General features: G+C 45.5%; 42 protein-coding genes, 1 tRNA gene, 1 pseudogene and 1 riboswitch (2 of these 45 cut by a window edge). Of the genes and pseudogenes, 20 read left to right on the forward strand and 24 right to left on the reverse strand.

The window, feature by feature from the left end:
• The 3 genes from H1A11_RS18155 to H1A11_RS18165 all read right to left on the reverse strand — a co-directional run.
• Positions 1 to 841: the 5' portion of a DNA polymerase III subunit delta' gene (locus H1A11_RS18155; protein WP_117966333.1), read on the reverse strand. It extends 287 nt beyond the left edge of the window; only the first 841 of its 1,128 coding nucleotides appear in the window; its start codon is at positions 839 to 841; the stop codon falls past the left edge of the window.
• A 65-nt stretch (positions 842 to 906) separates the two neighbouring features.
• Positions 907 to 1,860 carry a methylenetetrahydrofolate reductase [NAD(P)H] gene (gene metF, locus H1A11_RS18160; RefSeq protein WP_117599230.1) on the reverse strand — a complete coding sequence of 318 codons (954 nt, stop codon included), beginning with the start codon at positions 1,858 to 1,860 and terminating at the stop codon, positions 907 to 909.
• Between the two features lie 91 nt (positions 1,861 to 1,951).
• Positions 1,952 to 3,859: a fimbrillin family protein gene (locus H1A11_RS18165; RefSeq protein ID WP_117599231.1), complete on the reverse strand. Its 1,908-nt coding sequence runs from the start codon at positions 3,857 to 3,859 to the stop codon at positions 1,952 to 1,954.
• A 340-nt stretch (positions 3,860 to 4,199) separates the two neighbouring features.
• Here H1A11_RS18165 and metA point away from each other — a divergent pair, with 340 nt between their 5' ends.
• Genes metA through H1A11_RS18180 form a run of 3 tightly spaced genes read left to right on the forward strand, consistent with a single transcriptional unit; the run spans position 4,200 to position 8,112 of the window.
• Complete coding sequence (gene metA / locus H1A11_RS18170; protein WP_117599232.1) at positions 4,200 to 5,117, forward strand: homoserine O-succinyltransferase; 918 nt, start codon at positions 4,200 to 4,202, stop codon at positions 5,115 to 5,117.
• A 32-nt stretch (positions 5,118 to 5,149) separates the two neighbouring features.
• A complete protein-coding gene (locus H1A11_RS18175) occupies positions 5,150 to 7,015 on the forward strand; it encodes a U32 family peptidase (RefSeq protein WP_181757578.1) in 1,866 nt (621 codons plus the stop codon).
• A gap of 41 nt (positions 7,016 to 7,056) precedes the next feature.
• Positions 7,057 to 8,112, forward strand: a complete 1,056-nt coding sequence (locus tag H1A11_RS18180; protein WP_117599234.1) for a hypothetical protein — start codon at positions 7,057 to 7,059, stop codon at positions 8,110 to 8,112.
• Positions 8,113 to 8,117: 5 nt separating this feature from the next.
• Here the strand turns inward: H1A11_RS18180 and H1A11_RS18185 are convergent, their stop codons facing one another.
• The 5 genes from H1A11_RS18185 to radA form a co-directional block, all read right to left on the reverse strand.
• The gene (locus tag H1A11_RS18185; protein ID WP_181757579.1) at positions 8,118 to 10,574 is read right to left on the reverse strand and encodes a TonB-dependent receptor; all 2,457 of its coding nucleotides are present in this window, start codon (positions 10,572 to 10,574) and stop codon (positions 8,118 to 8,120) included.
• Between the two features lie 263 nt (positions 10,575 to 10,837).
• The gene (locus H1A11_RS18190; protein WP_117599236.1) at positions 10,838 to 11,446 is read right to left on the reverse strand and encodes a LuxR C-terminal-related transcriptional regulator; all 609 of its coding nucleotides are present in this window, start codon (positions 11,444 to 11,446) and stop codon (positions 10,838 to 10,840) included.
• Positions 11,447 to 11,534: 88 nt separating this feature from the next.
• Positions 11,535 to 15,527, reverse strand: coding sequence for a hybrid sensor histidine kinase/response regulator transcription factor (locus tag H1A11_RS18195; RefSeq protein WP_117599237.1), 3,993 nt, complete (start codon positions 15,525 to 15,527; stop codon positions 11,535 to 11,537).
• Positions 15,528 to 15,622: 95 nt separating this feature from the next.
• Positions 15,623 to 17,245: an NAD(P)/FAD-dependent oxidoreductase gene (locus H1A11_RS18200; protein WP_174646421.1), complete on the reverse strand. Its 1,623-nt coding sequence runs from the start codon at positions 17,243 to 17,245 to the stop codon at positions 15,623 to 15,625.
• A 5-nt stretch (positions 17,246 to 17,250) separates the two neighbouring features.
• Complete coding sequence (radA, locus tag H1A11_RS18205) at positions 17,251 to 18,618, reverse strand: DNA repair protein RadA (RefSeq protein ID WP_117599239.1); 1,368 nt, start codon at positions 18,616 to 18,618, stop codon at positions 17,251 to 17,253.
• A 120-nt stretch (positions 18,619 to 18,738) separates the two neighbouring features.
• On the opposite strand from radA, the gene H1A11_RS18210 reads away from it, so the two are divergent.
• Entirely contained in the window at positions 18,739 to 19,281 is a 543-nt protein-coding gene (locus tag H1A11_RS18210; protein WP_117599240.1) for a carbonic anhydrase, read from the forward strand.
• 10 nt (positions 19,282 to 19,291) lie between these two features.
• Here H1A11_RS18210 and H1A11_RS18215 read toward each other — a convergent pair whose 3' ends face one another.
• Entirely contained in the window at positions 19,292 to 20,329 is a 1,038-nt protein-coding gene (locus tag H1A11_RS18215; RefSeq protein ID WP_117966348.1) for an asparaginase, read from the reverse strand.
• Positions 20,330 to 20,777: 448 nt separating this feature from the next.
• On the opposite strand from H1A11_RS18215, the gene thrA reads away from it, so the two are divergent.
• Genes thrA through thrC form a run of 3 tightly spaced genes read left to right on the forward strand, consistent with a single transcriptional unit; the run spans position 20,778 to position 25,790 of the window.
• Positions 20,778 to 23,210, forward strand: a complete 2,433-nt coding sequence (gene thrA, locus H1A11_RS18220; RefSeq protein WP_117966350.1) for a bifunctional aspartate kinase/homoserine dehydrogenase I — start codon at positions 20,778 to 20,780, stop codon at positions 23,208 to 23,210.
• A 21-nt stretch (positions 23,211 to 23,231) separates the two neighbouring features.
• Positions 23,232 to 24,482 (forward strand): cofactor-independent phosphoglycerate mutase, encoded by a 1,251-nt coding sequence (locus H1A11_RS18225; protein ID WP_181757580.1) that lies wholly within the window; start codon positions 23,232 to 23,234, stop codon positions 24,480 to 24,482.
• 6 nt (positions 24,483 to 24,488) lie between these two features.
• A complete protein-coding gene (gene thrC, locus H1A11_RS18230) occupies positions 24,489 to 25,790 on the forward strand; it encodes a threonine synthase (RefSeq protein WP_117599244.1) in 1,302 nt (433 codons plus the stop codon).
• A 441-nt stretch (positions 25,791 to 26,231) separates the two neighbouring features.
• Here the strand turns inward: thrC and H1A11_RS18235 are convergent, their stop codons facing one another.
• On the reverse strand, positions 26,232 to 26,555 hold the full coding sequence (locus tag H1A11_RS18235) for a type II toxin-antitoxin system RelE/ParE family toxin (protein WP_117966352.1): 324 nt from the start codon (positions 26,553 to 26,555) through the stop codon (positions 26,232 to 26,234).
• Positions 26,540 to 26,707 (reverse strand): hypothetical protein, encoded by a 168-nt coding sequence (locus H1A11_RS18240; protein ID WP_016274202.1) that lies wholly within the window; start codon positions 26,705 to 26,707, stop codon positions 26,540 to 26,542. Before H1A11_RS18240 ends, H1A11_RS18235 begins: the two co-directional genes overlap by 16 nt.
• Positions 26,708 to 26,777: 70 nt before the next feature.
• Here H1A11_RS18240 and H1A11_RS18245 point away from each other — a divergent pair, with 70 nt between their 5' ends.
• Entirely contained in the window at positions 26,778 to 27,686 is a 909-nt protein-coding gene (locus H1A11_RS18245; protein WP_117966355.1) for a DMT family transporter, read from the forward strand.
• Here H1A11_RS18245 and H1A11_RS18250 read toward each other — a convergent pair.
• Genes H1A11_RS18250 through H1A11_RS18260 form a run of 3 tightly spaced genes read right to left on the reverse strand, consistent with a single transcriptional unit; the run spans position 27,646 to position 31,293 of the window.
• A complete protein-coding gene (locus tag H1A11_RS18250; RefSeq protein WP_181757581.1) occupies positions 27,646 to 28,323 on the reverse strand; it encodes a thiamine diphosphokinase in 678 nt (225 codons plus the stop codon). The two genes, H1A11_RS18245 and H1A11_RS18250, sit on opposite strands and share 41 nt — an antisense overlap.
• Before the next feature lie 7 nt (positions 28,324 to 28,330).
• Positions 28,331 to 28,981: a nicotinamide riboside transporter PnuC gene (pnuC, locus tag H1A11_RS18255; protein ID WP_117599247.1), complete on the reverse strand. Its 651-nt coding sequence runs from the start codon at positions 28,979 to 28,981 to the stop codon at positions 28,331 to 28,333.
• A complete protein-coding gene (locus H1A11_RS18260) occupies positions 28,981 to 31,293 on the reverse strand; it encodes a TonB-dependent receptor (protein WP_117599248.1) in 2,313 nt (770 codons plus the stop codon). The genes pnuC and H1A11_RS18260 overlap by 1 nt, the downstream gene beginning before the upstream one ends.
• Positions 31,294 to 31,326: 33 nt before the next feature.
• A riboswitch (TPP riboswitch) is annotated at positions 31,327 to 31,423 on the reverse strand.
• Between the two features lie 104 nt (positions 31,424 to 31,527).
• Here H1A11_RS18260 and H1A11_RS18265 point away from each other — a divergent pair.
• Entirely contained in the window at positions 31,528 to 32,397 is an 870-nt protein-coding gene (locus tag H1A11_RS18265) for a mechanosensitive ion channel family protein (RefSeq protein WP_034528887.1), read from the forward strand.
• A 127-nt stretch (positions 32,398 to 32,524) separates the two neighbouring features.
• Here the strand turns inward: H1A11_RS18265 and H1A11_RS18270 are convergent, their stop codons facing one another.
• Positions 32,525 to 32,767, reverse strand: coding sequence for a hypothetical protein (locus tag H1A11_RS18270; RefSeq protein ID WP_005828479.1), 243 nt, complete (start codon positions 32,765 to 32,767; stop codon positions 32,525 to 32,527).
• 129 nt (positions 32,768 to 32,896) lie between these two features.
• Between H1A11_RS18270 and H1A11_RS18275 the strand changes: the two genes are divergently transcribed.
• The gene (locus H1A11_RS18275; protein WP_117589786.1) at positions 32,897 to 33,439 is read left to right on the forward strand and encodes a hypothetical protein; all 543 of its coding nucleotides are present in this window, start codon (positions 32,897 to 32,899) and stop codon (positions 33,437 to 33,439) included.
• Between the two features lie 48 nt (positions 33,440 to 33,487).
• Here the strand turns inward: H1A11_RS18275 and H1A11_RS18280 are convergent, their stop codons facing one another.
• On the reverse strand, positions 33,488 to 33,895 hold the full coding sequence (locus H1A11_RS18280) for a pyridoxamine 5'-phosphate oxidase family protein (RefSeq protein ID WP_005835009.1): 408 nt from the start codon (positions 33,893 to 33,895) through the stop codon (positions 33,488 to 33,490).
• Between the two features lie 76 nt (positions 33,896 to 33,971).
• Positions 33,972 to 34,787 carry a helix-turn-helix transcriptional regulator gene (locus H1A11_RS18285; RefSeq protein WP_117681346.1) on the reverse strand — a complete coding sequence of 272 codons (816 nt, stop codon included), beginning with the start codon at positions 34,785 to 34,787 and terminating at the stop codon, positions 33,972 to 33,974.
• A 127-nt stretch (positions 34,788 to 34,914) separates the two neighbouring features.
• Here H1A11_RS18285 and H1A11_RS18290 point away from each other — a divergent pair, with 127 nt between their 5' ends.
• Positions 34,915 to 35,364 carry a hypothetical protein gene (locus tag H1A11_RS18290; RefSeq protein WP_005835014.1) on the forward strand — a complete coding sequence of 150 codons (450 nt, stop codon included), beginning with the start codon at positions 34,915 to 34,917 and terminating at the stop codon, positions 35,362 to 35,364.
• A 234-nt stretch (positions 35,365 to 35,598) separates the two neighbouring features.
• Entirely contained in the window at positions 35,599 to 35,808 is a 210-nt protein-coding gene (locus H1A11_RS18295; RefSeq protein WP_005835016.1) for a winged helix-turn-helix domain-containing protein, read from the forward strand.
• A gap of 705 nt (positions 35,809 to 36,513) precedes the next feature.
• On the opposite strand, the gene H1A11_RS18300 is transcribed toward H1A11_RS18295, so the two are convergent.
• The 3 genes from H1A11_RS18300 to H1A11_RS18310 all read right to left on the reverse strand — a co-directional run bounded on the left by H1A11_RS18300 (position 36,514) and on the right by H1A11_RS18310 (position 38,427).
• A tRNA-Lys gene (locus tag H1A11_RS18300) sits at positions 36,514 to 36,589 on the reverse strand.
• Positions 36,590 to 36,683: 94 nt separating this feature from the next.
• Positions 36,684 to 37,799, reverse strand: coding sequence for an AI-2E family transporter (locus H1A11_RS18305; protein WP_008665790.1), 1,116 nt, complete (start codon positions 37,797 to 37,799; stop codon positions 36,684 to 36,686).
• Positions 37,800 to 37,821: 22 nt separating this feature from the next.
• Entirely contained in the window at positions 37,822 to 38,427 is a 606-nt protein-coding gene (locus H1A11_RS18310; protein WP_005828444.1) for a thymidine kinase, read from the reverse strand.
• A gap of 110 nt (positions 38,428 to 38,537) precedes the next feature.
• Between H1A11_RS18310 and H1A11_RS18315 the strand changes: the two genes are divergently transcribed.
• From H1A11_RS18315 to H1A11_RS18335, 5 genes are all read left to right on the forward strand, one after another.
• The gene (locus tag H1A11_RS18315; RefSeq protein ID WP_117599252.1) at positions 38,538 to 39,122 is read left to right on the forward strand and encodes a hypothetical protein; all 585 of its coding nucleotides are present in this window, start codon (positions 38,538 to 38,540) and stop codon (positions 39,120 to 39,122) included.
• Positions 39,123 to 39,135: 13 nt separating this feature from the next.
• Positions 39,136 to 39,810, forward strand: a complete 675-nt coding sequence (rsmI, locus tag H1A11_RS18320; protein WP_005828441.1) for a 16S rRNA (cytidine(1402)-2'-O)-methyltransferase — start codon at positions 39,136 to 39,138, stop codon at positions 39,808 to 39,810.
• Positions 39,811 to 39,844: 34 nt separating this feature from the next.
• Positions 39,845 to 40,723 carry a hypothetical protein gene (locus H1A11_RS18325; RefSeq protein ID WP_005828438.1) on the forward strand — a complete coding sequence of 293 codons (879 nt, stop codon included), beginning with the start codon at positions 39,845 to 39,847 and terminating at the stop codon, positions 40,721 to 40,723.
• Between the two features lie 87 nt (positions 40,724 to 40,810).
• Positions 40,811 to 41,509, forward strand: coding sequence for a YjjG family noncanonical pyrimidine nucleotidase (locus H1A11_RS18330; RefSeq protein ID WP_008665786.1), 699 nt, complete (start codon positions 40,811 to 40,813; stop codon positions 41,507 to 41,509).
• A gap of 52 nt (positions 41,510 to 41,561) precedes the next feature.
• Positions 41,562 to 42,227 carry a MarC family protein gene (locus H1A11_RS18335; RefSeq protein WP_008665785.1) on the forward strand — a complete coding sequence of 222 codons (666 nt, stop codon included), beginning with the start codon at positions 41,562 to 41,564 and terminating at the stop codon, positions 42,225 to 42,227.
• 59 nt (positions 42,228 to 42,286) lie between these two features.
• On the opposite strand, the gene H1A11_RS18340 is transcribed toward H1A11_RS18335, so the two are convergent.
• Both H1A11_RS18340 and H1A11_RS18345 read right to left on the reverse strand, forming a co-directional pair.
• Positions 42,287 to 43,804 carry a RagB/SusD family nutrient uptake outer membrane protein gene (locus H1A11_RS18340; RefSeq protein ID WP_181757152.1) on the reverse strand — a complete coding sequence of 506 codons (1,518 nt, stop codon included), beginning with the start codon at positions 43,802 to 43,804 and terminating at the stop codon, positions 42,287 to 42,289.
• A 17-nt stretch (positions 43,805 to 43,821) separates the two neighbouring features.
• Positions 43,822 to 46,641 (reverse strand): SusC/RagA family TonB-linked outer membrane protein, encoded by a 2,820-nt coding sequence (locus H1A11_RS18345; protein ID WP_366457213.1) that lies wholly within the window; start codon positions 46,639 to 46,641, stop codon positions 43,822 to 43,824.
• 705 nt (positions 46,642 to 47,346) lie between these two features.
• Between H1A11_RS18345 and H1A11_RS18350 the strand changes: the two genes are divergently transcribed.
• A complete protein-coding gene (locus H1A11_RS18350; protein ID WP_165491379.1) occupies positions 47,347 to 47,508 on the forward strand; it encodes a hypothetical protein in 162 nt (53 codons plus the stop codon).
• 228 nt (positions 47,509 to 47,736) lie between these two features.
• Here the strand turns inward: H1A11_RS18350 and H1A11_RS18355 are convergent, their stop codons facing one another.
• Positions 47,737 to 49,335 (reverse strand): RagB/SusD family nutrient uptake outer membrane protein, encoded by a 1,599-nt coding sequence (locus H1A11_RS18355; RefSeq protein WP_117599254.1) that lies wholly within the window; start codon positions 49,333 to 49,335, stop codon positions 47,737 to 47,739.
• A 20-nt stretch (positions 49,336 to 49,355) separates the two neighbouring features.
• A complete protein-coding gene (locus H1A11_RS18360; RefSeq protein WP_255461487.1) occupies positions 49,356 to 52,514 on the reverse strand; it encodes a TonB-dependent receptor in 3,159 nt (1,052 codons plus the stop codon).
• 452 nt (positions 52,515 to 52,966) lie between these two features.
• On the opposite strand from H1A11_RS18360, the pseudogene H1A11_RS18365 reads away from it, so the two are divergent.
• Positions 52,967 to 54,156: pseudogene (locus H1A11_RS18365) on the forward strand (site-specific integrase).
• Positions 54,157 to 54,990: 834 nt separating this feature from the next.
• Positions 54,991 to 57,671 carry the 5' portion of a SusC/RagA family TonB-linked outer membrane protein gene (locus H1A11_RS18370; protein WP_262706674.1) on the forward strand. It continues 400 nt past the right edge of the window, so 2,681 of the gene's 3,081 nt are visible here — the first part of the coding sequence; the start codon lies at positions 54,991 to 54,993; its stop codon lies beyond the right edge, outside the window.

Consider the following 57,671-nt stretch of genomic DNA (forward strand, 5'->3'; position numbering starts at 1 on the left):
CGCTCCATTGTTTCATTTCCCGTATCTTGCGCTGGTAGGAGAGTCGCATCAGGCTGACAAAGAGATTGAAGAACAGTTCGTTCTCCTCGTTCAGATGGATGGTCTCCAATGCTTTGATAAAGTCTCCGTTTGCCAGGTGGGCTATGGTCTCGCTGTCGCGGGGCTGCACTCCGTACTTCTGCTGTAAGGCTCCTGCTATGTCAACTTCTTCAATCTTGGGGATGTTGAAGCGTTGCGTGCGGCTGAGGATGGTGGGCAGTATCATTTCCGGAGCTTCGGAAATGAGGAGGAATATCGTTTTCTCGGGCGGCTCTTCCAGCAGCTTCAGCAGCTTGTTGGCGCAGACTTCGTGCATTTTTTCGGGCAGCCATACGATGGTGACTTTGTAACCTCCTTCGCTGGATTTCAGACTGAGCTTGCGGGTTATCTCGTCGCTTTCTTTGGCATAAATGATGGCTTGCCCGTTTTCGGCATCCATCTCGTTCAGCCAATGATTCAGTCCGAAGTAGGGGCTGTTCAGCAGCAGGTGCCGCCAGTTGGTGATATAGTCGTCGCAGACTTCCTTTTTCCCTTTGGCACTCTTGACGATAGGGTATACGAAGTGTACGTCCGGGTGCACCAGCTTGTTCCATTTCACGCAGGAGGGACAAGTACCGCAGGCATCGGTTTCCGTCCGGTTGGGACAGCAGATGTAGCGGGCATAGGCAAGTGCCAATGGGAGTTTTCCTACTCCGGCAGGGCCACAGAAGAGTTGTGCGTGGGGGATACGTCCTTCCTGCACTTCTTGTATCAGCCTTTGCTTGGCTGGCTCTTGGCCTATTATGTCCTTGAAACTGAACACGGGGTAATGAGTTATAAGTTATGAGTTATTACTTGTGATACTATCATTTGTCAATTATCAATTGTTCAGTATATTTGTTTGGCTACTTCCTTGATGCTGTCTGTAGCTCCTACCGAGTAGAAGTGGAGGCTTGGGACGCCATGGGCTATCAGCTCTTTGCACTGCTGCACGCACCATTCGATGCCTACTTGCTGGGCTTCTGCGTCGGTGTTGCACTTCAGAACCTCTTGGGTCAGTTCCTTGGGCAAATCTACTTTGAACGTCTTGGGTATCATGCTGAGTTGTGACAGCTTCTTGAAGGGCTTGATGCCCGGGATAATCGGGATGGTGACACCGGCTTGGCGGGCGCGTTCCACGAAGTCGAAATATTTCCGGTTGTCGTAGAAGAGCTGGGTCACGGCATACTCTGCACCCATTTCCATTTTCTTCTTCAGCCAGTAGATGTCTGTATCCATGTTGGGGGCTTCTTCATGCTTTTCCGGATAGCAGGCTACGCCGTACGAAAATGGGGTATTGGTAACTTTCATCTCGGAGCCGTCCACAAAGATGCCTTTATTGAAGTTGTTGATTTGTTCTTGTAGTTCGACGGCGTGGTGGTAACCGTTGCCTACGGGGATAAACGAAGATTCGTGCTTTGCCTTGTCGCCACGAAGCACCAGCAGGTCGGTGATGCCGAGGAATTGCAGGTCGAGCAGCACGTACTCCGTCTCCTCGCGGGTGAAGCCGCTGCAAAGGATGTGCGGCACCATGGTGATGTTGTACTTGTTCTGGATGGCAGCAGCTACGGCTACGGTGCCGGGGCGGCGGCGCAGGCGGTTTCGCTGGAACAATCCGTTGCCGAGGTCTTTGTACACGTACTCGCTGCGGTGCGTGGTGATGTTGATGTATTTGGGGTCGAATTCCCGTAACGTATCTATGGTCTGATACAGCTTTTCGATGCCCGTACCTTTCAGTGGTGGCAATATTTCAAAGGAAAAAGCTGTTTTTTCGTTACTGTTTATCAGGTCGATTACTCTCATTTCTCTTTCGTTATCTTTGTCCGATTGGCAAAAATCTTGCACATTGGGAACAAAAATACAAAAAAGAAATGAGAAATGTCGAAATTGCCGGCTATTCTTTTATACAGCGGATGGAAAGAGCTTTATAGTAGGGCTTGCCGGTGACATGGGCGGCGCTTGAGACAAACTCGTCGCTTTCGCCGAGAAAATAAATGGTGCTTTCCGAAAGGGTATGCTTTGTATGATCCCAACTCCAGAAGGCGGTCATTTTGTTTGGACTGTTGTGCCCCTTGTTGTACCACATTCCTACGGGAAAAGCATTGAACCGGGTATAGTTGTTGACGGGGGCTACTTCACCGGATACCATTGTCTGCCATTCTCCGGCTTTTAGTATGGAGCTGTCGTTGCCGGTATAGCTTTTCAGCTGTTCCCAGTCTGCATCCGATGGTATTTTCCAGCCTTCGGGTACCAGCTCTCCTGCCAGTATGGCTTCTCCATTGTAAAAATAAATATCATACTTATCCGGCTTGTAATATCCGGCTTTGTCTGTTCCCAAATCAATCTGTTTTTTCAAGGGAGTTCCGTCACGGTAGGTGGTGGCATGGAGTTCTTTACCCATCCAGTATTGGGCTCCAATCTTGACAATGGGGTATTCGGTAGACACTCCTTTTCTGATGTCTCGAAGGGTGTAGCATGCCACATTCACCTTGATGGCGTTTTCCGGCTTTTCCAGAAGTAGTTTATGGCTGTTGTCTATATAGAGCTTGTCTATGCCGGTATATTCCCCTTTAGTGTAGGTAAATCCATAGTCGTCTGTATTCCAGCTTATTCTTCCTCCGCAGATGGTGTCTTTACGGTCCGCAAGCTGTAGGATGACGCCATTGCTCAGGTCGGCCTTTTCATTTTTACCTATGGGATAGGCTATAACGGCTCTGGAAGTCAATGACGCTGATTTGAGATATTCCTTGCAGACTTCTGCAATGGGTATCCCTTCGTGATAAATTCTGTACACATTTGAAAGAGAAAAGGAGAGAGCGGAAATATGTATGGCAGTGTAATCTTCCATATTGTCGGTGTCGATGGGAGGGAGGCTGCTCCATTCCTTGATTTTGCCGGCAAAGCTACTCAGGACGTTGCTGTTGCTCTGCATGGCTGATATGTTGATGATACATTGCGTGCTGCTACTCATTTCCACTTCGGGTATTGCACAACTGTATATACGTCCGCTCCACTCCATAATGAAGGATTGCTTGCCATCATTTATCGTTTGGGGTATGATAATGAATTCCTTGCCGGTAAGTTTGTTGTCTTTGACACTCCATTCACCGGAGGCTATGATGTCTTGTGTCCCCGTAAGATTACTGAAAGTCCCGTCTTCCAGATTATAATCGGCCGAGGTCTTGAGCCCGGTTGCGATGATACGCGGATTGGCTTTCAGCAAATCATTGGCAGAGTTGCTTGTGTCGGGTGTCAGAGAGATTGCCAGTTTGGACAGCTTGTGTTGGAACTCCAGGGTTACAGATTTGGTTTTATTGGTGATTCCTTGCGCTTTTGCTACCAAGAAGTCACTTTGTGCGCGGTTTTTCTCATTGCTTTGGTCTATCTGTACAGATACGGGAAGAACGGGTGTACCGGCAACTACCCCTTCGGTTTGGTAAGGGTGGTAACTGATAAAGTCCAGTGGCACATCTCCTTCCGGATAGAATACTGTCTTTTGGGGAATCAGTGTAGAGCCTTCCGTATATTCCAGAGCCAGATTGTCAATATACCGTTTCCCCTTGATAGAGCCGGAGGAAGTGGTTGCAAACAAGCCCATTTTGTCTCCTTTTTCAAAGGCGGTGTTTGTGACCTTGGTACTGGCCTTTTCTATTTTGATAGAGAACGTGATAGGCGTCGTCCCTTCCTCGATTTCCGCTTCTGATTCTTCGTCAATCCGGTTCACACAAGCTGTATTCCCTAAGGACACGCAGCAGAATAAAGAGGCAGCTAAGACTCCTCTTGCAAGAATAAGTTTTTTCATTATATTATTATTGCGGGGCAACGGTTTTTCCGCTTTCCCAGTTATACTCAATGAACCTTGTCTTAAAAATGTGGATTTAGCAGAGCTATAACCGGTATGGAAAAGTCTTTTACGCTTTTGGATGCTAATTATCAGTATCACGCTTGATGCCGCAGTGCTTTTTAACCTTATTTTTTAATAACTTTTAATAGGTTTCGGGTACAAATGTAATTAAACGTGTTAAATGAAGAGGGATAAATCGATAAAACTTTTATAATTTATTTATCACACTCTGATTTTTTGCCTAACTTTACACGCTAAAATAGTAGACAGTAATAAGTTAAACCATAGATATAAACTCATGCCTTTAAATTTACCCGATAAACTACCCGCTATCGAGTTGCTGAAAGAGGAGAATATTTTTGTCATTGATAATTCCCGGGCAACCCAGCAGGATATCCGTCCGCTGCGTATCGTGATTCTGAACTTGATGCCGCTAAAGATTACAACGGAAACGGACTTGGTGCGTCTGCTTTCCAATACTCCGCTTCAGGTGGAAATCTCGTTCATGAAGATAAAAAGCCATACTTCCAAGAACACTCCGATAGAACACATGAAAACATTCTATACGGATTTCGACAAGATGCGCGGTGAAAAGTACGATGGCATGATTATCACCGGTGCTCCGGTAGAGCAGATGGATTTTGAGGAGGTGACTTATTGGGATGAGATTATTGAAATCTTCGACTGGGCGCGTACGCATGTCACCTCTACGCTCTACATCTGCTGGGCGGCGCAGGCAGGGCTCTATCATCATTATGGAGTGCCGAAGTATGCACTGGATAAGAAGATGTTCGGTATCTTTGAACATCGTACCTTGCAACCGTTGCATCCCATTTTCCGTGGATTTGATGATATATTCTATGTGCCGCATAGCCGCCACACGGAAGTGCGCCGGGAAGATATACAGAAGGTTCCGGAATTGACGCTGCTTTCCGAGTCGGAGGATGCCGGTGTATATATGGCGGTGGCCCGTGGAGGGCGTGAGTTCTTCGTGACCGGCCATTCGGAATACTCTCCGTTGACGCTGGACACAGAGTATCGCCGTGACTTGAATAAGGGCCTGCCCATCGAGATACCCCGTAACTACTATGTGGACGATGACCCGGACAAAGGAGTGTTGGTGCGTTGGCGTGCCCATGCCAATCTGTTGTTCTCCAATTGGCTGAATTATTTTGTATATCAGGAGACACCGTATAATATTAATGATATAGAGTGAGTAGCGTGTCACTTGTCACTCGTAATTGAACAATGATAAAACAACGTAAAATAGAGCTGCTGGCTCCTGCCAAGAATTTGGAGTGTGGCATAGAAGCTGTGAATCATGGAGCGGATGCGGTCTACATCGGTGCACCCAAGTTCGGTGCGCGTGCTGCTGCTGTCAACTCTTTGGAGGATATTGCCGCTTTGGTGGAGCATGCCCATCTGTATAATGCCCGTATCTATGTGACGGTCAATACCATTCTGAAAGAAGAAGAGCTGAAAGAGACAGAGAGGATGATTTGGGAATTGTACCGTATCGGTGTGGATGCGCTGATTGTACAGGACATGGGGATTACGCGGCTGAATTTGCCGCCCATCCCGTTGCATGGCAGTACACAGATGGATAACCGTACGCCGGAGAAAGTACGTTTCCTTGCCGATGCCGGTTTCCGTCAGGTGGTGTTGGCACGCGAACTTTCTTTGCAGGAGATACGCGGTATCCATGAGGCGTGTCCCGACGTGCCGCTCGAAGTCTTTGTACACGGGGCTCTTTGCGTCAGTTATAGCGGGCAGTGCTATGTCAGCCAGGCTTGTTTCGGACGGAGTGCCAACCGGGGGGAATGTGCGCAATTCTGCCGTTTACCCTTCAGTCTGGTAGATGCCGATGGCAAGACCATTGTGCGTAATAAGCATTTGCTTTCTTTGAAAGACCTCAACCAAAGTGAGGTGTTGGAAGAACTGCTGGATGCCGGAGCCACTTCCTTGAAGATAGAAGGCCGCTTGAAGGATGTGACGTACGTGAAGAATGTGACGGCGGCTTACCGTAGGCGACTCGATGCCATTTTTGCCCGTCGCAAGGAATATGCCCGTGCCTCTTCGGGCACTTGCCGTTTCGATTTTCAGCCACAGTTGGACAAGAGTTTCAGTCGTGGTTTCACTCATTACTTCCTGCAAGGAAGGGGAGGGGAGATCACTTCGTTCGATACGCCCAAATCTTTGGGAGAGGAGATGGGCACTTTGAAGGAACAGCGCGGGGGCTATCTCACGGTGGCAGGCATAAAGCCTTTCCACAACGGAGACGGTGTCTGCTTCTTGGATGAGCAAGGACGTTTGCAAGGTTTCCGTATCAACCGGGTGGATGGCAACAAGCTCTATCCGGCAGGGGAAGTGCCCCGTATTAAACCACGTACCCGGCTTTATCGTAACTTCGACCAGGAATTTGAACGTATCCTTACCCGTAAATCCTCCGAACGCAAAATCGGTGTTTGTTGGGAGTTGGCAGATAATTCTTTCGGATTTAGCCTGACGGCTGCGGACGAAGATGATAACCGCGTGACACTTTCTTTCCCTTATCCGAAGGAGTTGGCACGTACACCGCAGGCGGATAACCTGCGCAGCCAACTGGCTAAGTTGGGAAATACACCTTTCGAGGTAGCCGGGCATTTATCAGAAGAGGCGTCGGGTATCAGGCTCAATCTTTCTGCGAACTGGTTCATTCCTGCTTCTGTGGTGGCAGACTGGCGCCGGCAGGTGATAGATAAGCTGATTGAGGCTCGGCGTGTTACTTATCGTCGTGAGCTGGCTGTTTGGAAACCGACCAGCCATGCTTTCCCAGCTACTTCGCTGACCTATCTGGGCAATGTGATGAACAGTGCTGCCCGGAGTTTTTACCGTGAGCATGGACTCTCGTCTATAGCGCCTGCCTATGAGGCACAAGCGGTTCCAGAGGCTGTGCTCATGTTTTGCAAACATTGCCTGCGTTTCAGTATGGGATGGTGTCCCACCTATCAGAAAGGACATTCTCCCTATAGGGAACCTTATTATTTGGTTGAGACGGACGGCAAGCGTTTCCGCTTGTCGTTTGATTGTAAGAATTGCCAGATGAAAGTCATTGCTCATGAAGAGCCGCTTTAATGAAGGACGAAGAATGAGGAATTACTAATAAAGACTTGAAAATGAGGAGTGAGGAACGGGCACATAATGAAAGGCTGGCAAATGACCGGTACCGGGAAGCGGGCAGGGACAAACATCCTTTGCGTTCACTGCGTTCCCTCCTATTCTGCATTCTTTATTTTTTATGCTTCATTGCTTTAGTTTCCTGTCATTATTCCCGTCCTAATCTTGAAGATGAACATCTGTCTAAGGAGACGCGTGATTCGCTGACCTATCTTTTTGAACGGCATTATACTTGGAATACCAATCTGGAAGTGCTGGCAGATTCTGTGAATTTGGCTTGTCTGCCCGTGAAGGACTGTTATAATATGCTTTATCGGGGAGACCGCGTGGTGGTTGCCGAGTTCGCCATCCATCCTGCCGACAGTGTGGATAGTGTATGGGTGAAGCTTGCCCATTCGCAGGAAGTGCAGGGCTGGTTGCGGGAGTCCGAAATGATGCATGCCTTTGTTCCTACAGACAGCATTTCGCAGGCCATCTACTTGTTCAGTGATACCCATGCCTCTTATTTTATCATTATTTTTGCCTTGTTTGTGACAGTCTGGCTGTTCCGGGCTTTTCGGCGCAAGCAGCTAAGGATGGTGTACTTTAATGATATAGACAGTCTCTATCCGTTGTTGCTATGTCTGTTGATGGCGTTCTGTGCCACTATTTACGAATCTATACAAGTGTTTGCGCCGGAGACGTGGCAACACTTCTATTTTAATCCTACCTTGTCGCCGTTCAAGGTACCGTTTGTGCTTTCTGCTTTTCTGATGGGATTCTGGCTGTTTATCGTGGTGTTGCTGGCGGTACTCGACGATTTGTTCCGCCAGTTAAGTCCGGCGGCGGCCGTATTCTATCTGTTGGGGCTGGCCTCCTGCTGCATCTTCTGTTATTTCTTCTTTATCCTTACTACATCTATCTACGTCGGATACTTGTTTTTGGCTGCTTTTGTATGGGTATTCCTCAAAAGGCTTCGTATTTCGCTGCTGGCTTCACGCTATCGTTGCGGCAGATGCGGGCAGAAATTAAGGGAGAAGGGAGTCTGCCCGCATTGCGGAGCTATCAATGAATAAGGAAATCAGAATCTGCATCGTAGTTCTATCCCTGCTTGCACGGGACGTCCTTTCTGCATAAATCCGTTTCCCATACTCTTGAAGTAGAAGGAGGCGTAATCCTTGTTGAGGGCATTGCGCACCCAGAAGTCAATTTGTCCATGTCCTTTCTGGAAGCTGATGCGTCCGTTCAGCGTGCCGTAGAAGGCTTGGCTCACGGTATTTTTCTCGGTCCAGTAGATGCGCCCGGCACCGGTGTAGTTAGCATTCAGCTGGATGCGGTCCAGCCAGTACCCCGGACGGATGCGGAAGATGTACTGACCGCCCACGTTCATGGTATGCTTGGGAACAAAAGGTACATACTTGCCATTGTAGCTGATTTCCTGAAGCTCACCATTTACTTTTTCGTTGGTGATGTAGTCCTTAAAGATGGCACGAGTATAGCCATAACTTGCATTCAGCGTGAAATCCGTAGTAACGGCAGCTGTCAAGGCAATCTCTGCCCCTTGGCTGCGGCTTTTACCGGCATTTGCCGTTTCACGTCCCAGTCCACTTGGGGCGAAACGTGAAATCTGTTGGTCGCGGGTTTCCAGCCAGAAGATGGAGGCGTCGGCATGCAGACGTCCGTCAAACAGATTCAGGTGAGTTCCTATTTCGTAGTTCCAGGTTTGTTCGGGTTTATAGACAGTGGCAGATTTTGCATCCGGATTCTCTCCTGCATCGGGGAAGTATTTGCTCACCAACTCTTTGTAGGCATCCGGTACGTTGGACATAATCGCCTCTTTGCTTTGCCGCATCATGTCGTTTTTCAAACTGGATTGCAGCAAGTCGGAGAACATCTGCACGTTGTAGCCTCCCGAACGGTAACCTTTGCTGACCGTAGCGTAAATGTTTCCTCTGTTTCGCGCAAAGTCATACTGCAAAGCAAACTTGGGCAACAGCTGAAGATAATCTTTGTCGATACTTCCCTGGTAGCGAGACTCTACGGTCAGCGCTGTCTCCGGCATCATCTCTATTTCGCGGATGACGACATCGCCTCGCTTCATTTCTCCCTTGATGCCCACCTTGTACTCCAGGCTGGTGCCGGAGTTGTAATCCATGTTCATACGTTCATAATCCAAACGTAGCCCGGCGGTGAAGGACACTCCTTTCAGCCCGAATAAATCTCTGAAGGTGGATTGATGAAAGAGCGCCCCATTCAGCAGCGGAGTGTCGAAACTGCCTCCGATGGGCATAGCCCGGCTGATGATGCCCAGTGAGGGCAGGATATTCATGCTCATGGACGGACCCATCTCTACTTGTATTTGTGATGGAATGACACTACCCAACATCTGGTTCAGCATCCCCATTCCGGCTTCTTTGAAGGTTACGGGAGCTTCCGTATTCAGCCATTGGTAGAAGCCGAAGGCACCGGTGGTCCATTGCCAGCGGTTGCCGCTTTTACTCTTCAAGATGATTTCCTCGCTCAGTGCGTGGGAGCATTGTTTCTGTTGCAAGGTATAGATGTCGTTGGCGGTGAAGTCTTGGTCTATGTCCATGCAGTCCTTTAGAAACTGGTAGCCGGTGACCATGCTCAACGTGAAGTGCTGTGCCTGGTATTCCAGGTTCAGACCGGTGTTCAGCAGGTTGCGGTAATAGTTGCTTCGGGCATTGTTGGAGACCTTTCCAATGTAGGGTTTCATCGCCTCGCTCTGTGCTTCGGGGGCCAGGCTACCTTGATAGAAATACGGGTATCCTCTCTGGTCGCTGTATTCGTAGTTGATGTTCAGGTCCACCTTCCAGTTGTCCGAAGGGAGGTAAATGGCGCGGATGCGTCCGCCTGCCGATTGCCCCTTGTCCGCTTTCTCGTCCCTCACCGTGTTGCGGAAGAATCCTCCTTGATAATCGTAAAACCCTCCGGTGGAAAAGGCGAACCGTTCCGAAAGCCGATGATAGTGGGTCAGCGAGGTATTATAGGCATTGTGCGTACCTGCCCCCATGCGGAAGTCCGTTCCCTGGTAGGAGAAGGGAGATTTGGTGTGTACCTTAATCAATCCGCCCATAGCATTGCGCCCGTAGAGCGTGCCTTGCGGACCGCGTAGCACGTCGATGCGCTCTACGTCGGCATAGCTGAAGTCGAAGGCTGACTTGTCTATATAAGGTATATTGTCTACATAAAGTCCTACGGAGGGAGTGTTGATGCGTGAACCTATGCCGCGGATATAGACAGCCGAAGTCAGTCGAGATCCGTAGTCGGGGATAAATATATTGGGCACTACGGATGTCAGATTCTTGATGGAGTTTACTTGTGCGTTCTGCATGTCCTGTTGCGAAAGCAGGGTGACGGCAGTGGGCTGCTCGCGCAGTTTCCGGTTTTCTTTTGGGGTAGCAATGACGGTTATTTCCTCTACGTCTACCACTTTCAAAGTGTCTGCCTCTTCGGCAAGTACATTGCCGGTTGCCAAAAGGCAGAAGATGCCGGCTAAAATTCTATATCTGTTCATAAACTGTTTTTTTGTACCTGCAAAGTAAGGGGATTCTTGCGGAAGGGGCAATCCTCATTTATTAGGATTTCGTTCTTGGAGTGCTAATCTTAAATCGTTCTATCATGTGGAAAATATCGTTCCATCGTGGAGTAAAAATCGTTCCACCATGGTGGAACGATTTTTACTCCACGATGGAACGATTAAACTTTGGCATACAAGTACACTGATTAGGGCGGCGCCTTTCTGAAAAACTCCGCTTCTGATGTGTTCCGGTTGCAGGATTATATTCTGTCGGCTTCCACATATCCGTGCATGACTGCATAGATAGTCAGCCCGGATACGGACTTGATGCCCAGCTTCTCGGTGATATTCTTGCGGTGTGAGATGACGGTGGTCAGGCTGATGTTCAGTTTGTCGGCAATCTCCTTGTTGATGAGGCCTTTGGTAATCAGCACCAGCACTTCTATTTCTCGGGCGGAAAGGTCGTGGCTGGTGGTGTCTGGTGCCATGTTTGCGTGTCCGGCAGACTCCGGTCTGCCTTGGTGCAGGTGGTATTGGTCTCCGTATTGACGCAGCTGCAGAATGTTCTTTGCCAGGTTCTGTTCGTCCTGATAGATATTCAACGTCGGCACGCTCGACAATTGGGGAACGGTTTCACCGTTGACCAGCACAATGGTTTTGGGTTTGCGCTCCAGAAAGAAAGCGGTATGCTCGAAGTAAATCTGCGAGGAGATGAAGTAATGCACATACATGTCAGGCGTATCATCCATCAGCTCACCAAAGGAACGGAAAGAGCGGATGACGGCTGTCGGGATGATTTCCTCCAGCAAGTTCTGCAGTCCCAGGCAGGAGAGGGTGTTGGAGTCGACGATTGCTATTTCAGGAGTCATTCTCGTTTTTTGTTTCTGCAAAAATACGGATAATTTTTTAGGGTTTGGCTGTGTGGGGCTGCAAAATGAAAAATTCTCCTATGCAGAACTATTCTCCCTCTCCTTTGGGGGAGCGGGGAGTGTCTCCTTTCGCATATTGGCTGGGGCTGACATTGAAATACTTCTTAAAGACTTCCCGGAAGTATTTCCCATCGCAGAAACCGGTTCTTTCTGCGACTTCGGTAATAGAATATTTTCCCTCTTTTAGTAAATTGGCAGCGTGTTTCAAACGAATATTCCGTACGAAATCTGCCGGGGCCTGGGCGGTTAGTGCTTTCAGCTTGTTGTAGAAACTGGTGCGACTCATGTTCAGGAGAGAACATAAGGTGTCTACTGTGAAATCGGGATTATCTATGTTATCTTCGATGTTCTTCTTTACATTGGACATGAATATCCAATCAAGGCTATTGGAACAAGTAGCTGTAGGAGGTTCCTCTTCTGCTGCATTGATTTCCAAATCTGCATACTTCTTACGTAGCAATGCACGGTTGGCAAGCAGATTGGCTATACTGGCTTTCAGTATGTTTATGCTGAAGGGTTTTACAATATATTCGTCAGCACCGATCTGGAGACCTTCAAGAATGTTTTTTTCATCTCCCAGTGCCGTCAGCAGTAGTATCGGGATATGGGAAGTTTCGATGTCGCTCTTGATGGCTGTACATAATTCGTCTCCTCGCATTTCCGGCATCATGATGTCGGAAAGAATCAGTTCTGGCCAGAATTGTTTTACAATAGCAAGCGCTTCTTTGCCGTTACCGCATACTTGCACGTTGTAATTGGGGGAGAATGACTGGAGCAGATAGTTTCGTAGCTCGTCATTGTCCTCTACAATCAAGATACGTTGCAGTTTGTCCTTGTCTTCGGTCAGGAAAGAGTCGGTACGTTCCGAAGGAGTAATGGGAACGTCCAGTTCATAGGCAGACTTCTTCTCTTTGATTGCCAATGTGAAGTGCTTGAACTGTTCTTTATCTTTGGGCAGGGTGATTCTGATAGTAGTGCCTTGATGTTCGGTACTTTCAATGTGTATTTTGCCATTGTGCAGGTTTACCAGTTTCCGTACCAGCATTAAACCGATGCCACTCCCCGTGGTCTTGGAGTTAATGGCGTTTGTACCACGGAAGTGCATCTTGAATAATTTCCTTTGTTCTTTGGCTGGAATCCCTATGCCATTGTCTTTGATCTCCAGTCTCCACGTATTTCCAATGTCATATACGGAAATGAGTATGTCACCTTTTTCAGGAGTATATTTCAAGGCATTGGATATGACGTTCTTCAGGATGGAGTCCATTTTCTCTTTATCGAACCACACATTCATGTAACTGAAGTTACTTTCATATCTGAAAGAAATGTGCTTTATGGCAGCGTATGTACGGAAAATATTGTATATCTCCTTTATATAAGTATTCAGTTCATATTCTGCTATGTACAGATGGGAGGAATATACTTCTGCCCGTTCGAAGTTTATCAGATTGGTGGTCATGTGCAGGAGTGAATTGACATTTCTCAGTGCCATGTGCATATTGTTGGTCTCGGCTTCGTTCAATGTCTTGTTTTCAAGCATTTCTTCCAGAGGTGCCTTTATCAGTGTCAATGGCGTGCGGATATCATGTGCGGTATTGACAAAGAAGCGGGTTTTCTCATCGGATATCTTTTTTTGTTTTCTCAGTGCTATGATACGAAAACCGGTAATGAACATCAATGCCGCCAATAAAACATAGCAAGCTATAGCCCAAAAACTGAACCAGACGGGACGCGCAATGCTGATGTCGATACTTCGCTCTTCAAAATAGAGATACGGCTCTTCCTTGGATACCGCCCGTATGCAAAGCTTGTAATCGCCCGAGGCAAGATTGGTGAAGCGGAGATGCCCTTCTTCACTCAGTCGGTTCCAGTCATCGTAAAATCCTTCCAATTTCCAGTAGAAAGTGACATTGTCCGGTGCGTCATAATTAATGGATGAAATGTTGAGAGAGAAAGTGTTCTGGTTATATTTCAGCTTTAACCGGTCTGTCTGGTTGATGTTTTCCTTCAAGGGGGAATTCATACTGCCGGGAAAGACTGTCTGATAGAATATCTGAAAATCGCTGAGTATCATGGGGGAGTAGATGTACTTGGGAAGACGGGTTCCTTCGGGGAATTCGATGGCTCCGTCTGTGCTGCCAAAGACAAAACCCTTGTTCTTGCGTAGCGTTCCGGAAGAGGCGCTGAAGCAGGAGGACATCAGCCCTTGCTCTTTGGTCCAGTTGTGGAATATCTTCTCCGCAGGGTGGAAACAGCTGATCCCGTTTTCAGTGCTCATCAGGATATGCCCGTCCGACTCGGGGAGTATGGTGTAGATGTTGTTTGAAATCAAGGCACAATTGTCCTTATGATAATGCTTGAACGTACTGTCCTTTGCGTTGTATACAACCACTCCGGAGCCGTTTGTTCCTATATATAGAGAGAGGTCTTCCGCTTGGTAAAGTGTGTTGATATAGGTCGCCTCTTCCTGCAAGGCGATATATTGGAATCTGCCTGACTCTCTGTCCAACAGATATAGTCCGGTACTTGTCCCAATCCACATGTGTCCGTCGTCCTTTTCTGTAATGGCGGTGATGGAATTTATTCCGGGATACAGACGGACAGAATTCAGGGACAAATCGAAGCACTTCAGATTGTAGAACCCTCCGGACCAGATATATCCTTTGGAGTCTTTTACAATGTCGCGGATATACTTGTCAGGACGAATGTTGTCCGGATTGAGCAGGTAAGGGGAGAAATATTCTACCGAGAGTGTCCTTTTATTTATTTTGTATACTCCCGAAGTATATCCTCCTGCCCAAATAATGCCGGGTGATACCTCGCATAGCGTAATGAAGATGTGGTTCTTGTCTTTCAGTTGATGGTCGAAAGAGCTCAGGAATGAATGCCACTGCCCGGTTTTTGATTGATAAAGGCTGATTCCGTTGCTTGTTCCGAACCATAGGTCTCCGTCACTGTCTTCAATGACAGAGTGCACCTGGTCGTTGACCAGCGATTGTCTGTTTCCGATGGAATGCTTTATCCAGTTGTAGTTTTTGTACCGGTTGTCTATAATGGTAATCCCTTCCGGGTAGTTGGCTATCCATATCCGCTTTTCTTCATCAATATAAATGTCATTGATGTTATTGCTGTTCATCTCATTGTAACTTTTGTAGTTGGAGGTGATGTACGGTTCCGAGATGCACGAGTTCACATTGATTTTGTGTATGCCCATACCTTCTGTCGCTATCAATAGTTCTGTCCGGTTCAGAGGTCTGATTCGGGCGATGTTTACATCGCTCAAATCTGTATTGGAGTGTATAATTCGTTGTTGCCGTATGTCGTAGGCAAAGACTCCTTTTTCAAAAGTACCGATGAAAAGTCTTTGTGACTCTTGGTGGAAATAGAGTGCACTGATTTGGGCCCGGATTTTGTCAAGAGGTTCAAGAGGGACAATCTGCAATGTTTTGTTTTCGAGTTTGACGTATCGCGCTCCCTTGCTGGTGCCCATGAAGAAGTGGTTATTGTCTATTTGTTCGATACTTGTAATGCTCCTTTTTAATTCATTGGGCATTTGATGGGTTTCTCCGGTCTTTGTGTCATAGAGAATGATACTGTATTTGCTACATAGCCAAATTCTATTATTGTGATCCATATAGCTGCAGCTGATATTGACCGATGCTTTGGGCAGTTTATATATCCTGTTGAACGAATCGCGTTCTTGGTTATATTGAAAAATGCATCCGGATTTGCCTATTACCCATAATTTCCCTTGGTCTTCAAAATATAGCCAGCCAAGATGGATGGGGGAGTTTGACTTTTTATCTTCTTCAATTAATTTGTAATGTTTGATGTCTTTTCCATTGTACCGGTCTATGCCTTCGTTGGTGAGGAACCACATGTAACCTATTGAATCCTTTTGAATGTCGAAGATTCTGCGGTTACTTAATCCGTTTTCCACTCCGATGTATTTATAGGTTTGCGCTGTGGCAATGAAAGGTAAGAAAAATAGAAAGCATACAATGTTTCTGATGAATCTCATATAAATATTTCTATAAATACAATAAAACAATGTATATGTGATAATTGTTTACAAATTAAACGATAAAATAAAAATTTGAATGTAAATATTATAGCTTAATTAAAGAATGCCTTTGCCGCTTCCGCACATCGTTCGCCGTCAATTCCGGCAGAAACAATGCCGCCAGCGTATCCAGCGCCTTCTCCGCAGGGGAATAGTCCTTTTACGCGTACATGTTGTAGTGTCTCCTTATCTCTTGTTATGCGTACCGGAGCCGATGTACGGGTTTCCACTCCAATCATGACCGCCTCATTCGTCAAGAACCCCCGGCTGTATTTCCCGAATAACTGAAAACCTTTGCTCAGGCGTTCTGCAATGAAAGAAGGCATCCAGAAGTGGAGAGGCGAGGAGACCAATCCCGGTGCATACGAAGTTTCCGGCAGGTCGTAACTTAGTTTTTTCTTAGTGAAGTCTGCCATTCTCTGTGCCGGTGCTGTCTGCTTCATATTGCCTTGTTGCCAGCAGAGGCGCTCCAGATATTCTTGAAAGTACATCATGCTTAATGGGGAATTGACGGTTGGCAATTGACAATTAGCCGCGCTGTCGTGCTGCATAGAAATTGTAAATTGTAGATTGTCAATAGTAAATTGCTCTATGTCTTCCGGGCGTAGCTCTACCACCATTCCCGAATTGCTCCAACGGGAACCGCGGTTGCTGGGACTCATCCCGTTGACTACAATCTGCTCGGGACCGCTGGCGGCGGGCACAACAAAACCACCGGGACACATGCAGAAGCTATATACTCCTCGTCCGTCTACCTGGTTTACAAAGCTATATTCGGCGGCAGGCAGATATTTTCCCCGTCCGTTCCGGTTGTGATATTGTATTTGGTCTATTAAGGTGGCGGGATGTTCCAGTCGTACGCCTACCGCAATGCCTTTAGCTTCAATCTCTACATTGTTGGCGGCAAGCCAGCGGTATACATCCCGGGCAGAGTGACCGGTGGCAAGTATCACCGGGCCAAGGAAAGTCTTGCCGGTATTTGTTTCAATGCCTTTGACTTCATCCTTCTCTATGAGCAGGGCGTCCATGCGTGTTTCAAAGTGGACTTCGCCACCGCACTGGATGATAGTGTTCCGCATGTTTTCGATGACACGCGGCAGTTTGTCCGTACCTATGTGCGGATGTGCATCTACCAGAATGGAAGTGGAGGCTCCATGTTGGCAGAAGACGTTCAGAATCTTGTCTACATTGCCGCGCTTCTTGCTGCGTGTGTACAGCTTGCCATCCGAGTAAGCTCCGGCACCTCCCTCTCCGAAGCTGTAATTGGACTCCGGGTTGACGAGTTGCTGGCGGCTGATTTGCGCCAAGTCTTTCTTGCGTTCCCGTACGTCCTTTCCACGTTCCACAATGACGGGGCGTAGACCGAGTTCTATCAGGCGCAGAGCGGCGAAGAGTCCTCCGGGACCGGCGCCTACCACTACTACTTGGGGTTTTCCTTCTACATTATTATATAAGGTATGTTGATATTCGTCCTCTTTCGGCATTTCGTTCAGATATGCCCGTACGTTGAGGTTGATATAGATGGTCCGTTGGCGGGCATCGATACTGCGCTTCAAGATGCGCGTTGCTGTTATCTCCCGCGCATTCAGTCCTTTCTCATGTATTAAGTACTCTTTCAGGCGTTGCTCGTTTGCCGCTACTTCGGGCAATACGCGCAGTTGGTATTCTTGTATCATAATGATTATCCGAATAGGGCACGGAATGCTTCTTCCACCTTCCGTACTGGTATCAATTCCATTTTAATCTTCTTCGTGTTCAGTCCTTGCATATTATACTTGGGAAGTATGAATCGCTTGAATCCAAGTTTCTCTGCTTCTCCGATACGTTGCTCTATGCGGTTCACTGGGCGGATTTCACCTGACAGACCTATTTCTCCCGCCATGCACACCTCCGGCTCTATGGCCGTGTCCATGTTGCTGGAGAGGATAGAACTGATGACGGCAAGGTCTATTGCCGGGTCGTTCACTTTCAATCCGCCGGCAATGTTGAGAAAGACGTCTTTCTGTGCCAGCTTGAAGCCTACACGTTTTTCCAATACGGCCAGCAGCATATTCATGCGGCGGATGTCGAACCCTGTGGCAGAGCGTTGCGGGTTACCATATACGGCACTGCTGACCAATGCCTGCGTTTCGATGAGGAACGGTCTGATGCCTTCTATCGCGGAGGCGATGGCTATGCCGCTCATACCTTCATGGTCCTGGTTCAGCAGCAGTTCGGATGGGTTGCTCACCTGGCGCAATCCATCTTGCCGCATTTCGTAAATCCCCAGTTCGGCAGTACTTCCGAAACGGTTCTTGATGCTGCGCAGGATACGGTACATGTAGTGTTGGTCGCCCTCGAACTGGAGTACGGTATCCACGATATGTTCCAGTACCTTGGGGCCGGCTATGCTTCCTTCCTTATTGATATGCCCGATGAGGATGACCGCCGTATGCGTTTCCTTGGCAAAGCGCAGGATGGAGGCGGAACATTCCCGTACCTGGGCGATGCTCCCAGGCGACGATTCAAGGGTTTCGGTAGAAATTGTCTGTATGGAGTCGATGATGACTATATCCGGGCGAATATTTTTGATGTGGACGTAAATCTGTTCCAGGGAAGTTTCGCACACGATGAGGCAGTCACTGGAGGTGCTTGTCAAGCGGTCGGCACGCAGTTTCAATTGGCGGGTGCTTTCTTCGCCGGATACATAGAGAATACGTTTTTCCGGTATGCGGAGTACGGTCTGTAGCACCAGGGTGGATTTCCCAATACCCGGTTCGCCGCCAATCAAAACAAGAGAACCTTGTACAAGACCACCACCCAGTACCCGGTTCAGCTCGGCATCATGGAGGTCGATGCGCGGTTCGTCATCGGCTACAATCTCATGGAGGGTTACGGGTTTGGCTTTGGCGGTTTCTATGCCCGATACGGGACGCTTGTTCACCACTTCTTTCCGTACCACCTCTTCCACATACGTGTTCCACATTCCGCACGACGGACACTTGCCTACCCATTTGGGAGAGTCTTGTCCGCAGTTGCTGCATACATAAACCGTCTTTTCTTTAGCCATAGTTGCGCATTCCTTCTAAAATGATTGCCCAAAGGTACAATTTTTCAATGCAGGGCTTGCAGACTCCCATAGAGTTTTTTTATTTTTGTGAGTAGAAAACAATAACATGTTATAAAAGCCATGATAGAAGATATTCTTGCATACAACAAGCGTTTTGTTGCCGAGAAGGGATATGAGAAATACATCACGAATAAATACCCGGATAAGAAGATTGCCATCCTCTCTTGTATGGATACCCGTTTGACCGCTTTACTGCCGGCGGCCTTAGGTATCAAGAACGGTGATGTGAAGATGATAAAAAATGCGGGTGGAATCATTTCACATCCGTTCGGTAGCGTCATCCGTAGTCTGATGGTGGCCATCTATGAGTTGGGAGTGACGGAAGTTATGGTTATTGCCCACTCCGATTGTGGTGCGTGCCATATGAGCAGTGCCCAGATGATAGAGCATATGAAGACCCGGGGTATCAAGCAGGAGACGATTGATATGATTCGTTTCTGCGGAGTGGATTTCGAGTCCTGGCTATATGGGTTCGAAGATACGGAGAAATCGGTAAAAGGTACGGTGGAAGCCATTGTCAACCATCCGCTGATACCGGATGATGTCAATGTCAGCGGTTTCATAATAGATTCTGTGACGGGAGAATTGACCCCGGTGCAGTGATAGTTGTGCTTCACACGGTAATTTCCCCTGCCAGCGGTCGTCCCATCAGTTCGCGTATTTCGGCAGGTGGATAATCGTGCCCCAGAAGGAACATCAGCTTGGTTACGGCAGATTCCGTTGTGCTGTCATATCCGCAGACAACTCCTGCCTGCATCAGGTGGTAACCGGTTTCATAGCGCTCCATTTCAACGGTGCCGGCACTGCATTGGGTGACGTTGACAATGATGATGCCTTGTTCGCAGGCATCATGCAGGCGGCGTAGAAACCATTCCTTTCGGGGAGCGTTGCCGGAACCGTAGGTTTCGAGGACTACGGCCTTCAGTCCTTTAGTGGCAAGTATGGCTGCCACGACATTTTCCTGAATACCTGGAAAAAGCTTCAGTATGGCGATGTTGGTATCGAGCAGATAATGAGGCTCCAGTTCGCGGGGAGTGCCGTGTGTATGAATCTGTACATTATTATATTTAATATGTATACCGGCAGAAGCGAGTACCGGATAATTGAAGGAGCGGAAAGCATTGAAGTTTTCCGCGTTCATTTTGGTGGTACGGTTGCCGCGCATCAGGTGATTTTCGAAGAAGATGCAGACTTCGGGTACGATGGGCTGTCCGTTGGAGTGGCGGTCGGTGGCTATTTCGATGCTGGTCAGCAGGTTTTCCTTGCCGTCTGTGCGGAGCACGCCAATGGGCAGTTGCGAGCCGGTTAGGATGACGGGCTTGTTCAGCCCTTCAAGCATGAAGCTGAGTGCGGAAGCTGTGTAGGCCATGGTATCTGTGCCATGCAGAATGACGAAGCCAGTGTATTGGTCGTAGTTGTCGCTGATGATGCGTACCAGTTTGCGCCAGGCATCGGGGTCCATGTCCGAGGAATCCATGGGCGGGTCGAATTGATAAGTGTCGATACGGAACGCAAATCTCTGAAGCTCGGGAACATGTTTCTGCAACTGCTCGAAGTTGAAGCTTTCCAGGGCGCCGGTTTCTGCATTCTCTATCATTCCGATAGTTCCACCGGTGTATATTAGCAAAACGGAAGTGTTTTCTGGGTTCATACGCACTTTTCTTTCATGTTTTCCATGCAAATATAATGATATATCTTGATAATGATAGCAAAATGTTAGAAAAGAATAAACGGATATACAGAAAAAAGGTATGGAAAGTGTGAAAGTGTAAGCCGTAAGTTGTGCATATTTCTTGCCTTTTTAAAGGCTTTCTGTATTTTTATCGCAAAAAAGTCGCAAAAAGTGATAGATTGAATGTTTTTATTGTTACTTTTGCAACACTTATCATAAATGATAGAAACAAGAGACAATGAACAAGTACTATCAGCATACAGTCACATCCATGTGGACCATGACCCTTAGGGGTTAGGGATAGTATTTTGTGTTTCTACGTGTTACACCATTTTCAAGCAGTTTTTCTATTTAATTAAAGTCAATGCAAGCCGTATCAGCTTGTTTCCGACACATTGTATCAACCATCTCAACAATATAAAGAGAAATGAAAGTAATGAAATTCGGCGGAACGTCCGTAGGTTCCGTGAACAGTATTTTGAGCGTCAAGAGAATTGTAGAAGCAGTCGATGAACCGGTTATCGTGGTAGTGTCCGCATTGGGTGGTATCACGGACAAGTTGATTAACACCTCCAGAATGGCGGCAGCCGGTGATGCTTCTTACGAGAATGAGTTCCGGGAGATTGTCTACCGTCATGTGGAAATGATTAAGGAAGTGATTCCGGCAGGCGAGGCGCAGGTTGCCTTGCAGCGCCAGATTGGCGAACTGCTTAATGAGCTGAAAGATATTTTTCAGGGTATTTATCTGATAAAGGACCTTTCGCAGAAGACGTCCGATACGATTGTGAGCTATGGCGAACGGCTTTCATCTATCATCGTGGCACAACTGACGGGAGCTGAATGGTTTGATTCGCGTAAGTTTATCAAGACGGAGAAGAAACATTCCAAGCATGTGCTGGATACGGAGCTGACAAATTCGTTGGTGCGCGAAACATTCAGCAGCCTGCCCAAACGCGTATTGGTTCCGGGGTTTATCTCCACAGACAAAATGACGGGAGAGGTAACGAACCTGGGTAGAGGTGGTTCCGACTATACAGCGGCAATCATTGCTGCCGCACTGGATGCCGACAGTCTGGAAATCTGGACGGATGTAGACGGGTTCATGACAGCTGACCCGCGTGTGATTTCCAGGGCATACACTATCAATGAATTGAGCTATGTGGAAGCTACGGAGCTTTGTAACTTCGGTGCGAAAGTGGTCTATCCTCCGACAATCTATCCGGTTTGCCACAAGAATATCCCCATTCTGGTGAAGAATACCTTCAATCCGGAGGGTGTGGGAACTGTCATCAAGCGAGAGGTTTCCGACCCGCAAAGCAAGGCCATCAAGGGTATTTCATCCATCAATGATACGAGCCTGATTACAGTGCAAGGCCTTGGTATGGTAGGTGTTATCGGTGTGAACTACCGTATCTTCAAGGCGCTGGCAAAGAATGGCATCAGTGTGTTCCTTGTGTCCCAGGCTTCTTCGGAGAATTCAACGTCTATCGGTGTGCGCAATGCGGATGCTAACCTGGCTTGCGAGGTGCTGAACGAGGAGTTTGCCAAAGAAATAGAGATGGGAGAAATTTCTCCTATTCAGGCAGAAAAGAACCTGGCTACCGTGGCCATCGTAGGCGAGAACATGAAGCATACGCCGGGTATTGCCGGAAAGCTGTTCGGTACGTTGGGGCGTAACGGTATCAATGTGATTGCTTGTGCGCAGGGTGCTTCGGAAACCAACATCTCGTTTGTAGTGGACAGCAAATCATTGCGCAAATCGCTGAATGTCATCCATGATTCTTTCTTCTTGTCGGAATATCAGGTACTGAATCTCTTTATCTGTGGCATAGGAACCGTAGGCGGTAGCCTGATAGAGCAAATCCACAGCCAGCGCCAGAAGCTGATGCAGGAGAACGGCCTGCAATTGAATGTAGTGGGCATTGCCGATGCAAACAAAGCCATGTTCAGCCGCGAAGGTTTCGATTTGGGACGTTTCCGTGAAGAACTGCAGGAGAAGGGAAAGGACAGCTCTCTGGAAACGCTGCGTAATGAGATTATCGGTATGAACATCTTTAACTCTGTCTTTGTGGACTGTACGGCAAGTGCAGGCGTGGCTTCCCTTTACAAGGACTTGCTGCTGCACAATGTTTCGGTAGTGGCTGCCAACAAGATTGCCGCTTCTTCTGAATACGAGAACTATCGTGAACTGAAACAGATTGCCCGCCAACGCGGTGTGAAGTACTTGTTTGAAACAAATGTAGGTGCCGGACTCCCCATCATCAATACCATTAACGACCTTATTCATAGCGGTGATAAGATATTGAAGATTGAAGCCGTGCTGAGCGGTACGTTGAACTATATTTTCAATAAAATCAGTGCCGACATTCCTTTCAGCAAGACCATTAAGATGGCACAGGAGGAACGTTACTCCGAACCCGATCCGCGTATCGACCTCAGCGGAAAGGATGTTATCCGCAAACTGGTGATTCTGGCACGCGAGGCCGGTTACTGTTTGGAACAGAGCGATGTTGAGAAGAACCTCTTTGTGCCCGATGACTTCTTTGAAGGCTCCCTGGATGACTTCTGGAAGAAAGTGCCGAGCCTCGATGCCGATTTCGAGGCCCGTCGCAAGGTGTTGGAAGCCGAGAACAAGCATTGGCGTTTCGTAGCCAAGCTGGAAAACGGCAAAGCATCTGTCGGCTTGCAGGAAGTCGGCGCTAACCATCCGTTTTACGGTCTGGAAGGCAGCAATAACATCATCCTGCTGACCACGGCACGTTATAAGGAATATCCGATGATGATACAAGGATACGGAGCCGGTGCGGGTGTAACGGCTGCGGGGGTATTTGCGGATATTATGAGCATTGCAAACGTTTAATCCAAATCGTAATATAAAAAGATGAAACACATCATTATATTGGGTGATGGTATGGCCGACTGGCCCGTGAAGGCTCTGGGAGGCAAAACCTTGCTGCAGGCGGCTGCAACTCCCTATATGGACAAGCTGGCACGCATGGGACGTGTGGGAAGGCTGGTGACGGTGGCCGAGGGATTTCATCCCGGCAGTGAGGTGGCGAATATGTCCGTTCTGGGCTATAACCTGCCGAAGGTGTACGAAGGCCGCGGTCCGTTGGAGGCGGCGAGCATCGGTGTGGACTTGCAGCCAGGTGAGATGGCGATGCGCTGCAATATTATCTGCATCGAGGGAGACAATATCAAGAATCATTCTGCCGGGCACATCACTACAGAGGAAGCGGATGTGTTGGTGAAATACCTTCAAGAGCATCTGGGCGACGACTGCGTGCGTTTCCATACGGGCGTGCAATACCGCCATCTGCTGGTAATAAAAGGAGGGGACAAGCGCATTGACTGTACGCCGCCCCACGATGTCCCTTTGAGGCCTTTCCGTCCGTTGATGGTGAAGCCGATGGAGGGGACGGAGAATATTTCGGTCCCCGAAGGCGGTGCAGAGCTTACTCCGAAGCAGACTGCCGATTTGATTAACGATTTGATTATCCGTTCGCAAGTGTTGCTGGAAAACCATCCGGTCAACATGAAGCGGAAGTCCGAGGGTAAGGACCCTGCCAATAGCATCTGGCCGTGGAGTCCCGGTTATCGTCCGCAGATGGAGCGCCTTTCAGACAAGTTTCCGCAGGTGAGGCGCGGCGCCGTGATTTCTGCCGTGGATTTGATTAACGGTATCGGCTACTATGCGGGGCTGCGGCGTATCACCGTAGAAGGTGCGACGGGGCTTTATGATACCAACTATGAGAATAAGGTGGCTGCCGCCCTCGATGCATTGCGGACGGATGATTTTGTCTACCTGCATATCGAAGCCAGTGATGAGGCCGGTCATGAAGGAAACGTCCCCTTGAAGATTATGACGATTGAGAATCTGGACAGCCGTGCTGTAGGTCCTATCTACGAGGCTGTGAAGGATTGGGAGGAACCCGTTGCCATCTCCGTATTGCCTGACCATCCCACTCCCTGCGAGCTCCGTACGCATACGGCCGAACCTGTTCCATTCCTCATCTGGCATCCGGGTATCGAGGCTGACGAAGTACGGACATTTGATGAAGTGGCAGCCTGTGAAGGCAGTTACGGACTGATGAAAGAAGACGAGTTTATCAATGAATTCTTTAATTTTTAATTTAATATGAAATATTATAGCACCAACAAACAAGCTTCCGAAGTCACTCTTGAAGAGGCCGTGGTAAAGGGGCTTGCCGCAGACAAGGGGCTTTTCATGCCCTTTACAATCAAAACTCTGCCACAAGAGTTTTACGATAGCATCGATACACTCAGCTTTCAGGAGATAGCCTATCGCGTGGCAGATGCTTTCTTTGGTGAGGATGTTCCTGCCGATACGCTGAAACAGATTGTTTATGACACACTCAGTTTCGATGTCCCTCTGGTCCGGGTGACGGAGAATATTTATTCGCTTGAGCTGTTCCATGGTCCGACACTTGCCTTTAAGGATGTAGGCGGTCGCTTCATGGCGCGTTTGCTGGGGTACTTTATCAAGAAAGAGGGCAAGAAGCAAGTCAATGTGCTTGTGGCTACTTCCGGTGATACGGGGAGTGCCGTTGCCAATGGTTTCCTCGGTGTGGAAGGCATACACGTCTATGTGCTCTACCCGAAGGGAAAAGTCAGTGAAATCCAGGAGAAACAGTTCACTACCTTAGGGCAGAATATCACGGCCATTGAGGTTGACGGTACGTTCGACGATTGCCAGGCTCTGGTTAAATCCGCTTTTATGGACGGGGAACTAAACGAGCACCTGCAACTGACCAGCGCCAATTCCATCAACGTGGCGCGTTTCTTGCCGCAGGCATTCTATTACTTTTATGCCTATGCTCAACTGAAGCGTGCCGGTAAGGGAGACAATGCCGTCATTTGTGTACCCAGTGGTAACTTCGGCAATATCACTGCCGGCCTTTTCGGCAAGCGTATGGGACTACCCGTGGAACGCTTTATCGCTTCCAACAACCGCAATGATATCTTCTTCCAATATTTGCAGACGGGCATTTATACACCGCGTCCCAGTATCGCTACCATTGCTAACGCGATGGATGTGGGCGACCCGAGCAACTTTGCTCGCATACTCGACCTTTACGGAGGCAGCCATGCCGCCATCTCTGCCGAAATCAGCGGTGCCACTTATACCGATGAGCAGATTGCCGAAACTATGCGGGAAGTGTGGAAGAAGGACCATTACCTGCTCGACCCGCACGGAGCCTGCGGCTTCCGCGCTTTGGTCGAAGGACTGAAACTCGGTGAAACGGGCGTGTTCCTTGAAACGGCTCATCCGGCGAAGTTCAAGGATACAGTCGAGAAGATTATCGGTGAAGCCGTAGAAATACCAGCCAAGCTTCAGGCCTTTATGCGCGGTGAGAAGAAGAGCCTGCCGATGTCGAAGGATTTCGCGGACTTCAAGCAATATCTGATGCATGTATAAAGAATGGGACGTCAGTAAAGAAAAACACCGGATTGCTTGACATTGCCTTTCGGATGTTGTATCTTTGTAACTGCAATCTTAGTTCAGATTCAATTTTAAATTAGCATAAAAGGAGAGGCGTCGCTTCTCCTTTTTTGTTGTGTTCTTCCGTCACTTCATTTGCTAAACCTTAGGGTTTACTCTCCTGAACCAGTGCTTTACAGATTTAATCCTCCACTTCAGCAAGCGGAATAGCGGGCATTTGCTTGGAAAATCCCAGTGGTTTTGACGAAAAGCTCGGATGTTTCGGATGATATGTTCAGCGCCGACAGATGGTGTGTCGAGGATAAACAGATGATATGTTCGGGACGGATACATGGTTTGTTCCGGCTATATGAACGGACGATAATGCGTCTGTTCCGTTAATCTTCCATAAATCTGCTCTTGACAAGATTGGCTGCTTTATTCTGTATCGGGTTCTTCCCGGATGAGGTCTATCATGCTGCCCAACTTATGATGGTTGTTCCATAGCACAAGCACTTCTATCTTCCGGAGACTGTGCCGGTAAAGAAGCGTATAGTCGGGATGCGGGATGATGTACCGTATGTTCTCTGCTTCGGTGGGCTGTCCGATAAACGGATTCAGCGTGATGCGGTACAATGCATTTTGGAATAAGGAGTACAGAACCCCGCCACACCGTTTGTTGCCATCTCTTTCTTGCGAGGAAATCAGCAGGCCCTTCAGCGCCTCTTTGGCGAGGGGCGACCATATTATTTGTTTAGCCATGCCTTCACCTCCTTACTGATTGTGACGTCCTCTTGTCCTTCTCCCTCATCCAGTTGCCGGCAGGCTTTCTTAAGGTCATGGCGTAGCCGGGTGGAGAATGCGAGGACTTGCTTTGTTTGCTGAGACGATTGTTCTTCTTTAACTTTTGCCATAGTGTTATCTCCTTTTTCTCCTAAAACATTTCAAAGTAATGAATTGTTTGAGGGGAAAAATACGAAGCTGATGAAAGATAAGAAACTGGAAGCCAATCTCAGTATGGTTGCATCGCGCGTCATGGCGGGGTTGAATATGAATGGATTGAAATTTCTGCTCCCTTTGTGGCTGGGTGCATTGACGGGTGTCACGGTGCGTTGTGTCTTTGCTGCCGTGGCATTTTGGATAACAGGCTGGTTTGTAAAGGAGGCACCGGCCACAAGGCGGCAGCGGATAGGGCTGTTCTGCCTGGGGGCTTTCGGACTCTACGGGTTCATGTTCTGCTATCTGCTGGGCATCAGTAAGACGACTCCGGTTTCCAGTGCCATCTTCAACTCCATGCAGCCCATTTGGGTCTTTCTGATATCTGTCTTTTTCCTGCACGAAAAGGCTACGCTGATGAAGATAATCGGCATAGCGCTGGGTTTTGGCGGTGCGTTGCTGTGCATCCTTACGCAAGGCAGTGATGACCTGGCGCACGATGCGTTTACGGGCAACATGCTCTGCATGGTGAGCTCGCTGGTCTTTGCCGTTTACCTGATTGTGAGCAAGAAACTGCTGGAAGAGGTCGGGGTAGTGACGATGATGAAGTACATCTTTGGCGGTGCGGCAGTAACGGGATTGATTGTGTCGTCCATTATAGGCTGGGATGCACCCTTGCTTACGGATGCCTTGCATGGGAAGTGGCACTGGGTGCCGTGGGCGGTGTTGGCGTTTGTGCTGGTTTTTCCTACTTACCTCAGTTACTTTCTGGTTCCGGTGGGCTTGAAGTATCTCAAGACGACGGTTGTATCCATGTACAGCTATCTGATATTGGTGGTGACTACCGTTGTTTCCCTCACCTTGGGGCAAGACCGTTTCAGTTGGACGCAAGCCGCTGCCATTGCCATGATTTGTATCAGCGTGTACTTTGTTGAAGTGGCGGAAGCGAAGAAGTAGTGACGAATACCAGATATTCCCCTTCCGCCTCGATGGTGAATTCCGTACCGGTGCATTCGTTGAGTGTGCCTTGCCACCAGTTGGTGAAGTCGCTGAGAGGATAGACCAGTCCTTTGCCATGCAGACCGTGTGCAGTGAAATTGATGATGGATACTTGCTGTCCGGGATGGCTTGGGAAGGTGCGGGTACCCCGGCAGGGGATGAAGATGCCGTAATCGGTATAGGTACGTACATCGGCTCCGGCACGGAGATAGTCGATGAGCAGGCTGATATTTCCCAGTGTATGGTCTTCACGTTTGCCCGTGGCACCGATGATGGCGATGCGGCGTTTGCCTTGCGCCAGCAGGAAGTTGACGGCTTTGGTCTGGTCGTTGGTTTCCTGGTCGCTGATACGGTGCAGGATATGTCCGAACTTCCGGCGGTTTTCATCACTGAGGGAGTCACCGTCGCCGATGATTACGTCGGGAGTATGGCCCCGGCGGATGTATTCGTCCGCTCCGCCGTCGCAACAAACCACGTAAGGCGCTTCTGCCAATATCTTTAAAGGCAGGGGACTTGTAGGATATTCCCCATTCGCCAAAACTACGGCATCAATAGTTAATAATTGTTCGTTGTTCGTTGATAGTTCGTTTTTCATATCTTTCTTAATCCCTAATCTCTAATCCTTCGTCTTTGCTCATCATCTTTCTCCATTTGAAGTAGCCAAAGATAGCTATAATTGTATAAAGGGCATATAGTCCGGCTGTAAAATCAAGTCCTTTGTAGATGTACAGTCCGGCGCTGACGGCATCTACCGCAATCCATGCCCACCATTGTTCTACATATTTCCGTGCCAGCATCCACATGCCGACGATGCTCAGTGCGGTGGTGAAGGAGTCCAGCCAGGGCACATTGCTGTCCGTGAAGTTTATCAATATCCAGGCAATGCCGAGGAAGGCGGCGGTGAATACGGCAGTAAGCGGCAGCAAGTAGCGCGTCGGCATATAGGTAATGGAAAGCTCCTGCTTTTGTTCTTCTGTTCTGTTGTTCTCTCCCCTTTGTGGGGCATCTTTCCGTTTCAAGATAGTACGTCGTAGTACAGCTCTGTACTTCCACATCATCCAGCCGTAGATGGCAGCACCCAGATAATAGATGTTGATGCCGAAATCTGCATACAACCCCGCATCATAGTAGACAAAAATATAGACGGCAGGCATAATGATGCCCGCTATCCAAAGATAAATGCTTGCCCGGTACTCCAACCAGAGGTAGAGGATCCCGGTCACAGTGCCTGTAATCTCAAGAATATGTTCCATCAGAAATTGATTGCTATATGTCCCAATACATTCGTTCCCGCCTGGGCAGCGTAGCCGGCATAGTTGTAACGGACTTTTCCTCCGTTATCGTCGAGATAGTATCCGCTGCCTGCGTATCCGTTATTCTCGTATTCTTCATTGAACAGATTATAGATGGTGCACCCTATGGTTACCGACTTTACTTTAGGCAACTTGAAGGTATAGGACAGATTCAGGTTGCTTACGAAATAAGCATCCAGCGTGCACTCCTCTTGCTTGGCGTTACTCATGTATTGCTTGCTGATATATTGTGACTGTAACGAGGCTTCGAATCCTTTGAACGTATAGCCGAAGCGGTTGTTCAGTATGAAGTCGGGAGAGAATGCGATGGGGGTATCTCCGTGTTCGATGACCCATGCTTCCGACCCTGCCTCTTCGTTTTCAAAAAGTGTCTCGGTAAAGTTCTGCACACGGTTCTTGCTGAGTGTGGCATTGATGTCCCATTGCAAGCCGCAGTCCAGTTTGATGCCAGCCATCAGTTCAATACCCGTACGGTAGCTGTCGGGCACGTTGCTGGCCATGGCTTCGCCTATCTCGTTCAACTCTCCCGTCAGTACCAGCTGGTCTTTATAGTCCATATAGTAGAAGTTGGCACCCGCATGGAGCCATGAGTTGGCGAAGGTATATCCCAGTTCGTAGTCGAACAAGCGCTCAGCCTTGGGATGTTCGGTGAAGTAGCCGTCGGTGTAGTTGTTGCGCGTAGGCTCTTTATGGGCTACGCTGAACGAACCGTATAGGCGGTGGTTGCGGTCGATTTGCCAGGACAGTCCGGCTTTCGGGTTGAAGAAGTCGAAGTCTTCGTCGATGTCCAGCTTCTGCATTCCCGGAGTGGTGGCAGTCCAGTTGTACTTGTCGTTCAGTCCGTTTATCTTGTAGTCGATGTGGCGGTATTGCAGGTCGAGGTAGGCGCTGAGGCCGCTTACCAGTTCATAATTGGCTTTCAGATAAATATTGCCGTCATTCTTTGTGGCGTTGTTGCGGTAGTAGTCGTGGTCGGGGTTCAGTTCGCCGATATAGTTCTTTACCCAAAGCACTTTTCCAAAGTGGTCGCCGTCATAGCGATTCAGTGCACCGCCTAGCGAGGCATGCAGACGGTCGGCTTTGTAGCTTACGGAGAAGATTCCACCGCCAAACCAGTTGTCCATTGCCTTCTTGCGGATAAGGTCGCTTACTTCTACCTTGCCGCCATTGTATTCGAAAGGCGACATGCCGTACTCTGTCAACGAGCGTTCGCCTTTATATTCCTGGTAGTACCCGTCGCCTTTGGTGTAATGCAGGCCGATATTCAGATTCCATTGCGAGGTGAAATTGTGGTTGAACAGCAACTGGTAATTCTTCTGCGTATAGTTGTCGGTCTGGTCGTCATAGAAATGCAGTGCACCTCCTTCGTCCGTGAGGTAATGCTTCTCGCCGTTGTCGTCTTTATAATATTCTTTGCTGTATACATGGCCGTCCCGGTCGGTGGCGTACATGAATCCGCAGGAATTGTAACGCCGTCCGTAACGTTCCATCTCCTCCTTGCTGGCATAGTTCCATGCGTGGTAAGTGCGCTCTTTGCCGGCAAAGGTTATCAGTTTGACGGAGGTATTGTCATTGTAGTATCCTCCTTGCAGATAATAGGAGTTCAGTCCCACAGATGCCCGGTCTATATACCCGTCCGTACTGATGTTGGAGAGCCGCGCATCGAACGACCAATGATTGTTGATGAGTCCCGTTCCCACTTTCACCGTCTCCTTGTGCGTATGGAAGGAGCCGTAGGAACCGTTGAATTCTGCATAGGGTTTCATGGAGAAATCACCCGTCTGCATGTTGATGCTGGCACCGAAAGCTCCTGCACCGTTCGTTGAGGTACCAGCTCCGCGTTGCACCTGCATGTCCTTGACGGAGGAGGCGAAGTCCGGCAGGTTGACCCAGAATACCGTGTGACTCTCCGCGTCGTTGATGGGAATACCGTTGGCGGTGACGTTGATGCGTGTGCCGTCTGTTCCGCGGACTCTCAGCGTGGTGTAACCCACCCCGGCACCGGCATCGCTGGTAGTAATGGCGGAGGGTGTCATACTCAACAGATACGGCAGGTCTTGTCCGAAATTCTGTTTTTTCAGTTGTTCTTTGCCTATATTGGTGAATGCCACCGGTGTGCTGTTTGTGGCACGTGTGGAGATGACTTCCACTTCCTGCAGGTTTATCACCCGCAGGCTGTCTTGTTCTTGTGCCTGCGCACAGACACCCAGTGCTGCCGTCAGGAGGCAGACCGCCATTGCATGTCTCTTCATTTGCAATTGTTTCGTTTAGATGAATACAGAAAAGGGGAACTTTTCTTCTTTTCCCTCCGCCGGCATTACCCGGATCAGGTTAATGGGTATGATCTCAGCCCGTCGTATTAGGGCACCCCTTAGTTGAAATCGGGGCAAAGGTAGGAGTTTTCGTCGAAAGTGGCAAGTTAAGTGAACGAAACTCAGAGTTATTTGTTAATTTTGTAGCATTAATTTTAAAAAAAGAATATAGTTATGTTATCATCTTTATTCATGGCAGCCTTTGCTGCCCAAGTTGCTGACGATGGTTTCAGCAAACTGCAGATATTCCTTCAGCAATTGATAGATTGGGGCGTAAGTGCCGGTGGACGTATTATTGGAGCTGTCATCATCTTTGTGGTAGGACGGTTCTTGATTTCCTTTCTTAGGAAAATGCTGGCGAGGTTATTGGCAAAAAGACATGTGGATGCCAGTATCCAGAGCTTTGTGAAAAGTTTAGTCAATATCTTGCTGACCATTCTGCTGATTATTGCCGTTATCGGCAAATTGGGAGTGGAAACTACTTCATTTGCAGCTTTGTTGGCATCTGCCGGTGTGGCTATCGGTATGGCACTTTCCGGAAACTTGCAGAACTTTGCGGGTGGATTGATTGTACTGTTGTTCCGTCCTTTCAAGGTAGGCGACTGGATTGAAAGCCAGGGAGTGTCCGGAACGGTACGTGAGATTCAAATCTTCCATACGATTCTGACCACAGCCGACAATAAGGTAATCTATATACCTAACGGTGCGTTGAGCAGTGGTACAGTGACTAATTACAGCCGTGAGGATACGCGTCGTGTAGATTGGGTGATCGGTGTAGAATATGGTGAGAACTATGACAAGGTAGAGAGCACCGTGCGTCGTATCATCTCCGAAGACAGCCGTATCTTGAATACTCCCGAGCCGTTTGTGGCTCTTCATGCCCTGGATGCCAGCAGTGTGAATGTGGTGATTCGTGTTTGGGTGAAGAGCGGAGACTACTGGGGCGTTTATTTTGATATGAACAAGAAGATTTACTCCGTATTCAACGAGGAAGGTATCGACTTCCCATTCCCGCAGTTGACGGTGCATCAGGCGAAAGACTGAGTGGGCTACAAGTTTCAATTTATTAGCTATCAGCCACTATAAGTTACGGGCTACAAGTTGTCCTGCATTATCATACTGCAGGACAACTTGTAGCCCGTAACTTAATAGTAGTCGGTAACTCCGTAGTTTATTTATAACTTAATTCTGCCTCTATTTCTTCGCAGACATCTTGTTCCAGGTTGAGCAGCTGATTGATTTCTTTTCGTTTTTCCAAATCCGTGAAATAGCTCTCCACTACTGCATAGATGTTGAAGCCGGTTGTGGAACCCGCAGCCAAATCCAATGACTCAACCATTTTCTCTACTGCTTGATGAATGCGTTTCTTACTGATAAAATGCAGTTCATTACTATGAATTAAGCTCTTTTCCATGATATTTTCTGTTTTAGTTATTGTAGTTATAACATTCTATCAAGCAAGTTAGTTCATGTAGATTGAACAGACTTGACAGTCGACCGAACGATATTTCTTTTTATATTTGCCAAAAATATAAGCGCGGCAATGAAAGAACTGTTTATAAAAATACTCCGTTTTCTGATGTTTGTACTGGTCGTAGCTTTGGGCTGCATCGGATATAACATCTATGAAGATACGTTGGCTGCTGTGTGGATACCCGTAGGGGTAGGACTTGTGGTGGCAGTCGTTACACTTCCTCTATATAAAAAATGGATATGGCTGACAACGATGGAGCAAAAGGCAGTGAATATATTGTGTCATGTGGTGTGCGTGGGTGTCATCAGTTGTTCGCTTTTTCTGGTAGGAAATTATCAGATGGCGGCTCCTGCTTCGACAAAGGAGGTGACGGTCACCGTACTTGAGAAGCTGATAAAAGAACATGAAAAGAGACGTAAAGTAGGCAAGCATCGTTATGTGTCGGACGGAGTACGTAAGGAGTATTACTTAAAGGTGGCTTTCGAGGATGGAGCGATAGAGACCTTGCATGTTTCCACAGCCACATACAACAAAGCACGAAAAGACAAACCGAAAGTCTTGACTTTGCAGAAAGGAGCTTTCGGATTGCCGGTGATAACGAAGGGGTTATAGTTCTAATTCCCCCATGCAAGACATCAGATGAGGAACAGAATGCTCTTCTTAAAGATTTCTGCGTACAAAATGTCCGTCAATCCAAATGGTGGCATGGTGTCCTTTGAATTTCAGTAATACATAATTGGGATCTGTCGGGCCTTTGCTGAAGTGTGCGCTGAACCACTCTTGCCACATTTCCTGCTTGGTGGCTTCGTCTTCTATAATCTCCACCTCACCGGTGAGCACTACGCTGTTTCCTTTTTCCTGAAAGCACAAACCTGCTTTCGGATTGGCTGCAAACTCCTTTGTTTTAAGACTGTCTTTGCCGGTCGCCAACCATACGGTTGTGGCCCCTTCCGACTTGATGTTGCTCATTGGAACGGGGCGGGGATATCCCTCTTGGTTGATGGAAGTGATGACGACGGTTTCGCATCTTGCCAAGATTTCTGCTGCTTTCTCGATTAATGTTGCCATATTGGATGTTTTTATTGATTTGATTGCTGCAAATATAGGCATGGTAATAGGAAGAGCTATTGTAAAAAATCGACTTTTATGTTTTCACATAACTCAAAGTCCCTTCTTCCAATGGAGCGGAAGTGAGAAGCTGGCTTGGCGCGTTGCCGGACATCTTTTTGATTTCTTTTGAGAGATGGGAAACATCATAATATCCTGCTTTGATGGCAACGGACAGCAGATTGTCGAAAGAGGTACTTCGCAACAAGTCTACAGCATGTTTGAACTTCATAATCCGACTGTACTCTTTGGGTGTAAGTCCGGTGTGCTGCTTGAATTTCCGTTCGAAATGGCGTTGGCATAGGCAAGTCTCCTCCGCTAACCGGAGGAGTGACAAGTCACCCTTGCATCGATTGATTTGCTGTATGGCGAACAGCATGCTCCGTTCTGCTTTTGGACTGTATCGGCATAAGGCTTGAAGCAGGAAGTTTTCAATAAAGACCAGGTGCTCTTGAATGGTTCCCAGTTCGCCCAGTCTCTCTGCAAAAGAGTGGGTAAAGAGGCTTGTAAGCTCATCGGCGTTTAACCGTAAGTTGGTGAGCTCCTGCAAAGGGAGGTCCATGAAGCGAAGTATTCCGCAAGGCAGAAAACGGATTCCCAGCATATGGATTGTTACCGTATGGGTCACCAATTCAGAATATTTGGTCATGGCTCCAATGAAGTAGGCATGGTAGGGCTGCATAACGAGGCTGTCGTGTACGGCCTTAGGAGCTTCACCCAACGTGAATATAAAGTCAGTGCATCCGTCAGGCAGGATATTGATGTGCATGCCGTATCCGGGTTGTCCTTTAAACTCCCAATATTTGTCAATATAGGGGGAGAGCAGGGGGCTGGGATGATATTCTTTGTACATAGGTTGTAAAGATAGGAATAAACTTCGAAGATAGGGAAATCCCTATGTATAAATAGAGAGAATCACGGAAAAGGAGGTTTTTATCATACTACATTTGCTGTATGGATAAATACTAAAACTTTCTATTATGAAAAAGATGTCAGTTGTTTTAGGCTTGTTACTCGCTGTCTTGGTGACGGGCTGTGGCATTTATGAGAGCTACGGGTTTGATTATAAGCAGTTGAGCAGCATTGAACGTGGTATGAGCTTTAAAGAGGTGTGTACCATTTTAGGAGAGCCTGCATTTAGAGATTTGAATAAGGAGGGAGAGGCTTGGACATTCCGTGCTTATACTCCTGCGGGGTGGTCGGCTGTCAAGGTGTGGTTCAAAGACGGAAAAGTGGACGAAATGAAGAGCTATCTGGAGGATACTTATCCAGTTACCACTTCGCGGGACAAGAGTTTCATGGACGAGAAAAAAGAATCTTCCGACAAGAGTAGCGAAACAAAGGTAATAGTTTCGCCGGAAGGGAAACATTACATCAAAATGGGCTCGGTAGTAGTCACTCCCGAAGGCAAGCATATAATAGTACCTTGATTATACCAGCATAATCGTTTCCGGATATAGTATAATGTGAATATACCTTTCTATAAAGTGCTGATATTTATAAAGTTCTATATTTTTTGCAGATTTTAGGTATATGTAGTTCAAAGAATGTTATCTGAAATGAAAAGAATGGGCAATGTTTGTCATTGCTCTGTCTTTATCTTATATTTGAGTAGATAATATAGGATATCATTTTAAGAAAGGAACTAATAATAAGATAATAATATGAAGAATATTGAGAAGGCGACCAATAATATGAAAATGGTATATTCCATTCTGTGCAATCTTAAGAAGTGTACAATCTTTGAATTACAGAAACTGACGAAGTTCAGGGATGTGGATTTGTGTTTGGCCTTGGGGTATCTGCTGCAGAATAACCAGATTTATCAGAAGCGTATTGATAACATGGTTTACTATGGAGTCGTCGCAAAATGAAAAGATATACAATAGGTTTACCACACATTTTGCTTACATGCTTGCATGGCGCTTTCTAATTGTTTGTTATACCGCGTTTTACGGTATGTAAGCAGACGCTATGCAAGTATGTAGGCAAACTTTGCTTGCATGCTGTTTTTTCTTGTGCAAATGGCTGGTCTTCTTTCCGCAAAGAACGGCTCTTTCTTCTACTAAAAGCTTATTAATGACTATTGTGCACGGTTGTGATGCAGTTTCTTCACTATTGTGGTACGGCTTCTTCATGCTTGTGGAGAAGCAGTACCACAATAGTGCGCATATCTAACTGTCATTTACTCAGTGGACTAAAAACCTATATTTGAGTGATGAAAAACTGATAAATAGTCTTTCATTGGCTGTGTATGTACCTTCAAAAGAGTGATATGGCAGTGGATAATGTTCATGTCTTACAGTTTTTCAGTGAAAGAAATCATGAATATTGGGATACTTGAAAAATAAGTTTCTCTTTTGCACGCGAATTAGAAAACCAAAAGAGTTTTGTAATCCTCATCGGAGGGGCGTAAAAATACCGGATAAGATGACTGGGTAAAACCAATCATTTTCATTGTGCTTCTGTTTTGTGTTCTGAAGTATCGGTATGATTATAAACTTTCCAACCAACTCATTACGTAGCAGATGCCTTTAAAAGAAAAAAGCAATTATCTATTTCAGATAACTGCTTTTCTTTGGTGAACCGCTTGGGGCTCGAACCCAAGACCCCAACATTAAAAGTGTTGTGCTCTACCTGCTGAGCTAGCGATTCAGACCTTATTGCTGTTAAGCGGGTGCAAAGATAGATACTTTTGTTTAAAAAACAAATGGATTAAGGGAAAAAGTTTTGATAACGACTTCTGCTTTTACTCTTCTTGTTGATTATCAGTCTGTTCAAACTTGTGAATTTTTTCTCTGTTTATGATGAAACGTTGATAGTAGGAGAGCATAAGGGTGGTAAGCGGAAGTGCTATAATCATACCCAGCATACCCATCAATGAGCCCCAAATTGATAAAGACAGTAGGATGATGGCAGGGTTCAGGCCCGTAATTTTCCCCATGACACGCGGTACGATGAATCCGTCTTGAATGGCTTGTACTATGATGAATACCGCAAGGGCCGATGCAATGATAATCCAGAAGTTTCCTCCCGTATCCGCTGCTTTCAGTATGGCCAGCACGATGGTAGGTATAAAGCCAATAATCTGTAAATAGGGCACTAGGTTTAAAGCACCGATGAACAAGCCGAGCCCAATGGCCAGTGGGAAATCAATAATCAGAAAGCCTATACTGAACAGAATACCGACACACAATGCCACGAATGCTTGTCCGCGGAAGTATCTGTTCATGCCGTCTTTCACATCGTTCATTACATTGATTACGAAGGGCCGGTATTTCTGTGGTACCAGGTGGGGCCACCCTTCGGAAATGCTTTCATAGTCCAGCAATATGAAGATTATATAGAGAAGAATGAGAAAGAAAGTGAAGAAGCTGAACAGTAGATTGACGGATTCTGACAGCAAGGACCAGAGCCGGGGAACGGTTTCCTTGATGGCGTTCAGCATATTCTCTTCCTTGAACAATTGGGTGACAAACTGGGTGTCTATGTTCTCACGAAGGAATTCAGAGAGTGTTTTGGGCACATTGCCGTCGTGGGTTCCGTTGGAAAAGTAGTCTATTACCAAATCTTTCACCCTGACGAATTCGTCCATCATGGGAGGCACAAGCAGATAAAATGCGGTTCCTCCTACAATCAGAATACTGAATAAGGCGCAGAAGATGGATATGACCCGGTTCTTGAGCCTTAATCTGTACTGGAAAAAGGTGACCAGGGGGTATATCAGATAGGCAATGAGCCATGCGATGAAGAATGGCAGCAATACGCCGCTTAGACGCTTGAAGAGCATAAGGATGCCGATAATAATGACACCGAGTATGACACCGCGGATAAAACTGTCGAATGTAATCTTTTTGCGTTCCATAATGCTCTGTTTTTTGTATTCGTTAATGACCGCTTTCCTTTTGGTCGGCTTGGATGGCTTGCTGATAGCACTCCCGGCATAGAGGTTCGTACTCTTCGGTTTCCCCCAGCAGTACTTGTTTGTCGTTCTTGACGGTACGGTGGGAGAACGAGGCGAGTTGGCCGCATTTCACACAGATGGCATGTACTTTGGAAACTTCGTCTGCAATGGCACACAGTCCCGGCATAGGACCGAATGGAATACCCCGGAAGTCCATGTCCAGTCCGGCAACAATGACGCGTATACCATTGTTGGCAAGCTGGTTGCATACATCAATCAGGCCGCTATCAAAGAACTGGGCTTCGTCAATGCCCACTACATCTATCTCTGAAGTGAAGAGCAGAATGCTGGCAGACGAGTCGATGGGAGTGGAGGCTATGGAATGACTGTCATGCGATACTACATCGGCTTCGGAATAACGGGTGTCTATGGCGGGCTTGAATATCTCTACGCGTTGTTTGGCAAATTTTGCCCGTTTCAGTCTCCTTATCAGCTCTTCGGTTTTGCCGGAAAACATAGAACCGCAAATGACCTCAATTCTTCCCCTGCGTTTGGTTTCCTGTATATGATCTTCTGAGAATAATACCATGCTTTCGAGTGTTATATTTAAGCGCAAAAGTAACACTTTTGTTTGCTTTCCGATATTTTTTCATTATTTATTTCTACATTTGTAGCGTTAACACGGACTGTGTAAAGGATATGCAAACCTTATTAAATGACATAGAATTAGATATTCAGGAATTGAAATGTTTGATGCAAGCCATTTCAAGTGATACCAATCCGACATTGAGGATTGTGGCAAAACGGAATATCCAGCAGATGAAGGTACGCTTGGAGGCGTTGCAAGAACTGCTTGAGGAGGCGCCAACGGCTGTTGTGCCGCCCCTGAAGGAAATCCCTACTGCTACTACTCCTTTGGCTGGACCGGTTTCTCCGGTTGTACCGGTCGTCCCTGATACAATGAAGATGGTATGTGAGGAACCGGAAACAGTTCATACGGCTGAAGCGCTCCAGACTGTTGTAACTTCGGCATCTCCTATTTTGGCAGAACGTATCAAGCCTGCCAAGGATTTGAGACATGCCATCAGTCTGAACGATTCATTCCGTTTTGTCCGCGAGCTGTTCGCAGGCGATGCTGCACGGATGAATGAAGTGGTACGACGTTTGGGTGAGGCCCCTTCTTTGGACAAGGCTATGGATATTTTCGTTTCGGAAGTGCAGCCGGATGAAGAGAATGAAGCCGCTGTCGATTTTATGGAACTCCTCAAAAAATATTTCAGCTAAACAACCGATAAGTATGGGAAAACTTTATGTAGTGCCTACCCCGGTAGGGAATTTGGAAGATATGACATTCCGTGCTATCCGGATTCTGAAAGAAGTGGATTTAATATTGGCTGAGGATACACGTACTTCCGGCATATTGCTGAAACACTTCGAAATAAAGAATGTGATGCAATCTCACCATAAATTTAATGAACATAAAACGGTTGAAAGTGTTGTTAATAGAATAAAGGGGGGAGAAACTGTAGCTTTGATTTCGGATGCAGGTACACCGGGTATATCCGACCCGGGCTTTCTGGTGGTCAGAGAGTGTGTGCGCAACGGCATCGAAGTGCAATGCCTGCCGGGAGCGACAGCTTTTGTGCCGGCATTAGTGGCTTCCGGATTGCCGAATGAGAAGTTCTGTTTTGAAGGTTTTCTTCCACAGAAGAAAGGAAGGATGACTCGCCTGAAGGCATTGGCCGGGGAGCGTCGTACCATGGTGTTCTATGAGTCTCCCCACAGATTGGTAAAAGCTTTGGCGCAGTTTACCGAACATTTCGGTGCCGGACGTCAGGCATCTGTTTCGCGGGAAATTTCAAAGGTGCACGAAGAAACGGTGCGTGGAACGCTTACAGAATTAATAGAACATTTCACGGCGAACGAACCGCGCGGTGAAATTGTGATTGTAGTAGCAGGAATAGACGATTAAATAACTTCATTAACCAAACGTAAAACGAAAGCGTATGAAAAAGTTAGCAGTTTTAATTGTATGCGCGGCTGTAATGGCTTCGTGTGACAGTTTCTCTGGTGGCAGTAAGAACCAGCTGAAAGCTGAAAATGATTCTTTATTGATGGAACTGACTCAGCGTAATGCTGAATTAGACGAGATGATGGGTACTTTCAATGATATTTCAGAGGGATTCCGCCAGATTAATGCGGCGGAGAGCCGTGTGGATTTGCAACGTGGCGCTGTGGCAGAAGGCTCTTTGAATGCCAAGCAGCAGATTGCGTCGGACATTGAATTTATCCGTAAACAGATGGAAGAGAACAAGGAGCAGATTGCCAAACTGCAATCTATGTTGAAGAACAGCAAAAACAACTCTGTTCAGTTGAAGAGAGCTGTAGAATCTTTGACTCAGGAGTTGGTGGCAAAGACCCAGCGTATTGAAGAATTGCAGGCTGAGCTGGCTTCCAAGAATATCCGTATCCAGGAACTGGATGCTGCCGTGACCGGCTTGTCTAGTGAGAAGGAGGAATTGACTGCCGAAAATGAGGCGAAGGCCAAAACCGTTGCCGAGCAAGATAAGGCACTTAACACAGCTTGGTTTGTGTTTGGCACAAAGAAGGAGCTGAAAGACCAGAAGATATTGACAAATACCGGGCTTTTCAAAAAAGGCCAGGTGCTGAAAGATTCTGATATCAACAAGGACTACTTTACACAAGTGGATATCCGTACGACAAAAGAGATTAAACTATACTCCAAAGATGCTGATATCTTGACCACTCATCCTGCTGGCTCTTATGCGTTGGAGAAAGATGATAAAGGACAGCTGACTTTGAAGATTACAAATCCGAAAGACTTCTGGAGTGTGTCCAAGTATTTGGTAATCCAAGTAAAATAACACTGTTATAAGATTGATACAGAACGGACGCAGGTTATTGGAATTGATAATCTGCGTCTATTTTTATATATACCTTTCCTTTAAGTAATGGCATCTCAATATAAAAACCTCTTTTTTGATCTGGACGATACGCTTTGGGCATTTTCCCTTAATGCACGTGATACATTCGAAGAAATGTATCACAAGTATGACTATGGTCGTTTCTTTCGCTCTTTCCTGCATTTCTATACTCTTTATCAGCATCGTAATACAGAGCTGTGGGAAGAATACGGTAGAGGGCAGGTCAGTAAGGAAGAGTTGAACCGCCAGCGTTTCCTATATCCTCTGGAGGCAGTAGGGGCGAGGGATGTTGCTTTGGCTGAGGCTTTTTCTGATGATTTCTTTTCGGTCATTCCCACAAAAAATCGGCTGATGCCGCATGCTTATGAGGTGCTGGAATATTTGGCGGGGAAATATAACCTCTATATCCTTTCCAATGGTTTCCAAGAACTGCAATGTCATAAGATGCGTTCGGCGGGTATCGACCGCTTTTTTAAGAAGATTGTTCTCTCTGATGACATCGGTATCTTGAAGCCCTGGCCCGAAATCTTTCATTTTGCACTTTCTGCCACACAATCCGAGGTGCATGATTCTTTGATGATAGGCGATAGTTGGGAAAATGATGTGATAGGAGCCAAAGGAGTGGGTATGCACCAAGTGTTTTATAATGTAACCGGGAAGGAAGAACTGCCTTTTCAACCGACTTATCATATCAGTAATCTGAAAGAATTGATGCAGATTTTGTGACATTGAAATTTTTAATTGTACTTTTGTCTGCAGAAACGTATATTATACAGCTATGGACACAATCTTACCTTTCGCTCTACTTTGTTTTACCTCCTTCTTTACGTTGACAAACCCTCTCGGCACCATGCCGGTGTTTTTGACCATGACGCATGGAATGACGGACCGTGAACGGCAGTCGGTAGTATCGCGCGCCACTTTGGTTGCCTTTATTACGATTATGGTCTTTACGTTTGCGGGACAGTTCCTCTTTAAGTTCTTCGGTATCTCTACCAATGGTTTCCGTATTGCCGGTGGAGTTATTATCTTTAAGATTGGCTTCGATATGCTGCAAGCCCGTTATACTCCAATGAAGCTGAAAGACGAGGAAATCAAGACTTATGCCGATGATATTTCCATTACTCCTCTTGGAATTCCGATGCTTTGTGGTCCCGGTGCCATAGCCAATGCCATTGTGCTGATGCAGGATGCCCACACCATTCAGATGAAAGGAGTTCTTATAGGAATGATTGCCTTTATTTATCTGATTACCTTTTTCATATTGCGTGCTTCTACGCGGTTGGTCAAAATTTTGGGTGAGACGGGAAACAATGTGATGATGCGCCTAATGGGACTTATCCTGATGGTTATTGCCGTTGAGTGTTTTGTCAGCGGAGTGAAACCTATATTGGTGGATATATTGAAAGAAGGAGGCATACCATCACTGGCACACCTCCTCTAAACACTTTATTTATAAAAACACATTGGGAAAATTCCCAAGTTTCTTTAGGCTACTATTGATTAATAGCCTGGATTTTGTTCTATGTTCGGATTGGCATTGATTTCACCGACGGGAATCAACGGGAGCGCTTTCTTGGAGTCGCGGTTGAATGTACGCGCTTCTTCGCTCAATACGTCGTGCCATCCTCTGTCATTAACGTCCGTGTAGCGTGTAACGGTTTCACCGCGGCGCATAACATCGAAGTAGCGCTGTCCTTCACCTACAAGTTCCTTGCGGCGTTCGATGTAGATGCGGTCTAATGTGATGTTTCCGCTGGTTACTTGTTTGCTTTCATCCGTTGTGCGGTTGGAGATGATATCGTTCAGCAAGTTGGCAGCCTTGTTCTTGTCTCCGGCTTGGAAAGCTGCTTCTGCTGCTGACAAGTAAACTTCTGACAAGCGCAGCAATGGGACATTGGAGTAACGTACATCTCCGTTTACAGCAGGCATTTTGTTGATGTAAACTTTACGTTTGTCAAATCCTCCTGCTGCCGCTGCCAATAATATGTCGTTACGGATGTCTGCCGGGTCGGATGTAAGCATGTCAGAGAAGTCTTTTGTGACAATTACATCTCCATATCCGGGAGAAGCGCCAGCCTTGTCTGCATATAAGTAGGCAATACCTTCACGGTCTGTCCAGTCAGTATTGTTGTTGATGGAAATCTCGAACATGATTTCTTTTGAATGATTGGCATCACTTTTGCTCCATGCAGCAACATATTCTGACGGTTTCCAAAGTTTGTAAGACGAGTTTGATATGATGTCTTCAGCTACGGATAAAGCCTTGCTCCATTCGCCTTTTGTCATATATACACGTACCTGCAAGGCTTTGGCAGCCCAAAGGTTGACATAACCCACTTCATTGGTTTTGGGCAGTGCATTTGAGTTGATTGCATCTGTCAAATCCTTTTCAATAGCCTCATAACATTGGGCTACCGTGCTGCGGCTTGGCTTTTCTGTCGATTCCAGCGGGGAGGTAGCGATGGGCACACCGAGTGAGCTGCCTTGATCTACTGTATAAGGTTTACCGTAGATACGTGTAAGGTCAAACAGTGCCATGGCGCGCAGAACTTTTGCTTCTGCATCATATTGGTCAATAGTGGCTTTTGCCTCTGCCGCGTCGGTCAGGTTGCCACTTTCTGCTGCCTGAATCAGACGGTTGGCGCGTGCTATGACTACATAAGGCATCTGCCATACGGCTGTTGAGGTGGTGAAATTGTCGGCAGTTGTATATTCCATATAGTAGTAGAAGTTTGCTCTTCCACTTCCACCGTTATATTCATATTGGATATCTTCCCCTCTCATGTCACCGTATACGAACATGAGGCGTCCATAATAATTAATCAGGCTACTGTTACCTTTAACGGCAGCATAAAGTCCCGTCCGCACATTGGCCAAATCATCGCTGTTCTTGATTGCGGTTTCAGCATCTATTCCGTCTGCGGGTGACTGATCCAGCCAACTGTTGAGGCATGATGAAGTGCTGACTGCCATAGCTGCGCAAAGCGTTGCTGTGTATAATGTCTTTAATATTTTCATTTTCGTATCTTTATTAGTTAGAAATTCAATTCTATTCCGAATGTATATGTTCTCAATGCCGGAGTCTCAAATGTGCATAGTCCGTCTACACGCATTTCCGGATCTACAAATAAGTCTTTAGATTTCCATGTAAGCAGGTTGGACCCCGAGAAGTAAATTCTTGCCTTGCTAAGTCCAAGCTTGTTGATATAGTTTTGCGGAATGCTTACACCTAATGTGAGGTTCTTCAGACGTAGATAATCAGTAGGCATCAGCCAGCGTGAAGACAGTGAAGCTACGCTTCCATATTCAAATTTAGGCAATGTGGCATTCGTGTCGCCCGGGCCGGTCCACATCTTTGAGATGTCGTAGTATGTCGGTACGGCACCACCGTATAGATGTGAACCGCCATTGGAGTGCTGCCAAGTGGAGTAGTCAAAAGCATCACCACCCAATGAATAAGTGAAAGTGAAGCCCAAGTCAATAAACTTCCATTTGAGGTTGTTGGTAAGACCGCCTTCTATACTAGCCTGATGCTTGCCTACAATAGTTTTGTTGGCTTCAGAGATATTGGTTGTTGTCTTGCGGGCATTCTCTGTTCCGTCATTCAGGTAGAACATTTCTTTACCGGTCTCAGCGTCGACTCCGGCGTATTCATAAACATAGTATGAATAGTAAGGTTCGCCTACACGGTGAATCAGTGGTCCTGATACGATTTCATTCTGCTGGCCATCCAGTTTGGTCAGTTTGTTGCTGTTATGTGCCATGTTCAGAGAAGTGGTCCATGTGAAATCCTTGTTTCTGAAATTGGTTGATGTAATGGTCAACTCAAAACCGGAGTTCTTCAGTGAACCGATGTTCTGCGGAGTGGTATATCCGTAATCGCCATCATAATATCCTCCGACTTGTGATACGGGGAGGTCGTATATAAGGTCACTGGTTTTACGCTGATAGTAGTCGAATGTTACGGAGATACGGTCAATGAATGAAAAGTCGAGACCGATATTCCATGTTTTGTTCTTTTCCCATTTCAGGTCCGGGTTTGCAATTCCGACGATTGACATTCCTGACTGTCCATTGTATATGACTCCATATTTATAAAGATTCATATAAGCGTAATAGTCTGATGGTTGCGTTCCGTTTACACCATATGACACACGGAGCTTTCCATCTGTCAATACACTCTTGACGGGATTCAGAAAACTTTCGTCTATGAATCTCCATGCTCCGGAAACCGACCAGAAACTTCCCCAACGGTTTTCTCTTGCCAGACGTGAACTTCCGTCGGTACGATAGCTGAGACCGAGATAATATCTGTCTGCGTAGTTATAATTGGCACGTCCGAGGAACGAAGTCATGCGATAGCTCTGTCTGTTGGTTTCGGCACTTGTTGAACCGGCATTTGTCAATTCGTACAAATCACCCGGATAGTCTTGGCCTGCCATATAGTTGAAAGCATATTCCGTATCTTGTGTTTCAAAACCAAGCAGGGCATCAATATTGTGCAGGCCGAAAGAGTTGATGTAAGAGAGCTGGGTTTGTGTATTCAGCTGGTCATTACGATTGACAATGCGCTGCATGACACCACCTGGAGCGCCATTGTTTGAGTGTCTGTCCCAAAGAACATCATTGGTACCTTGTGCGTAATCATAAGCAATCTTTTCACTTAAATTTAACTTGTCCCAAATATTATAGGTCAACTTGATTGTATTAAATGCCTTCATCAGGGTATAAACGTCAGAGCTGTGCTCTCTTTCATACAAAGGATTGACTCCAAATATGCCGCAACCATTGTTTAATGTGCCGTCTTCATTATAGGGAGTTGATGAGGGGCTTTGGAAGAATGCATAATTGGCTACAGGCCCATCATAGGAGGTAGCTTCATTGGTTTTGTTTTGTCTTACTTTTGAAAATTGGCTTGTAACCTGAACTTCAAAGTCTCCAAACTTATGAGTGAGGTTTGCATTACCAGTGAAACGTTCCAGACCTTGTTTGTAAATGATGCCTTCCTGATTGGTATAAGCGGCTGAGGTGTAGAATTTGGTACGGTCGTTGCCGCCAGATACGCTCAGCTGGTAGTTCTGATGAGAACCGTTACGGAAAAGCAGGTCTTTCCAATCCGTCCATCCGGTTGAGGGTTTTGAAGCGAAGTCCTCGATGTTCTGGTCTGCAAAAGTTGCGGCATCTGCATCGGACATGTTTCCGCTGTATAATCCATAATTCTTGAGACCGGTCCATAAGAGTTCGCGGCGTGAGTCACCGTCGAGCATAGGACGATAATCTATTGCCATGTTTGAAAAACCCCAGTCAGAGCGGAAACTTACATTTGTTTTACCTTGTTTTCCGCTTTTCGTCGTAATGACCACAACACCGTTAGCAGCACGCGAGCCGTAAAGAGAGGCAGCCGCCGCATCTTTGATAACTGTGATAGACTCGATGTCATTGGTATTGAGTGAAGACAGAATATCAGTTCCTGCATCACTATAAGTGAACTCGGATAAGTCTCCACTTGTTACCGGTGTTCCGTCAATAACATAAAGCGGATTGTTTCCGGCATTGATGGAACCCATACCACGTACACGAATACTGCTTACAGAACCTGGATTACTTGAACTTGAACCAAAAGTAACACCAGCGACATTACCAGAAAGCTTGTCGGCAACAGAAAGAACAGGTACATCTTCCAAGGTGGAAGTGTTTACAGTAGAAGCAGCTCCGGTAAATGATGCTTTTTTAAATGTACCGTAACCGGTAACCACAACCTCTTCAAGCAGCTCAGAATCGGATTTCAAAATTACCTTTACATGAGGTTTAATCGTTACTTCTTGGGTTTGCATACCAACAAACGAAATCACCAGAGTTTTCGCGGAACTACACTATCTGTATTCTGTTGATAATAAAGAATATACAATAAGTCAAAGAATTGGCTAAAACAAGGAATACTCTTTTCAAAGCTGTCCTATATGGGTCTACAATAAACAAAACCTTACTTATGTGATACCATTAACAAATGTAATATTTTGATTAATAGTTATTTGAGTGTTAATTAATGTACTGCAGTTGTAAAATTAGCATTCCTCTTTTTAAAAGAATGGGTGATTATGTCAATATCTATCATTTGTTTATTTTTCGTTGAATATTTACTTGTATTATTTATTTCATCCATAAGAATATTGCATTTCATGTAAATACTATTTTAAATTACAGAATAACTATTCCTATTTCAAATAGAGAAAGTCTGTGTTTGTCGGATAAAAAACTAATGAACTTATGAGGTTATTTCTAAAGGATCTTAAATAAATTACTTTATAGTTTTTTGTGTAAAAGTTCAAAAATAAATTCATTTTATACAAATATCGTCTTTAATTAGTATTATCGTAATGTACACTACGGATAATAGTGGACTTGATGTAAAATAATAGGTGTATTATGAAATTCTATGGTCAAAAAAGAGTTGGCTGTTTTAAAGAATATAGCAGAACAGTTTCAAGAAGAATCGCAAATGCCGGTTTTAGTAGGAAGAAAGCGCATCGGTAAGACCTCACTTTTATTGAAATCAACGGATGAAAGACCGACATCGTATTTTTTCATTTTATGAATTGGTCGAAATTAAACACAATCCTGAACGGATAGGTTGGGGGATATTGAAGAAAAAAGTCACAATCAACAAAGAATGGAAAAACTGCTCTGTTTCTTATAAAGGGCTTTCTTTGGAAGATATGTAATCTTGAAATAACACTTCCCCCTGAAGTCTTTTGTTGGATTAAGAGAAGAAAGCCACCCATTTCGCAATGAGTGGCTTCTCAAAAACACTTTATTATGAAATTCCGGTATGTTCAACCGGATGAATCATCATAATTGCCGCATTATTATTGTTGGGGTAATGCAGCTTGATTAGTCTGCACAGATAGCGCTTCTGTGTCATTTTTCCGTATAACATGTCCTTTGAAGTATTAATTCTGGTCGCTCGGAGAAAGCTGAGAATTATTCTCTATTTCAGAGAGAGGTAACTGGTAAAGGAACGGCCTGTCTTCTTGGTTATAACGGAACTTACCGGCAGAGAAGTGATTATTATTTTCTGCGCCCCAAGTTTCATCTGTACGATCTACAGGAATATTCAAACGACGATTATCAATATATTCCAAACCTTCACCCCAGAACTCTACACGTTTCTGATAAATGATTTCCTCTATCAGGTCAGCCTTGTTCGTGAAAGTGTAATTATAATCGGGCTGGCGGGTCTTCATAAAGCTATTCAGTTCAGTCACTGCTTCAGCAGAACCCTTGTGAGCCAAAGCTTCCATTTTTATCATGTAAGCTTCTTCTGAACGCAGGTAAATATAATCTCCCAGTTCCCATCCGCTGAACACACCGGCCTTGATGTTATCACGACCTGTACCGATAAATTTTACGGCTTGGTATTCCACGGCAACTGGAGACTGAGTGTCACGAATCAATGTTATACGATTACCGGAGTCATCTGTTACACCTGTAGAACGGTCGCAGCAGAACCATTGCAGACGGATATCAGTATCCGCGATACGGTCTACTAATGGCTTAAAGGCAGCGCGCCATACACCGATGCCGGCATAACCATCGCCATAAGTATCCATCTGCGAGAAGAAAGACATATAAGTTGTACTATTGTCTGCTGTAACATCGCTACCGAATACTACATCCGGCAAGCTGATATTACTGAATCCTTGGAGTATCTGGTCTTCACTCTGCAATATAGGGAAATTATCAATCACCACCTGCGCATACTTTATCGCCTCATCCCATTCATGGATAACCATGTTCGCACGAGCCAAATGCATAGCTACCACGCAGCCATCCATATCAGTGGGTGAGGAAGTACGCGTCATATCCAAATTCTTGAACAAGTCGAAAGCAGTAGTAAGGTCACTCTTGATTTGTTCATAGATTTGGGCTACAGTAGCACGTGGCTGGTCACCTTCCGTATCCTCTGTAATAAGCGGTACACACGGAGACTGGGAGAAGTCATATTTCTCTCCACGGCCCCATTTCGTTCCATCCGCACCGGTATAGTAGGAATGCTGGTATAAGTAAGTCAGTTGTAAGTAGGCGTAGCCACGGAAACCAAGAGCGATGGCACGATATTTCAAATTGGCGGGATCTTCACTGCTGGGGTCAATCAGCTTGAGGATGTTGTTGGCATTGGCTATGACACGATAGTACTCTTTCCAACGGTTGTTGGTCGGAGTATAGTTCTGTTGCCAGTAATCCAGCAAATAATGATACATACTCATAGCGAAACGTCCGGTCATAATCATATCGTTGCCCATCAGCGATGTTAAGTAATCAAAACTCTTTTGACCGAAATAGTTGTGACTCATATTGACGTCAACATACTGTTGCATATCAGTATACATACCTGCCACAGCAGCTGAAAAAGCCTTATCAGGATCTTCCTGAGCCACATTGCCCAGTTGGTCTTCAGTCAAATAAGCGGTAACATCAGCATCTTCAATGCAAGATGTAAGCAGGCCCCCGACAAGAAGCACCTGCATCATATATTTCATTATCTTCATATACAATTTTATTTTTTAGTTTAGAATGTAAGGTTGATACCTCCGGAAATCACACGCATCGGAGAATAGCCTCCATATTCATTATCAGAACCAGCCATTGCCACACGAGGGTCAAATCCCTGACGTTTGGACCACAAGCCGAGATTATCTGCCGTAGCATAGATACGCAGTTTCTCAACACCCAATTTCTGCATCAAGTTCTTCGGCAATGTGTAGCCCAAAGTGATGTTACGGATGCTGAAGTAGCTGGCCTTTACCAGATTGAGGTCTGATTGCTGAGTGAAAGAGTTGGAAGCATTGTCGGCATTCCAAATAGGAAGTGAACCTTGACCGGTCTCAGGGTTGAATGTTTTCCACATATCCTTATTATGACCTACGTAGAATGAAGAGCTCATGCCGGACAGATAAGAGTAGTCATAAGCATAGCCACCAATCTGGAAAGCCGTTGCTATAGAAAGGTCAATTCCCTTGTAAGAGAAAGTAGTGCTCAAACCACCGTTGAAATCGGGCAGCGCAGATTTTCCAATGAAGTAGCGGGTTGCGTCTGCATAAGTGGTGGTGGTAGTACGGCCTGTCACTTCCCCTTTCTCGTTTGTCTCATCCATGTACCACATGGCATTTCCTTTTTCGTCCATGCCGGCATACATATAAGTATAGTATTCAAAGCGGCTCTTACCTTCGCGCAGGTTGAACGGACCGGAAGTGATACCATTTTCACGGTTTTCTTCGGGTAATGTCACAATACGGTTCTTGTAGTGGGAGCCTACGAGCGATACCGTCCACTTCAGGTCAGACTGATTGAAGATATCCACATTCACTTCAAACTCTATACCAGTGTTCTTCATCGCACCCAGATTTTCCCAGTTATACGGCCGTCCGGCTGTAGAGAAAGCTACGGGACGCTTGAAAAGCATATCGTCCGTACGACGATAAAAATATTCGAATGAACCGTATACTCTATCGAAGAGACGGAAATCTACTCCCACGTCAAAAGTCTTCTGCTTTTCCCAGGTCAAGTCCGGATTACCGTAGAATTCCGGTGAATAACCCAGCTCTGAACCATTCCAAGTAACTGTGTATTGGTCTTGATAAGGCGTGTACACATAGGCATAGTCATATTCCGAAAGGATGCTTTCATTACCCTGGGTACCATAAGATGCACGCAGTTTCAAGTCGTTCAACCAAGAATTTGTACCTTCCATGAATGCTTCGTTGGAAATACGCCAAGCAGCACCTACCGACCAGAAATTACCCCAACGGTCCAAAAAGCGGGAAGTACCGTCGCGACGGAAAGCGGCAGAAACGTAATATTTATTGCTATAGTCGTAGTCTGCCATACCGAAATAACCCTCGATGTTATGGTTTGCCGTGTAGCTATTGATGTATTGCATTTGTCCACCGTTGTCCAGTTCCGGATTGTTCGGATTAAAGAAGTTGGTCTTCTGTCCTGCCAAATACTGATATTCATACTTGTAGTACTCGTGACCTATCTTGGCCGACAGGTGGTGGTTATCGCCAAATACATTGCTGTAAGCCAGAATCTGGTTGAAGTTGGTAGTCGTAGTGTTGTAGCTTCCTTTTGTACCACGACCACCGAAAGACTGTCCGTCACCGATGAGCGGAGTGTAGAATACTGTCTGGCTACTGTTCGTGAAATCATAACTATAGTTTGCTGTAAACTTGAAATTCTTCAAGAACGAGATTTCCAGATACGAGCGTGAAGTCAGATTATTGTACACAGTTTCACGAATATCCTCTTTCATATTGGCTATCACATTCTGGTTAGTAGCCGTAGGACGTTTAGATGTACCGTCTGTTTCACCATTTCCGGCATCATACATGGGGCTTCCATCCTCATAATATTTCATGTTACCTTCTGCATCATAGGCATGAACCGGAAAGATAGGAGCCCAAGAACGTGCTACTTCGAAAGGATTGGAGGCAGCTCCGGCATTCTCTTGTACACCATTCTGAGTTGCTTTGGAATATCCTACATTGGTACCTACCTTCAACCAGGATTTCAACTGGGAGTTAACGTTGGCACGAGCTGTAAAACGCTCATAAGAAGAACCTAACACATAAGAGTCATTATCCAGAAAGCCCATAGATACATAAAAATCTGTACGGTCATTACCACCCGATGCAGATATATTGTATTCTTGGCGGAAGGCATTGTCGAACAAGGCATCGGCAAACGAATCATTATAACGCAAACGTGCATTGGGGTTAAGTTTTCCATCAGGTGTTACTAAATATTCTCCTTGCGGGATGATATATGCATTGTAATTACCCAGTTCGCCCAGTAAATCCTGACTGGCTGCTAAATTAGAGTCTTCAATGGATTTTCCAGCCGCCCAATAGGTATTACGAAGACCATACCAAGACAAACGATAGAACTCTTCCGGATCAGTAGCCATATCATAATCTTTGTACGCACGCTGTGCCACACCCCAGGTACCGTTAAAGTTGATGGCCACCTTGTCTTTGCGTCCGGTCTTGGTAGTAATCATGACCACACCACCAGCTGCGCGGGAACCATACAAAGAGTTGGATACAGCATCTTTCGACACGTTCACTGAAGCAATGTCCGTAGGGTTGATGTCCGACAACTTACCGTTGAAGGGCACACCATCTACTACAATCAGCGCATTGTTGCTGGCTGAAATAGAACCGATACCGCGCAATACGATATTGGCATCTTGTCCCGGCTGGCCGGAAGAGCTTACAACCTGCAAACCGGCCACAGCTCCTTCTAGTGCATTGGACACGGATGTAGCTTGTGAATTACTGATAATCTCATTCTTTACACTGCTGATAGAGCCCACCAAATCTTGTTTGCGTTTAGTGCCATAAGCCACTACTGTTACTTCATCAAGTATCTCTGTATCAGGCATCATAACCACTTTTACGCTCGGTTTGATTACCACTTCTTGAGTCTTCATACCGATGTATGAAATCACCAGAGTTTTCGCGGAACTTGGTACGTTTGGTAATGTAAAATCACCATCTACACCGGTAATAGCACCAACTTGTGTACCTTTTACCAATACAGAGGCTCCAATAACTGGCTGCCCGTCTTCTTCAGAAATTACAACACCTGTAACCTTCTGGGTTTGGGCAGTTACTAGGCCTATTCCAACAAAAAGACAGGCCAATAACAGCATTAATTTTCTTTTCATAAATTCTCTCTTAAAGTTTAACTTTACATTAATTGTTTCTTTACTCTAACAAAGTGCAAATATATTAATAAAACTGAAACGAACAACTATTTTATTGAAAAAACCTTGTAAATCTATCAATTTGTTAACTAAACACGCTACTTTATGCTTAATAACAGATTTTTCATACTTAAAAAACCTAAACCGGCTTATGTTTACTATCACTATGATTCCCTCTTTCAAGGTGATTTTTCCAAGAAATACACATATTTTAAAACAAAATGGTTAATAAACAAGCTGCTAAAACAAAAACATACCTGATTTTGAAACAAAATGAGAATTTCCGGAGATTAAATACCGATTAATAGCTAAACACAAAAAGACACTTTTTAGAGATATTAATTCTTATTCTATTCTCACCGAGCACAGAATATCGTCTTATTTGTTATTAGTATTAATTAAAATCAAGCAAAATGAGTAAAATTATTTACAATCTAGTGTACAACAGAAAAAGAAGCCTGAATAAAAAAGGAATGGCGTTAGTGCAAGTAGAAGCCTATTTGGACAGAAAGAAAAAGTATTTCTCCACCAAAGTTTATCTAAAGCCAGAACAATGGGACAATAAAAAGCTTATCGTGAAGAATCATCCTAATGCGGATGCACTGAATAGATTGATATATGAATTTATGGCTATGATAGAAAAAAAAGAGTTGGAATTGTGGCAGCAAGGAAGGCGTATTTCATTAGAGTTACTAAAGGAGGTTTTGAGCACAAACGAAAACAAAACCTCTTTTATTTCTTTTTGTAGACAAGAGATAGCAAACTCTGCTCTGAAAGAAAGTACAAAACGAAATCACCTCTCCACTCTTTCATTATTACAACAGTTCAAAAAGGATGTAACCTTTTCTGATTTAACATTCGAATTCATATCCTCCTTTGAATATTTCTTGCAATCAAGAGGCTATCACACAAATACGATAGCCAAACATATGAAGCATCTGAAGCGACATATAAATGTCGCCATCAACAAGGATTATATAGAGATACAAAAATACGCTTTTCGAAAGTACAAGATTAAAACTATAGAAAACAAGCATACGCACTTATCTCCTGAAGAGCTGGAGAAGTTGGAGAAATTAAGCTTGGCTGGCAGATATACTAAATTGCAGAAGACTTTAGATGCATTCTTGTTTTGTTGCTATGCAGGAATGAGATATTCTGATTTTATCAGTTTATCACCCGATAACATCGTGGAGATCCGTCAAGAAACCTGGCTAATTTATAAATCCATAAAGACGAGTACAGAAGTCAGATTACCTCTTTATCTCTTATTCGAAGGAAAAGGGCTTGTTATTCTGGACAAATATCGGGATGACTTACAAAGCTTCTTTCATTTAAGGGATAACTCTAATGTGAACAAAAATTTAATTGTGATTTCCCGCCTAGCCGGTTTATCAAAAAGATTTCATTTCACACCGCTCGCCATACTAATGCAACTCTATTGATTTATAATGGAGTAAACATTACAACAGTGCAAAAATTATTGGGGCATAAAAGTGTTAAAACCACACAAGTGTATACGAATGTAATGGATATGACTATAGTACATGATTTAGAAAAGAACCATGCACTCATGCCTTTGCCTAAAAAAACACGAACTTAGCATAGTCAATACTGCACTTTCATATCATTAGTCATATACTTCTCCTTTAAAGTCTGTTCACTCACTATTCTGTTTCAACCTGCTCGCTGCAAACTCACTGCATACGTTTTGCAGTACCACTGCATATTGCTTGCAGTACCACTGCATATTGCTTGCAGCCGCACTGCATATTAGTTTGCAGTACCACTGCAACAGCTTTGCAGTATCACTGCAATAGGTTTGCAAAATCTTGCAGCAAGAAACTATTTATAATCAATTAGATACAGTATAGTGTGAATAGAAGATTAACATTGGTGTGTTATCAATATTTAAACAGATTGGAGGTGTGGAAGCAAAATTTGCTTCCACACTTTTGCATTGCTTCCACAGCATCTGTAATGCCGATAAATAGAGGGATATAAGGAACGGGTGGAAGCGTGGAAGCAAAAATGATGAAAACTGCTATGAGGAAACAATTGTTGTCTTGATTGTTTAGCCAATCAGAAAGTTTTGAATTTGCTGTTTTCTGAAGCTATTGAAATATTCTTTTACATAGATTTTAGTAGTTTCGCTAATAAAATGACAATGTAGAGTAAATACTTCATTGAAAGCAGCTAGGATGATAGATATTGACAAAAGACATGCTTCATATAAGAGGAAGAATCATTTAAAATCTTTAAGCAGCGTATTAACTTTATGGTATACATCTGATAACCTGGTTGTTAATCCTACAAATAGTATCACAGCAGTAAGGTTTTATGCGTCGTCCCTCCATACACATACCTTGTGAGAAAGGAAATTTCGCTATAGTTATTTCTAGCACATAGCATAATTATCTGATTATTAATAAGATAAATAAAATATAGTTCCGCGAAAACTCTGGTAATTTCGTACATCGGCATGCAGACTCAAGAGGTTACAATTAAGCCGCATGTACGGGTTGTCATGCAGAGTGATACTGAACTTTTGGATGAAGTTGTAGTTGTTGCCTATGGTACTGCTACAAAAAGATCCTTCACAGGTTCCGCTACTGAAATTAAAGGAGACCGTATTGCTAACAAAAATCCGTCCGAATTATCTAAAGCGCTAACCGGTGAAGTAGCAGGTGTACAAGTTATTTCAACTAGTGGACAACCCGGCTCAAATGCAAGCATCAGAATTCGCGGTTTAGGTTCTGTAAATTCAAGCCGTGCTCCGCTGTATGTAGTGGATGGAATCCCCTTTGGTTCAGATTTAAGTGGAATTGATCCTTCAGACATAGAGTCAACTACCGTATTGAAGGACGCAACAGCAACAGCTCTATATGGTTCAAGAGCTGCCAATGGAGTAATTTTGCTGACCACCAAAAGAGGTAAAAAAGGAAAAACGCAAGTTGAAGCAAATGTAAAATATGGTATCAACACCCGTATAATACCTCTTTATGATACGATGGAAAGTCCCGAGCGGTTCATTGAGCTGACATGGGAAGGCATTAAAAATAAATATCAATATGCTGGTGGACGTGATGAAGCTGCTGCAGCAGCTATGGCAAGCAAGCTGCTGTGGGGATATGACGATCCTCAAAAAGGCTATCAAAATACTGGAATATACAAAGGATATAATATGTGGAGTACGGGAGATGTCATAGACCCTTCTACTGGCAAATTCAAGGCAGGTGTAGTCCGCAAATTTACTCCGGAGAAATGGGAAGATTATATTTTCCGTACAGGAGAAAAAGTAGAAGCCAATGTTAAGATATCAGGAGGCAGCGACAAGTTATCACATTATACCTCTTTCGGTTACTTGAAAGATGAAGGATACTATATAGGTTCTGATTTTGAACGTTTTAATGCCCGTTCCAATCTGTCTCAAGACATCACTTCATGGTTGAAATCAAATGTTAATATGGCTTATAGCTATATGGAACTGAATAAGCCCGGTCAAGGTGACAACATGAACAATGGTTTCCAATTCATTAATTTTATGCCTTCCATATTTCCGGTATTCCAACGTGATGCAGATGGCAATAAAATAAAGGATAATGTGGTCGGAGGATATCTGTATGATTATGGTATGGCTGAAGGTTATGGACGTCCTTACGCTTCAGGCGTAAATCCAGCCGGAGCGATTCAATTGGACAAGAATGAGTACCAATCTCATTCATTCAACGGCAATGCCATGTTTGAAGCAACTTTCTTGAAAGACTTCAAAGGAACGGTAAACTTTGGATTGCAATATCTTGGTACAAAAAACAATGAATTGACAAATCCATATTATGGTGATGCAGAGGGGTTAGGACGTATTTTCAAAAACATGAGTACATTCTTCAGCTTCACGTCAAACCAGATATTGTCATGGAAGAAAAGTTTTGGTGTGCACAATCTCGATGCATTCGTTGCGCATGAATCTACATTCTACAAGTCATCTGACAACTATGGCCAGAAATCAAAGATTGTTCGTCCTAACAATACAGAATGGTCTAATGCTGTAATTATGGACTATATGGATTCTCAAACCTACGGGTTTGACATGGAAAGCTACTTCGGACAAATTAGATATGATTATAACGATAAATATTTCTTTCATGGAACATTAAGACGTGATGGTTCATCACGTTTTGCCAAAGGACAGAAATGGGGAACATTCGGTTCTATCGGCGCCGCCTGGGCCATCACTAACGAAAATTTCATGAAAGACGTGAGCTGGTTGAAGAATTTGAAATACAAGTTAAGTTGGGGTGTGTTGGGTAACCAAGACTTTATCACCAATCCTACCATTGCAGGTTATTATCCTTACAATGATTTGTATACGATCGGTAACCTAAATGATGAAATCAGTTTTAGCTTTAAATATAAAGGTAATCCTGATTTGACATGGGAACGCAGCGAAACATGGAATACTGGTATCGAGTTTAATATAGCCGATATTTTGGAAGGTGAAGTGGAATACTATAATAAGACTACCAAAGATATGTTGTTCCTAAAGCAAGTATCTCCATCGCTGGGATATGCACAATACCCCGTCAATGACGGTAAAATGGTCAATAAGGGTCTCGAATTTTCTTTGGTGGCACATCTTGTGAAAACGAATGATATAAGTCTTGATTTACGTGTTAATGGTGGACATTATAAGAATAAAATGACCCAGATGCCTATGGATGATACCACAGGAAAAGAAAAGCCATTGGAGATACAAGGTGCTTACGGATGGTCGAAAGGACATTCTCTGTATGATTTCTATATAAGAGAGTATGCCGGTGTAGATCCAGAAACCGGTATGGCATTATACAACTCATACTATAATGTAAAAGCCGATGGAAGCAAGGACTTGATTACAGATATGGTAACTTACCAGCAGAACAATAAAATAGAGCGTTTGGAAGTAGAAAAGACCTCCGATTATAACAACGCAACTAAGAAATATGTCGGGAAATCAGGTATTCCGACTTTACAAGGGGGATTCGGTTTTGATTTAGCTGTTAAAGGTTTCGAATTAAATACGACTTTCTCCTATAGCTTAGGAGGATATGCTTACGACGGTGTATATGCTACATTAAT

The organism is Bacteroides sp. CACC 737 (genome assembly GCF_013874375.1).
GTDB classification, from domain to species: domain Bacteria; phylum Bacteroidota; class Bacteroidia; order Bacteroidales; family Bacteroidaceae; genus Bacteroides; species Bacteroides uniformis.

Excerpts from the sequence above, each read along its gene's own strand:
- H1A11_RS18305 (WP_008665790.1), bottom strand. The coding sequence starts at position 37,799 with ATGGAACGCAAAAAGATTACATTCGACAGTTTTATCCGCGGTGTCATA.
- H1A11_RS18190 (WP_117599236.1), bottom strand. The coding sequence starts at position 11,446 with ATGACTCCTGAAATAGCAATCGTCGACTCCAACACCCTCTCCTGCCTG.
- H1A11_RS18260 (WP_117599248.1), bottom strand. The coding sequence starts at position 31,293 with ATGAAGAGACATGCAATGGCGGTCTGCCTCCTGACGGCAGCACTGGGT.
- H1A11_RS18265 (WP_034528887.1), top strand. The coding sequence starts at position 31,528 with ATGTTATCATCTTTATTCATGGCAGCCTTTGCTGCCCAAGTTGCTGAC.
- H1A11_RS18215 (WP_117966348.1), bottom strand. The coding sequence starts at position 20,329 with ATGAACCCAGAAAACACTTCCGTTTTGCTAATATACACCGGTGGAACT.
- H1A11_RS18250 (WP_181757581.1), bottom strand. The coding sequence starts at position 28,323 with ATGAAAAACGAACTATCAACGAACAACGAACAATTATTAACTATTGAT.
- H1A11_RS18285 (WP_117681346.1), bottom strand. The coding sequence starts at position 34,787 with ATGTACAAAGAATATCATCCCAGCCCCCTGCTCTCCCCCTATATTGAC.
- H1A11_RS18225 (WP_181757580.1), top strand. The coding sequence starts at position 23,232 with ATGAAACACATCATTATATTGGGTGATGGTATGGCCGACTGGCCCGTG.
- H1A11_RS18210 (WP_117599240.1), top strand. The coding sequence starts at position 18,739 with ATGATAGAAGATATTCTTGCATACAACAAGCGTTTTGTTGCCGAGAAG.
- radA (WP_117599239.1), bottom strand. The coding sequence starts at position 18,618 with ATGGCTAAAGAAAAGACGGTTTATGTATGCAGCAACTGCGGACAAGAC.
- H1A11_RS18350 (WP_165491379.1), top strand. The coding sequence starts at position 47,347 with ATGAAAGACCGACATCGTATTTTTTCATTTTATGAATTGGTCGAAATT.
- H1A11_RS18290 (WP_005835014.1), top strand. The coding sequence starts at position 34,915 with ATGAAAAAGATGTCAGTTGTTTTAGGCTTGTTACTCGCTGTCTTGGTG.
- H1A11_RS18200 (WP_174646421.1), bottom strand. The coding sequence starts at position 17,245 with ATGATACAAGAATACCAACTGCGCGTATTGCCCGAAGTAGCGGCAAAC.
- H1A11_RS18295 (WP_005835016.1), top strand. The coding sequence starts at position 35,599 with ATGAAGAATATTGAGAAGGCGACCAATAATATGAAAATGGTATATTCC.
- H1A11_RS18175 (WP_181757578.1), top strand. The coding sequence starts at position 5,150 with ATGATAAAACAACGTAAAATAGAGCTGCTGGCTCCTGCCAAGAATTTG.
- H1A11_RS18195 (WP_117599237.1), bottom strand. The coding sequence starts at position 15,527 with ATGAGATTCATCAGAAACATTGTATGCTTTCTATTTTTCTTACCTTTC.
- H1A11_RS18185 (WP_181757579.1), bottom strand. The coding sequence starts at position 10,574 with ATGAACAGATATAGAATTTTAGCCGGCATCTTCTGCCTTTTGGCAACC.
- H1A11_RS18275 (WP_117589786.1), top strand. The coding sequence starts at position 32,897 with ATGAAAGAACTGTTTATAAAAATACTCCGTTTTCTGATGTTTGTACTG.
- H1A11_RS18235 (WP_117966352.1), bottom strand. The coding sequence starts at position 26,555 with ATGGCTAAACAAATAATATGGTCGCCCCTCGCCAAAGAGGCGCTGAAG.
- H1A11_RS18330 (WP_008665786.1), top strand. The coding sequence starts at position 40,811 with ATGGCATCTCAATATAAAAACCTCTTTTTTGATCTGGACGATACGCTT.
- H1A11_RS18340 (WP_181757152.1), bottom strand. The coding sequence starts at position 43,804 with ATGAAAATATTAAAGACATTATACACAGCAACGCTTTGCGCAGCTATG.
- H1A11_RS18280 (WP_005835009.1), bottom strand. The coding sequence starts at position 33,895 with ATGGCAACATTAATCGAGAAAGCAGCAGAAATCTTGGCAAGATGCGAA.
- H1A11_RS18315 (WP_117599252.1), top strand. The coding sequence starts at position 38,538 with ATGCAAACCTTATTAAATGACATAGAATTAGATATTCAGGAATTGAAA.
- pnuC (WP_117599247.1), bottom strand. The coding sequence starts at position 28,981 with ATGGAACATATTCTTGAGATTACAGGCACTGTGACCGGGATCCTCTAC.
- H1A11_RS18355 (WP_117599254.1), bottom strand. The coding sequence starts at position 49,335 with ATGAAGATAATGAAATATATGATGCAGGTGCTTCTTGTCGGGGGCCTG.
- thrC (WP_117599244.1), top strand. The coding sequence starts at position 24,489 with ATGAAATATTATAGCACCAACAAACAAGCTTCCGAAGTCACTCTTGAA.
- H1A11_RS18310 (WP_005828444.1), bottom strand. The coding sequence starts at position 38,427 with ATGGTATTATTCTCAGAAGATCATATACAGGAAACCAAACGCAGGGGA.
- metA (WP_117599232.1), top strand. The coding sequence starts at position 4,200 with ATGCCTTTAAATTTACCCGATAAACTACCCGCTATCGAGTTGCTGAAA.
- H1A11_RS18270 (WP_005828479.1), bottom strand. The coding sequence starts at position 32,767 with ATGGAAAAGAGCTTAATTCATAGTAATGAACTGCATTTTATCAGTAAG.
- H1A11_RS18240 (WP_016274202.1), bottom strand. The coding sequence starts at position 26,707 with ATGGCAAAAGTTAAAGAAGAACAATCGTCTCAGCAAACAAAGCAAGTC.
- H1A11_RS18165 (WP_117599231.1), bottom strand. The coding sequence starts at position 3,859 with ATGAAAAAACTTATTCTTGCAAGAGGAGTCTTAGCTGCCTCTTTATTC.
- rsmI (WP_005828441.1), top strand. The coding sequence starts at position 39,136 with ATGGGAAAACTTTATGTAGTGCCTACCCCGGTAGGGAATTTGGAAGAT.
- H1A11_RS18360 (WP_255461487.1), bottom strand. The coding sequence starts at position 52,514 with ATGAAAAGAAAATTAATGCTGTTATTGGCCTGTCTTTTTGTTGGAATA.
- H1A11_RS18325 (WP_005828438.1), top strand. The coding sequence starts at position 39,845 with ATGAAAAAGTTAGCAGTTTTAATTGTATGCGCGGCTGTAATGGCTTCG.
- H1A11_RS18180 (WP_117599234.1), top strand. The coding sequence starts at position 7,057 with ATGAGGAGTGAGGAACGGGCACATAATGAAAGGCTGGCAAATGACCGG.
- H1A11_RS18245 (WP_117966355.1), top strand. The coding sequence starts at position 26,778 with ATGAAAGATAAGAAACTGGAAGCCAATCTCAGTATGGTTGCATCGCGC.
- H1A11_RS18335 (WP_008665785.1), top strand. The coding sequence starts at position 41,562 with ATGGACACAATCTTACCTTTCGCTCTACTTTGTTTTACCTCCTTCTTT.
- metF (WP_117599230.1), bottom strand. The coding sequence starts at position 1,860 with ATGAGAGTAATCGACCTGATAAACAGTAACGAAAAAACAGCTTTTTCC.
- thrA (WP_117966350.1), top strand. The coding sequence starts at position 20,778 with ATGAAAGTAATGAAATTCGGCGGAACGTCCGTAGGTTCCGTGAACAGT.